This is a genomic window from Pseudomonas sp. TH32 (assembly GCF_016650855.1).
Lineage (GTDB): Bacteria > Pseudomonadota > Gammaproteobacteria > Pseudomonadales > Pseudomonadaceae > Aquipseudomonas.
This window is the reverse complement of sequence record NZ_JAEKFA010000002.1, coordinates 112,593-169,727: the sequence shown is the minus strand read 5'-3', so window position 1 is coordinate 169,727 and position 57,135 is coordinate 112,593. Positions and strand designations below refer to the sequence as shown.

Genomic DNA, 57,135 nt, shown 5'->3' with positions numbered 1-57,135 from the left:
CTTCACCCACGTAGATCCCGGCATGGCTGACCTGCGAACCGCCACCGGTGGCGAAGAAGATCAGGTCACCGGTTTGCAGGTTGTTTTCGCTCACGTCCTGGGCGCGCATCACAATCAGCTCGCGCGTGGTGCGTGGCAGAGAGATGCCGGCCGCATCGCGGTAGACAAAACCGATCAGGCCACTGCAATCAAACCCCGAGTCCGGCGTGTTGCCGCCCCAGCGATAAGGCGTGCCCACCAGGCCCAGCGCACGAAAGAGCACGTCTTCGGCTGCCGGCGAGAAACTTTGGGTGGCGTAGGTGTTGAACACCGGCTTGGGCTTGACGGCCACGGGAGCAGGCGGAGGACGACTTGCGCAGGCGCTGAGCAGCGCGGCGCAAACGAGAAGAATTAGGCGGGCCGAGGTCGACATGGGCAGAACAATCCTGATCTGGATGCGGCTTTCGCTGCCGAACGTTGAAAAACAGAACGCGCAAGCAAAGCTCGCGCGATCGATTTACAACAATGTCCAGGGATTCTAGCGCTTACACGTCAAACTTCAAGTATCACTTTAACTTTACTTGCTGGCGGTAACGGTAGTCGGGGCCATCGCGAGGGCGCGCTTGGCTTCGATGAAGGTTTTGCTCCAGTAGCTGTCACCCAGGTTGTCGACTCGCACACCACCGCTGCGGCGGCTGCTGGAGTGGATAAACTGGTTGTCGCCCAAGTAGATACCGGCGTGACTGACACGACCACGGCCAGCCGTACTGAAGAAAAGCAGATCGCCGGGCTTGAGGTTGTTTCGTGCGACCAACGGTGCATCCACGTTGATCATTTCGCGGGTGGAGCGCGGCAGGTTCATGCCGGCTTCCTCACGGAACAGGTAGCCGATGAAACCGCTGCAGTCGAAACCGGCTTCAGAGGTACCGCCGAAACGGTAACGGGTACCGATCAGGGACATGCCGCGTTCGAGAATGCTGTCGGCCAGAACGGGAAGCTGGTAAGGCTTGGCGCCGGCGAAGTCGGCGAGTTCTTTTTCGGTAGCCTGCTCTTCTTTATAGAAAGCTTCCTGGTAAACAGTGGAAGACTGCGATGCTACGAACTTTGCCTGGGACTGTTGTGCTGGTTTTTGCTGCTCAGCCACGTTTTGAGTGTGGGTGGCGCAACCAAACAACAGGGTAACGAGTGCGAGAGGCACGAGGGGTGCGAAGCGATTTAGCATGGGCACGACCGTGGCTGATGTGTAAAGAAGACGAGACTATGCCCTCTATCACATCGATTTGCAAATTCAATCGTGATCTATGTGACTTCTTGTTTGGACTATGACATCTAAGCCCTTAACACCCTATGCAACCCATTTGCGTGGCCAAAACGGCCCAAACGCAGCTTTTCTGGCGCCTGGAATTTGCCGAAAGCCCCGACTTTGAAGGGTTGGCTACCAGCCGAGGGTTTCTTTAAGGAAGGGAATGGTGAGCTTGCGCTGAGCCTGTAATGAGGCTTGGTCGAGCTGTTCAAGCAAGTCGAACAGCGCGCTCATGCTGCGGGTGCCACGGGTGAGGATAAAATGCCCGACTTCGTCGGTCAGGTGCAACCCGCGACGGGAAGCACGCAGTTGCAGGGCACGCAATTTGTCTTCGTCGGACAACGGACGCATCTGGAAGATCAGCGCCAGGGTCAGCCGTGACTTCAAGTCCGCCAGCTTCACCGGCAACTCACGGGGCGAGGTCGATGCGGCAATCAACAGGCGTCGGCCGCTGTCACGCAAACGGTTGAACAGATGGAACAGCGCCTCTTCCCAATCCGCCCGCCCCGCGACCGCCTGCAAATCGTCCAGGCAGACCAGTTCGTATTGTTCAAGGTTGTCGAGGATCTCGATACCGCGGTCCAGCAGCTCCGCCAACGGCAGGTACACCGCCGGTTCACCCATCTGCTCGAAGCGCAGGCAAGCGGCCTGCAACAAGTGGGTACGCCCCACGCCATCCTTGCCCCAGAGGTAGATCAGGCTTTCGGTCCACCCGGCGTCGGCTTCGCAGAGCCGCTCGACATAGCCGAGTGCAGCGGCATTGGCGCCTGGGTAGTAATTGATAAAGGTGGCGTCGTCACGCAGACGCACACCTAGGGGCAGCTGAATCGGTTTCATGCTGACTGAACGGTTCCAATCGAACCGTTAGTGGCCTCTGTGTAAAGTTTGCAAAGTTTATACCCGTGACGCCGGGCGCACAATGCAGCAGACCACAAGCAAAATCAAAGGTTTGCGTTAACTTGTTGGATTTGGTGAAGATTGTTTGACGCACTGGCGAAACGCCAGTACCGATAAACGACAAACCCGGCCTTGAGCCGGGTTTGTGATGCTGCGGTTATAACTCCGGTTCGTCTGTTCCGGCGTACATGTCCGAGTCCTTGTACAAGTCGTGCACATGGCGCACCAGCACCATGATCACCGCCGCCACCGGCAGCGCCAGCAGAATGCCGGTAAAGCCGAACAACTCGCCGCCCGCCAGGATCGCAAAGATCACTGCCACCGGGTGCAGGCCGATCCGGTCGCCCACCAGCAACGGCGTCAGCACCATGCCTTCCAGGGCCTGGCCCACCATGAACACCGCGACAATTCCGAGCATCGGGTACAGGTCGCCGTGAAACTGGAACAGCCCGGCCACCAGCGCCGCGCCAATCCCGATCACGAAGCCCATGTACGGCACGATGGCCGCCAGGCCGGCGATCAGGCCGATCAACAGCCCCAATTCCAGGCCGATAGCCATCAGGCCCGCCGCATAGATGACCCCCAACGCCAGCATCACCAACAACTGGCCACGGACGAAGGCGCCGAGCACCTCATGACATTCCTCGGCCAGGGAGACCACGCGCTCTTCGCGGTCGCGCGGCAGCAGGCTGCGGATCTTGGCCATCATGATGTCCCAGTCCCGCAGCAGGTAGAACGCTACCACCGGGATCAGCACCAGGTTGGTCAGCCAGCCGATCAGCGCCAGGCTCGACGCCGTCGCCTGGCTCAGCACCACGCCGACGATGTCGGTGGTCTGGCCCATGTGCTCGCTGATGGCCGCCTTGACCTTGTCGAACTTCCAGAAACCGTCCGCCAGCCCCAGCTTGGCCTGCGCCCACGGCATGGCCGTGTGTTGCAGCCAGTCGAGCATCTGCGGCGCCAGTTCATAGAGCTTGAACAATTGCTTGGCCAGCATCGGCACCAGCACCAGCACCAATGCCGTGATGATCAACGTGAACAAGGCAAACACCGCCACCACGCCCCAGGTACGCGAGAGGCCGATCTTTTCCAGACGATCCACCACAGGATCGAACAGGTAAGCCAACAGCAACGCGACCAGGAACGGTGTCAGGATCGAATGCAGCAGGAACACAAAAACGCACAGCAGGACAATCCCGCCAAGCCACACCCAACGACGCGTATCCGCCATATACCACTCCGTCTGTTATTTGCTTCCTGCTTCTATATAAGGAGGAAGAACGCTTACCAATGAAAACGTAACTGCGGCGTCGGCTCGACCGGCGCCGGTTGTGCACCTTCCACCACCGGCTGCGGAGCCGGAGCTTCGCCTGCCGGGACTTCCTGCAACTTGGCCAGGCTCAACTGGCTGCGCAACTGCTCGGCACTGCCGTTCACCCGATACACGATGCGAGTGCCGTCCACACGCACCGGCTGGGCACCAAACGGCTCCAGCAGATGACCGAGGGCCGCGTAATGCTCCAGGTTCATGCCCTGCACTTCCAACAACTGATCACTGGTGGCAGCGCCGGCCTTGACCGCAAAGCGTGGCGCCAGGCGCTCGCTGACGGCCAGCAGCACGGCATCGGCCAACGCGGCGGTGTCAGCGCCGGTGGCAGTGCCCTGCTCGCTTTTATCGCCGAGCCACAGGCGCCATTTGGCCGACCATTGGCCACCGTCTTCACGGGCATGCACCGCCAGCAAGGCGTCGGCCCCGTAACGTTCTGAGGCGGCCCGCAATGGCGTGGCGTCAGGGCTTTCGAGATTTGGCGCGGTGGCGACGATTTGCTCGTCCAGGTCACCCAACGGCAGGCGCAACGGCAGACCACGGTGCTGGGCCGCACGGCGCAGTGGCTGGGCGACGGCCTGGCCATCGCCGACCAAACTGCTGCCTTCAACGGAATCGTTCAACCACCAACCGAGGATCGACGGCCGATTGCTGCCCCACAGCGCCAGGCCCGCGCCACGCAAGGCGCGATCGGTGCTGACCGGGTCGAAATCCACTTGCAGGCTTTCCGGAGGGCCGGCGTCGTAGCCGTACTGGCTGATGATCTGTTGCGGGTCCTTGCGAATCGCTGCCAGGGCCGGGCCATCGGCTGCCTTCGCGTCGCCGGTCAGGCGGATCACCAGGGTTTGCACGGCGCGCTGGGTGGCCTGGTCACGCTCCTGAGGAGACTGACTGCTGACCGGCTCAAGTACTTGATAGAGGCCATTGAGGGTTTCGGCATGACTCGCCAGGCTGACCAACGACAAACAGCCCACAAAAAAATATTTACTCAGACCCATGAAAGAAGATTCCCGAACGGCAAAATAAGCGGTTGGAACAGACCGCGTGAACAGTGTTGAGCAAGGCTGTGACCACAGCGACCGGCAAAACATTCACAAGGCCTCGGCAAGTTTTTGTACTGTCATAACGATAGCGAGTTAAAGGCTATACCTTAATACGGCCCGTGACCGACTCGATTAGCGATTTTTTTAACAGCTATTGCCCCTGCCCGTCGGCCCGAGGATGGCCGCTGCCCCTCAAGCCTGATAAAATCGCGCGCCTTCGCAGACCGTCAATGGCAGGCCATGCTGAAACTTCAGGTTTCGGTACACCCGCCGCATTCGGTCGTTACCCCTGAATCCCCCCTAAAGGCCTGGATCATGAGCAAGCAACCCTCCCTGAGCTACAAGGACGCCGGTGTAGACATCGACGCCGGTGAAGCATTGGTCGAACGCATCAAGAGCGTCGCCAAGCGCACTGCGCGCCCCGAAGTCATGGGCGGCCTGGGCGGTTTTGGCGCCCTCTGCGAAATCCCGGCCGGCTACAAGCAGCCTGTATTGGTCTCCGGCACCGACGGTGTGGGCACCAAGCTGCGCCTGGCACTGAACCTGAACAAGCACGACAGCATCGGCATCGACCTGGTTGCCATGTGCGTGAACGACCTGGTGGTGTGCGGCGCCGAGCCGCTGTTCTTCCTTGATTACTACGCCACCGGCAAGCTCAACGTCGAGACCGCGACCCAAGTGGTTACCGGCATCGGCGCCGGTTGCGAACTGTCCGGCTGCTCTCTGGTCGGCGGCGAAACCGCTGAAATGCCAGGCATGTACGAAGGCGAAGACTACGACCTGGCCGGCTTCTGCGTCGGTGTTGTAGAAAAATCCGAAATCATCGACGGCTCCAAAGTCGCAGCCGGTGACGCCCTGCTGGCTCTGCCATCCTCCGGCCCGCACTCCAACGGCTACTCGCTGATCCGCAAGATCATCGAAGTGTCCGGTGCCGACATCGAAACCATCCAGCTCGACGGCAAGCCTCTGACCGACCTGCTGATGGCCCCGACCCGCATCTACGTGAAGCCGTTGCTCAAGCTGATCAAGGACACCGGCGCCGTCAAGGCCATGGCCCACATCACCGGTGGCGGCCTGCTGGACAACATCCCGCGCGTGCTGCCTAAAGGCGCCCAGGCGATTGTCGACGTGGCCAGCTGGCAGCGCCCGGCAGTCTTCGACTGGCTGCAAGAGAAAGGCAACGTCAACGAAACCGAAATGCACCGCGTGCTGAACTGCGGCGTGGGCATGGTGATCTGCGTGGCTCAAGAGCACGTTGAAACCGCACTGAACGTACTGCGTGAAGCCGGCGAGCAGCCTTGGGTCATCGGCCAGATCGCCACCGCCCCTGAAGGCGCTGCCCAGGTTGAACTGAAGAACCTCAAGGCTCATTGATGTCCCAGACCTGTGATGTCGTGGTGCTGCTCTCCGGCACCGGCAGTAACTTGCAGGCCCTGATCGACAGCACGCGCACCGGCGACAGCCCGGTGCGCATCGCTGCGGTGATCTCCAACCGCAGCGACGCCTACGGCCTGCAACGCGCCAGGGACGCAGGTATCGACACCCGCTCCCTGGATCACAAGGCTTTCGAAGGCCGCGAGGCCTTCGACCGCGCCTTGATCGAACTGATCGACGCCTTCAATCCCAAACTCGTGGTACTGGCCGGCTTCATGCGCATTCTCAGCGCTGACTTCGTGCGCCACTACAACGGGCGCCTGCTGAATATCCACCCGTCCCTGCTGCCAAAATACAAAGGGTTACACACTCACCAGCGCGCCCTGGAGGCTGGCGACACCGAGCACGGCTGCAGCGTGCACTTTGTTACCGAGGAACTCGATGGCGGGCCTCTGGTCGTACAGGCAGTAGTTCCGGTAGAGTCTGCGGACTCTGCGCAGACGCTTGCGCAACGGGTTCACACCCAGGAACACAGGATTTACCCGCTGGCTGTTCGCTGGTTCGCTGAGGGGCGGTTGATTCTTGGCGACCACGGTGCATTATTGGACGGTCAGTTACTTGCGGCCAGCGGCCACTTGATTCGAACCTAGGAGACTTTATGCGTCGCGCCCTGCTCTTCGCTTTTGCGCTGTTCGCCTTGCCTGCCGTGCAAGCGGCAGACCTTCACCCTTTCTCCGCCAGCTACACCGCCGACTGGAAACAGTTGCCCATGAGTGGTTCGGCAGAACGCAGCCTGACCAAGAATGACAACGGCACCTGGACCTTGAATTTCAAGGCTTCCATGATGATCGCCAGCCTGACTGAAACCAGTGTGATCCGCTTCGACAAAGATGCCCTGCAGCCGGTGAGCTACACCTTCGAGCGCGGCGGCCTGGGCAAGACGAAGAAGATCAACCTCGACTTCGATCAGACGGCCAAGAAAGTCACCGGCTTTGAAAACAAGGACGCGGTCAACGTTGCCCTTCAAAGCGGCATGCTCGACAAGTCGACCTACCAGTTGGCGCTGCAGCGCGATGTTGCAGCCGGCAAGAAAAGCATGAGCTACAACGTCGTCGAAGGTACTGATGTCGATACCTACGACTTCCGCGTGATCGGCCCGGAAAAGGTCCAGACCAAAGCCGGCTCGATCGATGCGATCAAGGTCGAACGCGTACGTGACCCGACTCAAAGCAAGCGCATTACCCAAATGTGGTTTGCCAAGGACTGGGGCGGCATCCTGGTTGCCCTGCGCCAGGTCGAGACCGACGGCAAGGAATACAACATCATGCTGCAGGACGGTACCGTTGACGGCAAGGCTGTCAAAGGCAGCTGATCTGCCATGCAGTGAAAGAGCCTCGCGTATGCGGGGCTTTTTTTCGCCTGTCGCCTGACGCCAACATGAAACTTTTGTCATAAAACTCAGCGCCCTGCGACGCAATGTCGCGGTTTCCGTGGGCTCGCGGGATTACTCCAGTTTCTGTAAAGGTGTGTTGCAATTCCTGGTTATTTACTTAGCAAGCTAACAAATCATATAACAAAGGCCTGCGACGCCTTGCCGCAGATCAACCAGAGATTGGAGCAAGCAGATGACTGTAAAAGTAACTGAACGCGACGATGAACATATGTCCCACGAAGCAGTAGCCCACGGGATTCACATCTGGGATGTACACCAGCAAGACCTGCTGGTCGGCATGTTTCACGACGAGGCCGAAGCTCATAATTATAAAAACGAGCTCGAGACCCTTGAGATGAAACGCCAGGCGCAAAGCTCCTGAAACTCTGAAATCCGATAGACACCCAGCCCCACGCAGCTGGAGTGTCTATAAACACAAACCCCGCCTTTTGAGCGGGGTTTGTGTTTATAGGGAGTGGGGTTTGGGATTTTGGGGGCGCTTCGCGCCCCAGCGGGAGCAAGCTCCCTTGCCACAGTGTTGTTTCTAGAGCCTTACCACATCAGGTCATCAGGGATCTGGTAGGCGGCGTACGGATCATCCTCGTCCGGCACCTGGCTTTCGGTCAGCACGTTCATCTGCACGATACGCTCCGGCGCCCGCTCCTGGATCTTCAGAGCGGCTTCGCGCGGGATCACCTCGTAACCGCCACCGTGATGGACGATTGCCAGGGAGCCGTTGCTCAGCTTGTTACGCATCAGCGTGTTGACCGACAGGCGCTTGACCTTCTTGTCATCCACGAAGTTGTAGTAGTCCTCGGTGGTCAGCTTGGGCAGGCGCGAGGTTTCGATCAGTTGCTTGACCTGGGCAACACGGGCCTTGGCCTCGGCTTTTTCCTGCTGCTGGCGGTTCAGTTCCTGGTCACGCTTGACCTTCTCGGCGTGGGCTTCAATGGCCAGGCGCGCCTGGCTGTCGTCGGCCTCAGCCTGGCCTTTATGCACCAGACGCTGCTGTTTCTGTTTCTCTTTGCCGACCTGCTTGGCCTGCTTTTGGTTGACCAGGCCTGCTTTGAGCAACTGGTCGCGAAGGGAAATGCTCATGGTGCTTACTCACTTGGGCAACGGCTCAGCCGCAGCTGGACAGGTTCTTTTCCTGGCGTTTGGCTTCGCCCCACAGGGCGTCCAACTCTTCGAGGGTGCAATCTTCTATGGGACGGTGGGTCTCGCGCAATGCCTGTTCGATAAATCGGAAACGTCGTTCGAATTTTGCGTTGGCTAAACGCAAGGCGGCTTCCGGGTCGACTTCCAGATGACGGGCCAGGTTGACCGCCGCAAACAGCAGGTCACCCACCTCATCGGCGATGGCGGCCGGGTCGTTGTCAGCCATGGCTTCGAGCACTTCATCCAGCTCTTCGCGCACGTTGTCCACCACCGGCAACGCATCGGGCCAGTCGAAACCCACCTGCCCGGCGCGCTTTTGCAACTTCGCAGCACGGGAAAGCGCCGGCAAGGCCGTGGGCACGTCATCCAGCAGGGATAATTGCTGTGGCGCGTCGGACTTTTCCGCACGCTCCTCGGCTTTGATCTCTTCCCAGCGCAGCTTGACCTGCTCTTCGCTCAATGGCGGGATATCCAGCGGTGCATACAAGTCGCCGGTAGGAAAAACGTGGGGATGACGACGAATCAGCTTGCGGGTGATGCTGTCGATCACCCCGGCAAATTCGAAACGCCCTTCTTCCCGCGCCAGCTGGCTGTAATACACCACCTGGAACAACAGGTCGCCCAACTCACCCTGCAGGTGATCGAAATCCCCGCGCTCGATGGCGTCGGCGACTTCGTAGGCTTCTTCCAGGGTGTGGGGAACGATGGTGGCGTAGGTTTGCTTGATGTCCCACGGGCACCCGTATTGCGGGTCCCGCAGGCGGTTCATCAAATACAGCAGATCTTCAAGCGAATACATCGGGCTACTCATGGTGTCCGGTTGCGCCGGGTCTCAATGATGTTCGGCAACTGGGAAATACGCCCCAGCAACCGACCCAACGCGTCCAGCCCCGGAATCTCGATGGTCAGGGACATCAACGCCGTGTTGTCCTCTTTATTCGAGCGGGTGTTGACCGCCAGCACGTTGATCCGCTCGTTGAGCAGCACTTGCGATACGTCACGCAACAGCCCCGAACGGTCGTAGGCACGGATGACGATGTCTACCGGATAGGTCAACACCGGCACCGGGCCCCAACTGACCTGGATGATCCGCTCCGGCTCGCGCCCGCCCAGCTGCAACACCGAGGCACAGTCCTGGCGGTGAATGCTCACCCCGCGGCCCTGGGTGATGTAGCCGACGATGGCGTCGCCCGGCAATGGCTGGCAGCAACCGGCCATTTGCGTCATCAGGTTGCCGACACCCTGGATCTGGATATCGCCACGCTTGCCAGGCTTGTAGCCGGTGGCCTTGCGCGGGATCAGTTCCAGCTGCTCGCTGCCGCGCTCCGGCTCAACCAGTTGCTGGGCCAGATTAACCAACTGCGCCAGGCGCAGATCGCCGGCACCGAGGGCGGCGAACATGTCTTCGGCGATCTTCATGTTGGCCTTTTCGGCCAGCTTGTCGAAGTCCACCTGCGGCAGGCCAAGGCGCGCCAATTCGCGTTCGAGCAAGGTCTTGCCGGCGGCGACGTTCTGGTCGCGCGCCTGCAACTTGAACCAGTGGACGATCTTCGCCCGGGCCCGGGACGTGGTGATGTAGCCCAGGTTCGGGTTCAACCAGTCGCGGCTCGGCGTACCGTGCTTGCTGGTGATGATCTCGACCTGCTCACCGGTCTGCAGGCTGTAGTTGAGCGGTACGATGCGCCCGTTGATCTTCGCGCCACGGCAGTTGTGGCCGATCTCGGTGTGCACGCGGTAGGCAAAATCCAGCGGCGTGGCGCCCTTGGGCAAGTCGATCGCGTGGCCGTCAGGGGTGAAGATGTAGACCCGGTCGGGCTCGATATCCACCCGCAACTGATCGGCCAAACCGCCGATGTCGCCCAGCTCTTCATGCCATTCCAGCACCTGGCGCAACCAGGAGATTTTCTCCTCGTACTGGTTGGACCCGGCCTTGACGTCGGTGCCCTTGTAGCGCCAGTGGGCACATACGCCCAGCTCCGCTTCCTCGTGCATCGCGTGGGTGCGAATCTGTACTTCCAGCACCTTGCCCTCGGGGCCGATCACCGCCGTGTGCAACGAGCGGTAACCGTTTTCCTTGGGGTTGGCGATGTAGTCGTCGAATTCCTTGGGGATGTGCCGCCACAGCGTGTGGACAATACCCAGCGCGGTGTAGCAGTCGCGCATTTCCGGCACCAGCACGCGCACGGCGCGCACGTCGTAGATCTGGCTGAAGGCCAGGCCCTTGCGCTGCATTTTGCGCCAGATGGAATAGATGTGCTTGGCCCGGCCACTGATGTCGGCTTCGACCCCGGTGGCCTGCAATTCCGTGCGCAATTGGCTCATCACGTCAGCGATGAAGCGCTCACGGTCCAGCCGCCGCTCATGGAGCAGCGTGGCAATCTGTTTGTACTGATCGGGTTCGAGGTAACGGAAGGACAAGTCCTCCAGCTCCCACTTGATATGGCCGATGCCCAGGCGGTGGGCCAGCGGCGCGTAGATGTCGAACACCTCGCGGGCGACGCGGTTGCGCTTTTCGTCGTCGGCGGTTTTCACCGCACGAATCGCGCAGGTGCGCTCGGCCAGCTTGATCAGCGCGACGCGAACGTCGTCGACCATCGCCACCAGCATCTTGCGCAGGTTTTCCACCTGGCCCTGGGTGCCCAGCACCATGGACTGGCGCGGGCTGAGGCTGGCGCTGATGGCCGCCATGCGCAGCACGCCGTCGATCAGCTTGGCCACCACGGTGCCGAAACGCTGGCTGACGGTGGGCAGCTGAATATGCCCTTCGCGCACGCCGCGATACAGTACCGCCGCGATCAGTGAATCCTGATCGAGCTTGAGATCGGCGAGGATCTCGGCGATTTCCAACCCGGTGCGAAAGCTTGAAGTGCCTTCGGCCCACAGGTTCTTGGCCGCATTGTCTTGCTGCTCAGACTCACGAGCGAACTCGCAGGCTGCTTTCAAGGCTTCACGGTCCAGTGCCGGGTCGACACTGATGGCATGATCCAGCCATGCCTCGAGATTGATACTGCCGTCGGTGTTGATCGGCTGGTGTGCTCTCACCTGTACCATCTTGCTTACCTTCCCTACGACGCACCTTTTAGTGCGTCAAAATCATCGCTGACCTGCTTTACAAAAAAAGCTTATGCACGCTCCCTGGCAGGTCACAGGCCCAGGAGATGCAGGCCAGTCGGATTAAACGGGCATCCTAGCCCGCTTCAAATAACGCCATGGCCTCGACATGGGCCGTCTGGGGAAACATGTCGAGGATCCCGGCACGTTTTAGCCGGTAGCCTTGCTTGACCAACTCGACCGTGTCCCGCGCCAGCGTTGCCGGATTGCAGGACACATACACCAGGCGATCAGCCCCCAGAGTGGCGAGCTTGCGCACAACCTCCAGGGCACCATCGCGGGGTGGGTCCAAGAGTACCGCAGAAAAGCCCTCTTTGGCCCATTCCGCGTCGGTCAAAGGCTGGGACAAATCGGCCTGAAAAAACTGCGCATTATGCAAATTATTGCTGACGGCATTCTGTGCCGCCCGGTCCACCATGGCTTGCACACCTTCCACCGCCACCACTTCCCGCACCTGACGGGCCAGCGGCAAGGCAAAGTTGCCCAAGCCACAAAACAAATCCAGCACCCGCTCGTCGGGCTTTGGCGCCAGCCATTCCAGGGCCTGGGCAACCATCGCCTCGTTGACCCCGGCGTTGACCTGCACGAAGTCTCCCGGGCGGTACGCCAACTGCAAATCCCACTGTTCCAGACGATAGCCCAGGGCCTGGTCCGGTTCGAAGGGTTGCGGCTGGCCCTCGCCATGCAGCCACAGCTGGGCTTCATGGAAGGTACAAAATTCCTGCAGGATCGTCAGGTCTGCTTCGGACAAGGGCGCCATGTGCCGCAACAACACGGCAATCGACGACCCGCTGAACAATTCCACATGCCCCAACGCCTGAGGCTTGCTCAGACGCCGCAACATGTTCGGCAAACGCTGCATGATCGGTTGCAAGGCCTGTACCAGCACCGGGCAATCATCGATCCCGACGATGTCCTGGCTGGCCACGGCGCGAAAACCCACCTCGAGTTTCTTCGCCTTGGCATCCCAGCGCACGGCCACGCGGGCGCGACGGCGATAGCCGAATTCCGGCCCGCTCAACGGCACGGCCCACTCCTGGGGTTCGACACCTGCCACACGGGATAATTGCTCGGCGAGCATGCGCTGTTTCAGGGCGAGCTGTTCGTCATGGGGCAAGTGTTGCAGGCTGCAACCGCCACAGCGGCCGGCGTGCACACAGGGTGCCGGGCGGCGCAGTTCACTGGCGGTAAATACGCGCTCGGTGCGTGCCTCGACCACTTTGCCATGGGCGCCCAGCACCCGCGCTTCAACCTCTTCGCCGGCCAGGGCACCCACTACAAACCAGGTGCGGCCTTCAAAGAACACAATGCCGCGGCCGTCGTTGGCCAGGCGCTCGATGGTCAGGCGTTGCTTCTTGCCTACAGGAATCTGTGGGGCCCGGCTGCCGCCCGTGGGTTGGAAGCGCAGGCCTCTCTCGTGCTTGGCCATCAGTTGGGCGCGTCGAAAATGCCGGTCGACAAGTAACGGTCGCCACGGTCACAGATGATCGCGACGATCACTGCGTTTTCCAACTCCTGGGACAAGCGCAACATCCCGGCAACGGCGCCACCGGACGACACGCCACAGAAGATGCCTTCTTCACGGGCCAACCGGCGGGTGGTGTCTTCGGCTTCACGCTGGGCCATGTCGATGATGCGATCGACGCGGGCCGAGTTATAAATTTTCGGCAAGTACTCTTCGGGCCAACGACGGATCCCCGGGATCGCCGCGCCTTCCATCGGTTGCAGGCCGACGATCTGGATCTCGGGGTTCTGCTCCTTGAGGTAGCGCGAGTTGCCCATGATGGTGCCGGTGGTGCCCATCGAACTCACGAAGTGAGTAATGGTGCCCTGGGTCTGGCGCCAGATTTCCGGGCCGGTGGTGGTGTAGTGCGCCTCGGGGTTGTCGCCGTTGGCGAACTGGTCCAGCACCAGGCCACGGCCTTCGGCGGCCATGCGCTCGGCGAGGTCGCGGGCGCCTTCCATGCCTTCTTCCTGGGTGACCAGGATCAACTCGGCGCCATAGGCCGTCATCGCCGCCTTGCGCTCGGCGCTGCCGTTGTCGGGCATGATCAGAATCATCCTGTAGCCCTTGATGGCGGCGGCCATGGCCAGGGCAATCCCGGTGTTACCGGAGGTGGCTTCGATCAAGGTGTCGCCGGGCTTGATCTGCCCACGCAGCTCGGCGCGGGTGATCATCGACAGCGCCGGGCGGTCCTTGACCGAGCCGGCCGGGTTGTTCCCTTCGAGCTTGAGCAACAAGGTATTGCTGGTGTTGCCCGGCAGGCGCTGCAAGCGGACCAGCGGGGTGTTGCCGACGCAATCGGCGATGGTGGGGTACTGCAAGGTCATGGCGTATTCGCAATCCAGACTGCGGGGGCGACTATCATACCGGGAAAGACTGGCGGGCCATATCACGCAAAGTGTGGTGCTTATCGCTTAATGGAATAAGTCAGGCCGGGCCGTGGTTTCTCTGGAACACTTCGTCGCCCATCGCGGCAATTTGCCCTTCGATCAACGCCTCGAATGGTTTCAACAGCGGCTCAAATGAAGTGGGCGCTTCAAGCACCTGCAATGCCTGCACGATGGCTTCCACCGTCGACAAAGCCCCGGGCCCAGGCGCCTTGCGCAGTCGATACCGGGACATGGCACCTTCTGCCAGCGTCACCCGAGGCAACGCCGCCAACAAGGGATTGAGGTGCAGCAGCTTGCGCGCCTTGCGCCAGGTCCCGTCCGGCACTACCAGCAGCAACGGTTCGTCGGATGGCGTGTAGGCCTGCAGCGGTTGCGCATCCTCGGCGGGGAATAACAGCCGCGCCTGATAACCCGGTGGATTCAACAGCACCTGCAAATCCTCAAATACCTCTCCCACTATTAACTGCGCATTCACCAGTCCGAGGGCCGCCAAGCGCGCGGTGTTCAATGCATGATTGACCTCACTCGGATGCTGCAACAGCAACACGCGGGTGCGGCTCTCCAGGCTCGGGATCAGCGCGCACAGGCAGTGGGTGGTGGGCCGCAGGCAGCGGGAACATTGGGGTCTGGACATGGGTTTTCAGGCCTGGTTGAGCTGGGCTTTGAGTAAATCGCGGAAAGTCTGGATCAACGGCTCGCGGCTGCGGCCCCGACGCATGATCATCGAAAACGGCGCCTGGTAACCAAAGGTCGCCGGCAGCAGCACCCGCAAGTCGCCTTTGTCGGCCCAGGCCTGGGCGTAGTGTTCCGGCAAGTAGCCGATGTAGGCGCCGGACAGCACCAGGATCAACTGCGCTTCCATACTTTCTACCGTGGCGGCGCTGTGCTTGAAGCCGTGGCGCGCCAGTTCGGCCTGGCTCCAGTAGCCGCGGCCGACCATGCGCTGCTGGGTGATGACTTGTTCGGGGATACGCCGCTCGTTGAACAACGGGTGGCGGGTGCTGCAATACAGCCAGTGCTGTTCGCGGTAGAGAGGCATATAGATCAGCCCGCTCATCCGGTTGGAGAAGGCGCCGATGGCCAGGTCCAGGCGATTGTCCTGTACCCCAAGCTGCAATTCGTAGGGGCTCATCACCGACAGATGCAAATGCACCGCCGGGTGCTCCTGGCTGTAGGCGCCGATGACTTCGGCAAACGGCAGGGCCTTATCGCTGACGGTGGAGTCGAGCACGCCGAGCTTCAGGGTGCCGCGCAACTCACCTTTGAGTGCGGCGGCATATTGCTCGAAGCCTTCCAGCTCGCCCAACAGACGCAGGGTTTCCTGATGGAACAGCTCGCCCTTGCTGGTCAGGCTGAACCCACCCCGGCCGCGATGGCACAGCACCAGGCCCAACGCGGCTTCCAGCTGGCTCATGTAGGTGCTGATGGCCGAGGTCGACAGGTTGAGTTCGTGCTGGGCGTTGGCGAACCCCTGGTGCCGCACGACGCTGACGAAGATGCGCAGGAGTTTCAGGTCGGGCAAGGCGTTGGCCATAAGATCTCCAAGTAACACAAAACCTGTAGGAGCTGGCTTGCCAGCGATGGAATCCACTCGGTGCGCCTGTTACACCGAGGCGCCTGCATCGCTGGCAAGCCAGCTCCTACAGTTGCAGCCGAGTTTACCTCAGCCATTAGTTTAGAAAAATCTGAACTAAGTATTTGCCCCTGCCGATTCTTCCCCTCCCGTGCATTTCGCAGAATCGGCTTCTAATAAACAAAACGATGAGGCAATCCCGTGGACAAGATTTTCCACCAACCACTGGGCGGCAACGAAATGCCGCGCTTCGCCGGCATCGCCACCATGATGCGTCTTCCCCATTTGCAATCGGCCAAGGGCCTGGATGCCGCCTTCGTCGGCGTGCCCCTGGACATCGGCACCTCCCTGCGTGCCGGCACCCGTTTCGGGCCTCGGGAAATCCGCGCCGAATCGGTGATGATCCGCCCTTACAACATGGCCACCGGTGCTGCACCGTTTGACTCGCTGTCGGTTGCCGACATCGGCGACGTGGCGATCAACACCTTCAACCTGCTGGACGCCGTGCGCATCATCGAAGAAGCCTACGACGAGATCCTCGAACACAACGTAATCCCGATGACCCTGGGCGGTGACCACACCATCACCCTGCCGATCCTGCGGGCGATCCACAAGAAACACGGCAAGGTCGGGCTGGTGCACATCGATGCCCACGCTGACGTCAACGACCATATGTTCGGTGAGAAAATCGCCCACGGCACCACCTTCCGCCGCGCGGTGGAAGAAGGCCTGCTGGATTGCGACCGCGTTGTTCAAATCGGCCTGCGCGCCCAGGGCTATACCGCCGAAGACTTCAACTGGAGCCGCAAGCAGGGTTTCCGTGTGGTCCAGGCCGAAGAATGCTGGCACCACTCGCTGGCACCCTTGATGGCCGAAGTGCGCGAGAAAGTCGGCGGCGGCCCGGTGTACCTGAGCTTCGACATCGACGGCATCGATCCGGCCTGGGCACCTGGCACCGGCACCCCGGAAATCGGTGGCTTGACCACGATCCAGGCGATTGAAATCATCCGCGGCTGCCAAGGCCTGGATCTGATTGGTTGCGATCTGGTAGAAGTTTCGCCGCCGTACGACACCACCGGCAACACCTCGCTGCTGGGCGCCAACCTGCTGTACGAAATGCTCTGCGTACTGCCGGGCGTGGCGCACCGCTGATGAGCGACCAGGCCGAGGTATTAAAAGCCGCGGCCGACCTGGTGTCGGCCTTCGCCCGCAATGACCGCGAGGCTTACTTCGGTGCGTTCAGCGCCGACGCCAGCTTCGTGTTCTACACCCTCCCCCAGCCGCTGCTGAGTCGCGACGCCTACCAGGTGTTGTGGGATAGCTGGCGCCGGGACGAGGGATTTGAGGTGCTGTCCTGCACCTCAAGCAACGCATTCGTCAGCCTGCAAGGTGACGTCGCGGTATTTGTGCATGACGTGGCCACCGAGCTGCGCATGAACGGGGAGCAATTCTTTAGCCAGGAACGCGAGACCATTGTCTTCAAACGGCAAGGTGATCGCACACAACAAAAAGAAGGCCTGTGGCTGGCCTGTCACGAACATTTGTCCGCTATGCCGGAAGGGCTGCCGCCCCCTTAGCCAATGTGATCGGAGCTGATCATGAATAATAAAAACAACGAAAATAGTATTCGCAACATAGAAACCAACGGCGTCGAACAGATCCCGGACCACGAACGTACCGCCGGGCCGAAGGATTTGTTTCGCCTGATTTTCGGCGGTGCCAACACCTTCGCCACCGCCGTGCTGGGGAGCTTTCCGGTGCTGTTCGGCTTGTCGTTCCAGGCCGGCGTCTGGGCGATTGTGCTGGGCGTGCTGGTGGGGGCGGTGATCCTCGCGCCCATGGGCCTGTTCGGGCCGCTCAATGGCACCAATAACGCGGTGTCTTCCGGTGCGCATTTTGGTGTGCACGGGCGGATTGTCGGCTCGTTCCTGTCGCTGCTGACCGCGATCGCGTTCTTCTCACTCTCGGTGTGGAGTTCAGGCGATGCGCTGGTGGGCGGTGCGAAACGGCTGGTGGGCCTGCCGGAAACCGACCTGACCCTGGGCCTGGCCTACGGCGTGTTCGCCATTCTCGTGCTGACGGTATGCATTTACGGCTTTCGCTTCATGCTGTGGGTCAACCGTATCGCGGTGTGGGCGGCCAGCCTGCTGTTCCTGCTGGGCATCTTCGCCTTCGCGCCCGCTTTCGACAGCCACTTCGCCGGCACCGTCGCCCTCGGCCAGACCGGCTTCTGGGCCGCGTTTATCGGTGCGGCACTGGTGGCCATGAGCAACCCGATTTCCTTCGGCGCGTTCCTCGGCGACTGGTCGCGCTACATCCCGCGGGAAACCTCGAAGATACGGATCATGCTGGCGGTGGTGTTCGCGCAGATCGCAACCTTGATTCCGTTCCTGTTCGGCCTGGCCACCGCGACCATTGTGGCGATCAAGGCACCGGACTACATCGCCTCCAACAACTATGTCGGCGGCCTGCTGGCCGTGGCGCCGAGCTGGTTCTTCCTGCCGGTGTGCCTGATCGCGGTGATCGGCGGCATGTCCACTGGCACCACCTCGCTGTATGGCACCGGGCTGGACATGTCCAGCGTGTTCCCACGGCTGCTGTCGCGGGTCAAGGCGACGCTGCTGATCGGGGTGATGTCGATTGCCTTCATCTTTATCGGACGTTTCGCCGCCAACCTGGTGCAGAGCGTGTCGACCTTCGCCGTGCTGATCATCACCTGCACCACGCCGTGGATGGTGATGATGATCATCGGCCTGATCGTGCGCCGGGGTTACTACTGCCCGGACGACCTGCAAGTGTTCACCCGCGGTGAAACCGGCGGGCGCTACTGGTTCAGCCACGGCTGGAACTGGCGCGGCCTTGGGGCCTGGATCCCGAGTGCGCTGGTGGGCCTGTGCTTCGTCAACCTGCCGGGGCAGTTTGTCGGGCCGCTGGGCAACCTCGCCGATGGCATCGACATCAGTTTGCCGGTCACCCTGGGCCTGGCCTCGCTGGTGTACCTGACGCTGCTTCGGGTGTTCCCTGAACCGGCTGCCGTCTACGGGCCGAACGATCCTCGCAGCAAGAGCATGGATTCGCTCGCTAAATCAGCGCTGCAAACCGCCGCCTGATCGCCCATAAAAAAGATAATCGGAGACTCGCCGTCATGGCTTTAGATCTATTCGTCGTCCTCATCTACGCCGCCGGCATGCTGGTGCTCGGCTACTACGGCATGCGCCGGGCCAAGACTCATGAAGACTACCTGGTGGCCGGCCGCAACCTGGGCCCGACGCTGTACATGGGCACCATGGCGGCCACCGTGCTGGGCGGTGCGTCCACCGTCGGCACCGTGCGCCTGGGTTATGTGCATGGCATTTCCGGTTTCTGGCTGTGCGCCGCCCTGGGTGCGGGGATCATTGCGCTGAACCTGTTCCTGGCCAAGCCGCTGCTGAAACTGAAAATCTTCACCGTGACCCAGGTCCTGGAAAAGCGCTACAACCCCATGGCCCGCCAGGCCAGTGCGGTGATCATGCTGGCTTACGCGCTGATGATCGGCGTGACCTCGATCCTCGCCATCGGCACCGTACTGCAAGTGCTGTTCGGCCTGCCGTTCTGGATCTCGGTGCTGCTGGGCGGTGGCGTGGTGGTGGTGTACTCGACCATCGGCGGCATGTGGTCGCTGACCCTGACCGACATCGTGCAGTTCGTGATCAAGACCGTCGGCCTGATGTTTATCCTGCTGCCGATCTGCCTGTACCGCGTCGGCGGCTGGGATGAATTGGTGGCGAAGCTGCCCGCGTCGAATTTCAGCTTCACCGAAATTGGCTGGGACACCATCATCACCTACTTCATGATCTACTTTTTCGGCATCCTGATCGGCCAGGACATCTGGCAACGGGTGTTCACCGCCCGTGACGAAAAGGTCGCCAAGTACGCAGGCACTTTCGCCGGTTTCTACTGCATCCTCTACGGCCTGGCCTGTGCGCTGATCGGCATGGCCGCCCACGTACTGATCCCGGACCTGGACAACGTCAACAACGCGTTTGCTGCCATCGTCAAAGTCTCGCTGCCGGACGGTATCCGTGGCCTGGTGATTGCTGCTGCACTGGCCGCGATGATGTCCACCGCCAGCGCCGGCTTGCTTGCCGCGTCCACCGTATTGACCGAAGACCTGCTGCCGCGCCTGCGGGGCGGTAAACAGTCGAGCCTGAAGATCAACCGTCTGTTTACCCTGCTGACGGGGATTGCCGTACTGGGTATCGCACTGGTGGTAACCGATGTGATCAGCGCGCTGACCCTGGCTTACAACCTGCTGGTGGGCGGCATGCTGATCCCGCTGATCGGGGCGATTTTCTGGAAGCGCGCGACGACCTCCGGGGCGATTACGTCCATGACCCTGGGCTTTGTGACGGCGCTGGTGTTCATGATCAAGGACGGTTTGGACGCCAATACCCCGATCTATTACAGCCTGGGCGTGGGCCTGGTGAGTTTTGTGGTGGTGAGCTTGCTGTCCCGTCGTCCGGAGGCTGTTGCGGCTCGGGCGATCTGAACGAATAGTTGAAAGCAGCTTTCTTCAGCGGGTGCGACGTCGGATGTCGCACCCGTTTTTTTTCATTCCCACATTACCGAAACCGCCGGCGCCCTTGCCTGAATGACTTCCTGAACCAAAGAAGCCCATACCAATCCCTGGGTTGTACCCCCGGCATAAGTTGCCCCCGCGACAATTCGGTTGTACGCGGACCAATAAACGATTGAAAGTCCATCTGCGGTGCCGGGCCGGGCACATTCAATAACCTGCAAGTTGCCACTTTCGATCGCGCTGCGGTAGGACACTGGAAAGTGCCGAGCCACAGCCGTCAGGCAAGCCGCCAGTACCTCTTCCTTATGTTCCTGCATCGAATCGGGCGGAACCCGACCACCGGAGACAAGAATAAAGTCTCCGTCCAAGCGGCAATTCATGACGCCGATGGGCAGGTCGTACTGCAGCTTGAGTCCGCGCATTTCGACACCCTCATTCCCCACCGCACGCAGTTTGAAAAACCAGCCAACGATCGCGAACACCTCGGGTTCCTCTACCCCCATGGCCGTGACGACGAAGTGTTCTCTGCTCAGGTCAGCAATCTGGACCGGACTCAAATTCCGGGGCAGGAACTGCACCCCGGAGCGCTGCAAAAGCGCCACTAATTCATCCATTAGATGAGCAAACTCCAGATCGTAGCCCGATACCTCAATAGCCCGGCTGATCCCTGGAATTCCATAACTTGCCTGGAATTGCGGCTGGCTGATCTCTGCAAGCTCATTGCCCGGCTTGCCACTGGGCCACGGCCTGTTTTCGATATCGCACTGTTCGCGGATCGCGGCCTCTACGCCACTGGCGTCGTCCGCGTAGGCTCGTACAATCCGCGACCGCGCGAATGGTGCGAGGGACGGGTTGTCGGCGAGGAGCTTTTCAAACAACTCAATGCCTGCACGATTGCACTCAACGGCCAAATACTGATTTCCGGGCGTCAGATAACCATTGCGTAGCGGCTTTGCCGTCGTCTCCGTTGCTGACAGATGGCGCATGTTCACCCTGTTATGGCTGGCGCCGTCGCGCGCCTGCGTTCCTCCGTAAACGATGACTTGATAATTCGCCAGGCGGAACATCACGGCCTGGAGCAGGCCGTTGATACCCCTGCCGATGATCGACACGCGCGGTGAACCGGCATGTGCCTGCTGAGTGGGGATCATCAATGAATGTGCAAGTTTGCGCCTGACAAGGCTGCGCAAGGCCACCAGGCTCAGTTGAACAGAGACGGCATAGTCAAGGTCGCCATGGCAGGCTTCGGTGGTTGCCGCCTGTGTCGTAAGCGTTGCCGGTTTGCACCAGGCGTAGACACTACAGCCGAGTGCTTCTGTACGCCTGCGAAACGCGTCCAGTGTCCTGGGACCGTAGTCCAATACCAGCTGGATACCTTCTGCCGTAGCCAGGGCCTGCAAAGCATCATCGCTGAAGACATCCGGCTTGGCGACACAGACCAGGCGAGCTTGCCTGTGCATACATTGAATAAGGGCCCGATCAATACGATGAGTAGATTCATCATTCAGGGACAAGCATAAGGCGACTGCATCGGCACCCTTCAACGCTTCGAACCAGTCCACGACAAATGACACTTTAGTGTCGGAAAAGACTTTGCCGATAGCGTCCGATACTTGACCGGGCCGAACCAACACCTTAATCCGAACAGTCGGATTTCGATCAAGTAATAACTTGACGAGTTCTTTTCCAACATTGCCGTATCCCAGCACACAAATATCATCGGGGAGAGAGCCATCGGCCAGGGTCAGCCAATGTGCAATATAAGCGGCAACATGCGGCGAGTTGACCCCCGGCGTATTGATCACTTGAATGTTGTTAGAGGCGCACAGATCCAATCGAATCTTATCCAGGCTCGTCCCTCTGCGGACCAGACAGAGGTTTCCAAATGGGTGGGATACACGCCATTGGTCAATGACATCTGCATCAATAGGCTGGTCACCGACTATGATCGTTGATGGACGCAACAGTCCGATCTGCATAAGCAGCGCTTGCTTGGTTAATGTCGGCGGGAAAAACACTACATTGCTGGGCGCGTCAGCCTTCCAGCCTCTGGACGCAGGGGCGATATGTAAAATATTTTCGGTGATGGCGATGAGTGACGCAGCGACTGGCGGGGCGGAAGAAAGCATCATAGCTTTATCTCCAACAATTCTGACGTGCTCAAGGGGAGTTCAATAAAGTTGGGGTTCTGGAAATGCAAACGATACAAATCTTTTCCTAACGGAACTCAACCTACGCTTATCTTCAGAATTGAATAAGCCAGATACTTCTGACAAACAAGTAGTCTACTTCCGACACTAGAACGCCAAAGCATGACTGACGTGCACAGATTCGGACTACTCAGGTATTTCCGCGAAATGATCAAATAGCTTTTTCGAAAACTTTCCTGACATCAGCCTTTTTTTGCAAGTGCACAAAACAAATATGGGAGCGGGCTTGCTCGCGAATACGCTGCGTCAGTCAGTGCAAAGTTCACTGATACACCGTATTCGCGAGCAAGCCCGCTCCCACATAAATTTATACCGCTTCAGACCACGCCCAAACACCGGGGGTTTGGGCGCTTTCAGGACTTACCTGCGACGCGGCCGACGCTGCTCGTCATCGGTGCGAATTGGCACCGGTTGCAGCGGTGGCTCGATCAAGCCGAGTGCGACGCCGAGGTCGTGCAGCCAGTTTTGCAGTTTCTCTTTCATGGTGCCCCCTTGGGGTAATGCCGAGCGGCTGGAATTCTGTGGCCGCTTCCTACAGATAGTAGTCTTAAGTCCTACGGATTGCTTGAACGAAACCACAACGAACTATTACTGAATTGATCAAAATCCTGACGGATCGTTCAAGCAATCGCTCGGGTTAAGGGTTCCAGTGCCACCTTGCCCTCTTGCTGCAGGTCAATCCACGCATTGAGGTTAGCGCCGAGCATGCCCTTGCGCCACATCAACCAGGTGGTGGCGCTGGCAAAAGGCTCGGCCAGCGGATGAATGGACACACTGTCCTTGCCCGGCAGGCTGTCGAGCATCGATTCAGACATCAACGCCACCCCGGAACCGGCGATCACACAAGCCAGCATGCCCTGGTAGGACTCAATCTCGATGGCTCGGCCCATCGCCACACGGTCGTGGGAAAACCACGCTTCCAGCCGCGCCCGGTAGGAACAACTGCGTCGGAACGTGAACACCGAGCGGCCGGCAACATCCTGCGGACCACGCACGGGCGGGTGGTCCGCTTCGCAAATCAGCAGCAGGCGCTCTTCGCATAGCGGCACGCCATCCAGGGTGGCCAGGGTCAACGGCCCGTCCACCAGCGCGGCGTCGAGGCGCCCGGTAATCAAGCCTTCCAGCAACTCACCGCTGGGGGCCGATTGCACCTGCAGGTTCACCATCGGATACGCCTTGTGGTAGCGCGCCAACAGCTTGGGCAAGTGAATCGCCGCCGTGCTGTACATGCTGCCGAGCACAAAGTCACCGGCCGGTTGCCCGCCTTGCACCGCGCCATGGGCTTCGTCATGCAGGGCCAGCAGGCGTGCGCTGTAGTCCAACAACACTTTGCCTGCGGGAGAAAGCTGCAAGCGCTGGCGCTCGCGCACGAACAGTTCGACGCCCAGCTGTTCTTCCATCTGTTTAAGCCGGGTCGACAAGTTGGACGGCACCCGGTGCAAACGCTCGGCAGCACGGGTGATGGAGCCCTCCTCGGCCACCGCCTGGAAAATACGCAATTGACTAAACTCCATCACCATTCTCCAAAACTGAACAAGTTACTCACTATTATTCATTTTTAAAGAAAGTCAATCCACTTTAGCCTGAGGGTCACTTGCTGCCCCCAGGAAAAACCACCATGTCACCGCTGATCCGCTTACTCGCCAGTTTTATCGCCTTGATGATGGCCATGGGCATTGGCCGCTTCGCGCTTACCCCGCAAATGCCGCATTTGCTCAGTGAGGGTCAGATCGACTTGACCGGCGCCGGCCTGATTGCGGCAGCCAACTACCTGGGTTACTTCGTCGGCGCGGTGGACTCGATATTTGCCCGTAGCCATCACCATGTACGCGGGCGCCTGTACGGCGGGCTGTGGTTATGTGTGCTGCTGACCCTGGCGTCGTACTGGGCCCATGGGTTCTGGCCGCATTTGTTGTTGCGCTTTGGTACCGGTGTGGCAAGCGCCTGGGCCTTGGTGATGATCACCAGCCTGAGCCAGCCACTGGCCATTGCGGCCGGGCGCCCACGCCTGGGTGCACTGGTATTTGCCGGGCCGGGGCTGGGAATTCTGTTGACCGGGTTACTGGCGCTGGGCTCCAACCTGCTGGGGCAAGACTCTGCAACCTTGTGGCTGGTGTATGGCGCAGTCGCGCTGGTGATGCTGCTGGCCATCCTGCCGTTCCTGCCCAAGCCTTCCGCCGCCAGCTCGCCCGTTGCCAGCCACACCGACGTGGTGAGCAACGGCAGCATCACCCACCTGTGCTGGATCTACGTGTTGTACGGTCTCGGCTACATCATCCCGGCGACATTCCTGTCACAGATGGCCAGCGCGCAATTCAACGGCGCATGGCAAGCGGACCTGTTCTGGCCCTGCTTTGGCTTGGCCGCCGCGATTGGCGTGGTGGTCGCGAGCCTGCGCCGCAAGGACCCGGACACCACCCGCCGCTGGCTGATGACAACCCTTTGGCTGCAAGCGGCCGGGGTGTTCGCCTGCCTGCTGGGCAACGGTTGGGGCCTGGGGCTGGGGGTGTTGCTGTGCGGCGGGCCATTCCTGGCGTGCATGCAGTTGGTGATGGCCCGCTTGCGTGAGGTCGCCCCCATGGCTACCAGCGCAGCACCGGGTTGCTGACCGCCAGCTTTGCGATCGGCCAATTGAGCGGGCCGTTGCTGGCGTCGGTGAGCAGCCACCTCAGCGGTGGCCTGCAACCGGCGCTGGTGGTCGCTGGCGCCGGTTTGGTAGTGGCAGGATCGGTGCTGGTCAGCCGGCAACCATCGGCGCAGGTGCGCGAACCTGTTCACGCCGCGCCAGCACCAGGAAAAACAGCCCACCCAGGAAGCAGCCGGTAAACCAGGCGAAGTTGGCCATGCCCTGCAAGGCCGGAGTGAAGGTGATCGCGACGCCCACCAGCGTCGCGGGCACCAGCGCCTTGACCGCCGTCCAGTTCACGCCGCCATCAAAGTAGTAGCGCCCGCTCGGGCTGTCGTCGAACAGCGCGTCGACGTCGATCTTCTGCTTCTTCACCAGGTAGTAATCCACCAACAGAATCCCGAACAACGGCCCGATAAACGCCGCGAGGATGTCGAGGGTGTAGTGGATCATCAACGGGTTGTTGAACAGGTTCCACGGGGTGATAAAGATCGAGGCCACCGCCGCAATCATCCCGCCGGCGCGCCAACTGATTTTGCTCGGAGCCACGTTGGCAAAGTCAAAGGCCGGCGAGACAAAGTTGGCGACGATGTTGATGCCGATGGTCGCGGTGACAAAGGCGAACGCCCCCAGCAGTACGGCCATATCGTTGTCGATGCGCGAGACCGTGGCGATCGGGTCGTGGAGCATTTCGCCGAACACCGGCAAGGTGCCCGAAACAATCACCACGGTGACCAGGGAGAACGCCAGGAAATTTACCGGCAAGCCCCAGAAATTTCCGCGACGCACGTCCTTCATCGTCCGGCAGTAACGACTGAAATCACCGAAGTTCAGGGTCGGACCGGAAAAGTACGACACCACCAATGCCGTCGCCACGATGATTTGGCCAAAGGCTTGCCAGCCAGACAGGGACTTTTCCGCCAGGGTGAAGCTGATATTGGCCCAGCCCGCCTTCCACACGATCCAGCCTGCCAGCGCAAACATCACCGCATAGACAATGGGCCCCGCCCAGTCGATAAAACGACGGATGGACTCCATGCCGGCCCAGAAGACCAGCGCCTGGAGCGTCCACAGACTGAGGAAACCGAACCAGCCCAGGTACGACAGGCCGGCAAAATGTGGCTCTGCGTATACCGCCATCTGTGGGAAAAACCGCAGCACGACGATAATCAATGCGCTGGATGCCAGGTAGGTCTGAATCCCGTACCAGGCCACCGCGATCAAACCGCGAATCACCGCAGGAATATTCGCTCCGAACACCCCAAAGGCCAACCGGCAGATCACCGGGTACGGCACTGCCGCCTGCTGGCTCGGCTTGGCCACCAGATTGGCGATCAATTGCACAATGCAAATCCCGGCGAGCAAGGCGATCAACACCTGCCAACTGGCCAGCCCCAGCGCAAACAGGCTGGCGGCGAACACGTAACCGCCAACGCTGTGCACGTCGCTCATCCAGAAGGCGAAGATGTTGTACCAGTTCCATTTTTGCGGCAGCGGCCCCAGGTCCTGGTTGTACAGGCGCGGGCTGTAGCCTTTGGGCAATTGTTCGGTCATCGCAGGGCTCCTCGTAAATACCGGCCTGCCACCCGCGACGGGAGTGCGTACGGGAGGCGGCATGGTTTGTATACGAGTTGATGAGCAGAATGCGTGCCAAAGAAATAAAACTCGGCACAATCCCTCTGCGGCGTGGGTCTTCAGAGAATTATGCACAGGCACAAAGATGACTAAACGGTGCAGGTTCGCTCAGGGATGGTGCAGATCAATCCTGTACACAATCAATTGTGCACCCTGCGTGCACATTGGTAGCCCACGGTGCAGCAAACCGCGCTGAGGAAAGTGCCCCACGCAATATCCATCACGGCCAACCCGGCGGACCAACCCTGCAAGGTTGCCCAATTGCTCAGGTCATAGGTGCCGTAGGCCACCAGGCCCAGCAATGCGCCAAGCCGAACGGCACGTTGCCAGCCGCCGCTCGTTACAGCGGGAAGGACGACAAACACCACACAACCGAATACATAGAGGAGATAGAACGCCACCGCGGGGAACAGGCGCGGCTGATCGAGCATCAGCGGGCCCAGCAGGGCTTTGTAGGTCGGCCCCATGAAAACGCCAAGCCACAGGCCGTCGAGGACCAGGAAGGCGAGCAAGGTGCCGAGGTAGGCGAAGAGGGTTTTTCTGGACATTCATAGGATCCTTGCAGGAGCTGGCTTGCCGGCGATGGCGTCAGAAGAATCACCGTAAGGCTCACGGGCCTTATCGCCGGCAAGCCGGCTCCTACAGGAGAGCAAACCGCGATCAGCTTAGTTCAATACGATCCGCGTGGATCACGATGTGACCCTGCTTGTAGAGGGCACCGATGGCCTTCTTGAAGTTGCCTTTGCTGACACCGAACAAACTGCTGATCACCGCCGGGTCGCTTTTATCGCTGACGGGCAAGGTGCCGTTGTTCTCGCGCAACTTGGCGAGGATCTTCGAGTTCAGGCTGGACGCAGCTTCTTCACCTACCGGCTGCAGGCTCAGGCTGATATTGCCGTCGGCGCGGATTTCCTTGATGAAGCCTTTCTCTTCCTTGCCCGGGCGCAGGAACTTGAACACTTCGTTCTTGTGGATCAGGCCCCAGTGCTTGTTGTTGATGATGGCCTTGAAGCCCATGTCGGTGGCTTCAGCCACCAGCAAGTCAACTTCCTGGCCTACCTTGTAGTTGGCCGGGGTCTTGTCCAGGTAACGGTCAAGGCGCGCGGTGGCGGTGATGCGCTTGGTGTGCTTGTCGAGGTAGACGTGCACCACGCAATATTCACCGGCGGTCAGTTGGCGCTTTTCTTCGGAGTAAGGCAGCAGCAAATCCTTGGGCAGGCCCCAATCCAGGAAGACACCAATGCTGTTGACTTCAACCACTTTCAGACTGGCAAATTCACCCACCTGTACTTTTGGTTTTTCGGTGGTCGCGATAAGTTTGTCATCGCTGTCCAGATAAATAAAAACGTTGAGCCAGTCTTCATCTTCACTGGGAATATCTTTGGGAATATAACGATTGGGCAAGAGGATTTCGCCCTCTTGATCACCATCCAGGTACAAACCAAAGTTAGTGTGTTTAACCACTTGCAAGCTGTTGTAGCGCCCGACTAAAGCCATTTCCAATACCCTCATTGCGTGGGCGGCATTCTACCCGAGTTGACGGCGGCGGTCCCGTGTACCGGCGCACAGGCCTGAAAAATCATGGGTTTGCCGCGGACCGCCCCGCTCGTCAGATGATCAGCCTGATTTATGCAAGCACCCAAGCCATATTTCTCCCATGGGTTTCTAATTAAAACAGCGAGTTAGGTGAGTATTTCACTGATTAATTTCAGGCCATTCATAAAGCCGCCGTATATTCCAGGGGATATTTGCCAAGCAATTGTCAAGCATTTCATGTACGATGCATGGCCAAGTTAATTTTCTACAGGTTAGTGGCCGCCATGCGCGTAAAAGCATCCAACAGCAAAGCAAAGCCAGCTCCCGCCGTTGAAACCAGCGAATCGATCAACAGCCAAATTGCTGCATTCCTCAAGCAGGGCGGCGAAATCCAGCAGATTGCCAAAGGCGTAAGCGGCCAGACTTTCGGCCCGTCCAAGCAGATCACCCTGGGTAAAAAGTAATACGTGCGCATTACACCTGGTCCCTATGCGCTTTGCCTTTCAAGGCGCTAGGACTAGAGCCCGCAACACCCTCTGATACTCCCCCTTTTGCACCAATCGACGAACGGGCTTCATCCGTGAACCATCGCCGGTATGCTTGCACACGTCTAGATCGGGCATTTGCCTGATATTTCCCGTTACTGCTCCTCGCTTTTCACGGAGTGAAGCATGCTCAAATCCTGCATTTTCCTGGCCGGTGCCCTGTTGGCCAGCCCCCTTGCCGAAGCGCAGGTTTTCCAGCGTGAACTGGGTGACTTCGACCTGAAATTGGGCACCACGCCCAGTCGCAGCATGGCCCAAGGCCTGGTCAAACCCACTTCGCCCGGCAGCGACTCGTTCCACGGCGGCCTCGACCTGAGTCACGGCAGCGGCCTGTACCTCGGCCAATTCTCACCGAGCATGGGCATCTCCCCTACCAGCAACCTGGAAGTTGACTCCTACCTGGGCTTCAAGCGTCCCTTTGACCAGACCCTGGGTTATGAACTGGGGATGATTCACTACAGCTACCCCAAGCTGAGCCCACTCGACAGCCAGGAGTTCTACGGCGGCCTGACCTTGCTGGGCAATCGCTTCGGCGCCTCCTTCAGCAACGACCCGGACCGGCAAGACAGCACCCTGTTCGCCGACCTGGGCGGCACCAAGCCCTTCGGCATTGGCGTCAGCATGAAGTACACCACCCACCAGTTGGGCACCCCGGTCTCGGTCGCCGATGGCAGCTCCATCCGCAGCTTCAGCGATTGGTCGGTGCAATTCTCCCGACCGTGGATGGGCGTCGACCTGAACCTGATCTACAGCGACTCGAGCCTCAGCGGCGGCGATTGCTCGGCTTACTCCGGACACAACTCGCAATGCGACGGCCTATTGACCTTAAAAGCCGAGCGGGCGTTTTATTGATGGGCTGAACTGTCGCGGCACTGGCGGGTTCAGATGCAATAACCTCGTCTGCGCAAGGACTCGCTCATGCTGCGTCGCTTAAAACTTCTGGTGATGTTGCTGACCCTCAGCCTGGTGCTTGCCGGCTGCAACCGGGTGGGCCTGGCCTATCGCAACCTGGATGTGATCATCCCCTGGACCCTCAGCGACTACCTGGACATGAACGCCGGGCAAAAGAGCTGGTTCAACGACAAACTCAAGGAACACCTGGCCTGGCATTGCACCACACAACTGCCGGGCTACCTGGATTGGCTCGACCGCCTGCAACAGATGGTCGACAACGACCAGGTGACTGACGCCGCCCTGCAAACCCGTACGGCCGAGGCCAAGCAAGCGATTGCCGAGAGCGCCCGTACAATCACGCCGTCCGCGGTCGAATTATTGCAGGGGCTCGATGACCAGCAAGTACAAGACATGGAGCAAGCATTCGCCAAAGACCTGCGCAAGCGTCAGGACGAGTACCTGAAACCGTCCCTCGAACAGCAGATCAAGGAACGCGCGGAGCGCATGAACAAGCGACTGGATGCATGGCTGGGGCCGTTAAGCGCCAGCCAGCAGAATCGCGTCACCGCCTGGTCGATCGCCCTCGGCGAGCAGAACCGGCAATGGATTGGTAACCGTGCCCACTGGCAGGCGCTGTTTATCGCAGCGGTCAAGGACCGCCACAGCAGCGACTTCCCGAGCAAGATCGAGCAACTACTGGTGGACCGCGAAAGCCTGTGGACGCCGGAGTATCGCCAGGCCTACGCCCAGACCGAAACCGCCGCCCGCAGCCTGATCGTCGACCTGATGGCGGAAAGCACCGTGCAGCAGCGCCAGAAGCTGACGCAGAAGATCGACAAGGTGCGCAGCGACTTCAAGGCCCTTAAATGCCTGAAGGCTGGCACCCCATAGTCATCAGGCAATCTGTGCTTTCGAAGCCACTTCATCGAACGTCGCCGGATCCAGCGCATCCGCCTGCTCGTCCAGCACCTCACGCGGGTGATTATTGCCAGGGATGCAGCTGTCGATCAGGCTCAGCAGCTGTGAGCCGCGCAGGGTCAATTTGAAATTTTCACCATTGCCGCACTCTTCCTCTGACCGCGACTCAATAAAGCCGCGCGTGAACAACAATCCCTCGTAATCCGCTGCGGTCTTTTTAAACTCATCGAGATTACCGATGGGCTCACCAGCGGCAGCCCTTTTGGCGGCTTCTTCCTCGGCATATTTGCGCGGGGCGAAGCTGGCTCCACCGTTCTGCACCTCATGCAGCAGTCGTTCGATCAAATCCCAATCGTAAGTCGTCATCCTGATTCCTCCTGAAGGCACACGAATATAGGCCCTTCCAAGGTGTGACATGCCGGACCCGTTGCCGTTCAGCCTAGCGGACAGGCGCGATTTCGCTGAACTTTTAAGCGTTCGGAGCCCTCAACCGGACATCATCGCCAAGGAGGTCCGAACCATGAAAACCCTGCTGAATATAGCCGTCGCTGCCACGCTGCTCGCCGCCCTGCCCGCCTGGGCCTGCACGCTTGAAGAAGCCACCGCCAAACGTGAGCAACTGGCCAAGGAGGTGACCAAGCTCACCCAACAGAACCCGGAGAAGGCCAAGGAGATCAACGAGGAATTGCAGAACATGAAGCTGGAAACCGCCAGCGCAGACCTGCCCGACAAGTGCCAACTGATCGACCAGCGCCTCAAGGAAATGGACGAGGCGGCCGCCAAAGCCAAAAACTGAGGCGAAAAAAACCGGACACTGTCCGGTTTTTTTGTGGCGCAAACCTTACTCGGCAGCAGGCGCTTCCGGCTTGCGGCGCTTGAGCGGGGCCATGCCATCCTTGCTGACCAACGACAGGTTGTCGGTCTTTGGACGGTTGGCAATCTTGCGCTTGGTCGGCGACTTGGCGCCGGCTTTCTTCTTCTCGCCCTTGGCGTCGACCTTTTTCTTCTTCACGCCAACAGCTTTACCCGAGGCCTTGACCTTCTTCGGCCCGCCGTAGGTGCCTTTGACTTCCTTGATGGTGCGGCGCTCGAACGACTGCTTCAAGTAGCGCTCGATGCTCGACATCAGGTTCCAGTCGCCATGGCAGATCAGCGAGATCGCCAGGCCATCGTTGCCGGCACGCCCGGTACGACCGATACGGTGCACGTATTCGTCGCCGCTGCGAGGCATGTCGAAGTTGATCACCATGTCCAGGCCATCCACGTCCAGGCCACGGGCAGCAACGTCGGTGGCGACCAGGATCTTCACGCCACCTTGCTTGAGGCGGTCAATGGCCAGCTTGCGGTCCTTCTGGTCTTTCTCACCGTGCAGGACGAACGCCTTGTACTCCTGAGCCACCAGGCGACCGTAGATGCGGTCGGCCATGGCGCGGGTGTTGGTGAACACGATGGCCTTCTGATAGGTCTCGTTGGCCAGCAACCAGTTGAGGATCTGCTCTTTGTGCACATTGTGGTCAGCGGTGATGATCTGCTGACGGGTGGTCGAGTTCAGGTCGCTGACGTTGTTGACCTGCAGGTGCTCAGGGTTGTTCAGGACCTTGGCGACCATGTCGCGCAGGGTCGAACCGCCGGTGGTGGCCGAGAACAGCATGGTCTGCTGGCGGTTTACACACTCTTGCACCAGGCGCTGCACGTCGTCGGCAAAGCCCATGTCGAGCATGCGGTCGGCTTCGTCGAGCACCAGCACTTCAACTTCCTTGAGGTCCAGGTTACCGGCGTTCAGTTGCTCGATCATCCGGCCCGGGGTACCGATCAGGATGTCCGGCACCTTGCGCAGCATGGCGGCCTGGACCTTGAAGTCTTCGCCGCCGGTGATCAGGCCGGACTTGATGAAGGTGAACTGCGAGAAGCGCTCCACTTCCTTCAAGGTCTGCTGGGCCAGCTCGCGGGTCGGCAGCAGGATCAGGGTCTTGATGCTGACACGGACTTTCGCCGGGCCGATCAGACGGTTGAGAATCGGCAGGACGAAAGCGGCGGTTTTGCCACTCCCGGTTTGAGCCGTCACCCGCAGGTCACGCCCTTCGAGCGCGAGCGGGATGGCCGCTGCTTGCACAGGCGTTGGCTCGACAAATTTAAGCTCGGCCACGGCTTTGAGCAGGCGTTCGTGCAGGGCGAATTGGGAAAACACGGGTGCTACCTCGAAGAAATACAAAAAAACAGCTGCATAGGGTAACGGTTTCGGGCGCCAAGGCCGAGTTTCTTTACGCGAACTGCGTTAATCAGGCGCTTTTTTGTCAGGGGATTTGTCTACAAGGACAACTTTGACGCACTTAAATGCTCTAATCGCCCCGTCACGTCTTACAGAAGAATCGCGTTTACCCATGGATATCAAACAGCTCTGGCTCAACGTCCAAGACCTCTGGGGCACCCTCGACGAGCACCCGTTGCTGCATTCCAGCCTGGCGCTGATGGTGCTGCTGGTGGTCGCCCTGTTGCTCGGACGAGTGGCTCGGTACCTCATCCTTCACGCCGTCAAGCTGCTGGGCCGGCAACCCGCGCTGCACTGGCTCAACGACCTGCGGCACAACAAAGTCTTCCACCGCCTGGCCCAGATGACCCCCTCGCTGGTGATCCAGTTCGGCCTGTACCTGGTGCCGGACCTGAGCAAGACCGCCACGCTGTTCATCGGCAACGTCGCCCTGGCATTCACCATCCTGTTCATGGTGCTGGCGATAAGCGCGCTGCTCAACGCCTTGCTGGATATCTACGCCCGCACCGAACACGCCCGCACTCGCTCGATCAAGGGTTACGTGCAATTGGCGAAAATGGTGTTGTTCGTGTTTGGCGCAATCATCATCGTCGCCACGCTGATCGACCGCTCGCCGCTGCTGCTGCTTTCCGGTTTGGGTGCGATGTCGGCTGTGATCCTGTTGGTCTACAAGGACACCTTGCTGTCGTTCGTCGCCAGCGTGCAGTTGACCAGCAACGACATGCTGCGGGTCGGCGACTGGATCGAAATGCCCCAGGTGGGCGCCGACGGTGACGTGGTGGACATCACCCTGCATACCGTGAAGGTGCAGAATTTCGACAAGACCATCGTCTCGATTCCCACCTGGCGCCTGATGTCCGAGTCGTTCAAGAACTGGCGCGGCATGCAGGCCTCCGGTGGCAGGCGGATCAAGCGCAGCCTGTACATCGACGCCAGCGGCGTACGTTTCATCCGCGACGACGAAGAGCTGAAACTCTCCCAGGTGCACCTGCTGACCGACTACATGAGCCGCAAGAAAGCCGAACTCAAGGCCTGGAACGAAGCCCAGGGCAATGTCGCCGCGATGTCCGCCAACCGCCGGCGCATGACCAATATCGGCACCTTCCGCGCATATGCGCTGGCCTATCTGAAAAGCCACCCGGAGATCCAGCCGAATATGACCTGCATGGTGCGGCAGATGCAGACCACGGCCCAGGGCATTCCGCTGGAGATCTACTGCTTCACCCGCACCACTGCGTGGGCCGATTACGAGCGCATCCAGGGCGATATCTTCGATTACCTGCTGGCAGTGCTGCCGGAATTTGGCTTGAGCCTGTACCAACAGCCGAGCGGCGGTGACTTGCGGGCGGGGATGTTGCCGGCGGTGTTGGGGGCCAGTCACCTGCCGCCGGCAGAAAAGGCAGTGATGTAACAACAAAAAACGGCACAACCTGAGTTGTGCCGTTTTTTGTTGAGGTCAGCTTTATTTGAGCTGACGCTGCGGAGCACCGTGCACCATGGTGTAGGCGTAATCCACGCCCATGCCGTAAGCACCGCTGTGTTCCAGCACCAGGCCCATCACCGCGTCGTAGGTTTCCTTGTGAGCCCAGTCACGCTGGTACTCCAGCAGCACTTGCTGCCAGGTGACCGGTACCGCGCCGGCCTGGATCATTCGCTGCACTGACATGTCGTGCGCTTCTTTGCTGGTGCCGCCCGACGCATCGGTGACGATGTACACCTCATACCCTTCAGCCAGGGCTTCCAGGGCCGGGAAGTTCAGGCAAACCTCGGTCCACAGGGCCGCCATGATCAGCTTCTTGCGCCCAGTGGCTTTCACCGCTGCCACCAGCGCCTTGTCTTCCCAGGAATTCATCGAGGTGCGCTCGATCGGCTGCTGGTCCGGGAATACGTTCAGCAGTTCCGGCCAGATATAGCCGCTGAAGCTCTTGGTCTCAACCGAGGTCAGGATGGTCGGCACGTTGAAGATCCTGGCCGCCTTGGCCAGTGCCACGGTGTTGTTCTTCAGGGTCTGGCGATCGATCGACTGCACACCAAATGCCATTTGCGGCTGGTGGTCGATCAGGATCAGGGTGGAGTTGGTTGGGTTGAGCAATTCGCGAATAGACATGGTGACTTCCTTTTAATGTTTTCGATTCGGTAAGGGGTGCGTTCAGCGCCGCTGAGAAGCTTTGCTGGCGGCTTGGAAGTAACTTTACGGGCTGGATAAAATCGAGACAATTACCTAAAATCGAGAATCATTGATTCCAAAAAAGGGACAGTCATGGATCGTATCGAATGCATGCGGGCGTTTGTCGTCACGGTCGGCGAGAACGGCTTTGCGGCCGCCGCGCGAGCCATGGACGTACCGCGCTCAAAAGTCAGTAAGCAGATTCAGGCACTGGAAGAGGCCATTGGCGTGCAATTGCTTCAGCGCACCACTCGCAGCCTGCATTTGACGGAGGCCGGGGCCGAGTATTTCGACGCGGCACGGGAAGTATTGGCTGCCCTGGACGAGGCTGAGCAGCGGGCCCGGGACGGCATCGGTGAGTTACGCGGAGTGTTGCGGGTCAATGCGCCGATGTCGTTCGGGCTGCATCGCCTGGGCAGGTTGATTCCGCTGTTCCATGAACAGCATCCCCATATCGAGTTGCAACTGGTGCTCAGCGACCAGCAGGTGGACCCGGTGCGCGGCGGTTTTGACGTGACCCTACGCATCGCCAGCATGCCCGACTCGACGATGATCGCCCGCCAGCTGGCGCCTGCGCCACGGATCATGGTGGCCGCGCCGGCCTACCTGGCACGCGCGGGCACACCGCAAACCCCGCAAGACCTGCGCCAGCACCAATGCCTCAACTATGGGTATCTGCAGAGCGGCGTCAGCCTGCAACTGAGCAAGGGCCAGGAAACCCAGCGGGTGAATGTCACCGGCCCGTTGCACGCCAACAATGGCGACCTGCTGGCCCAGGCGGCAGAAGCCGGAATGGGCATCGCCCTGTTACCGGACTTTATCGTCGAAGACGCCCTGAACACCGGGCGCCTGGTGCCGGTGCTGTGCGACTGGCAGGCACCGGCAATCACCATCAATGCGGTTTATTCGTCAGCACGACGCGTGCCGCAAAAAACCCGGGCGTTCATTGATTTTTTGGTGACGCAATTGGCGCCGAAGACCGCAGGCCCAGCCGACTGATCCACACCGCCGCCAGAATCACCAAACCACCCAGCAGCAACCTGCCCAACGGCTCGTGTTGATTCCAGATCAGCAGGTTGAGCAATAACCCTACCGGCACATGCAGGTTGTTCATCACCGCCAGCGTGCCGCCGTTGACCAGGCACGCGCCCTTGTTCCACCAGTACATACCCAGTGCCGTGCTGACCAGCCCCAGGAATACCAGCACACCCCATTGCAACGGCGCTTCCGGCAGGAAGTTGGCCTTGCCGAACATCAGAAACGCCGGCAACGCCACCGCCAAGGCACCGAGGTAGAAGTACCCGAACCGCCGGTAATGCGGCAGATCGCTCGGATGGCGGGCCACCAGATGCTTATAAAGCACCTGCCCCGCGGCGTAGGTGAAGTTGGCCAGTTGCAGCAGCAGGAAGCCCATGAAGAAGTTCGGGGTGATCTGGTCAAAGCGAATCACCGCCGCTCCTGTCACCGCCACCAACGCAGCCACTAGCGCCCACGGATTGAATCGGCGGTTCAAGGCGTCTTCGATCAAGGTCACGTGCAACGGCGTCAGGATGGTGAACAGCAGCACCTCCGGCACCGTCAGCACGCGGAAGCTCAGGTACAGGCACACGTAGGTCACGCCAAACTGCAACGCGCCAATCACCAGCATGCCGCGCATGAACGCCGGTTCCACCGAGCGCCAGCGGGTCAGCGGGATAAACACCAGCCCGGCCAGCAGCACACGCACCAGCACCGCGAAATAACTGTCGACGTGACCGGCCAGGTATTCGCCGATCAAGCTGAAGGAAAACGCCTGGATCAGCGTCACAACAAGTAGATAGCCCATGCTCGCCTCATTTTGAATGGGCGCGACATTAGCGGTTTTCGGCCCTTTACGAAACTCAAGGCAAAAAAAACCCGACCTCGCTAAAAGCGTCAGTCGGGCGGGAGCACTCAGGAGCAAAAAGTGCAAAGGGAGGTTCGATACGCGTACTTGAAGGGTTGCGTGGAGCCATCTAAACAGCGGGCGATTATCTGACGATTAACATCTCACGCCACTTGGGCCAGCAACGCCTTGGCCTGGTTCAAGCCCTTTTCCTGGAAATCACCGCCCAGGTTCACCCCTTCGGCATGGATGAACGTGACGTCGTGAATGCCAATAAAGCCCATGACCTGACGCAGGTACGGTTCCTGGTGGTCGGTGCTGCCACCGGCGTGAATGCCACCGCGGGCAGTCAGCACAAAGGCGCGCTTGTCCGTCAGCAGGCCCTGTGGACCGGTGGCGGTGTACTTGAAGGTCACACCGGCACGCAGCACATGGTCAAGCCAGGCTTTCAGGGTGCTGGGAATCGCGAAGTTGTACATCGGCGCGGCCATGACCAGTACATCGGCGGCCAGCAGTTCGTCGGTCAATTCGTTGGAACGGTCCAGGGAAGCCTGTTCGATGGCGGTGCGCTGCTCGGCAGGTTTCATCCAGCCGCCCAGCAGGTTGGCGTCCAGGTGAGGCACCGGGTTGACGGCCAGGTCACGCACGGTGATCTGGTCAGCCGGGTGGGCGACCTTCCATTGGCTGATGAATTGTTGGGTCAGGTGGCGGGAGATTGAGTCCTGCTGACGGGCGCTGCTTTCGATGATCAGAACACGGGCCATGATTATGTTAGCTCCATCTGTAAATGCTGTAAGGCGATGGAGTGAAGGTTAATCAGGGCTCGTTCGATTAAAAAGCGTAAAAAACTGCTATAACCCATCTATAAATTTGTTTATAAGCGGAGTATTGCTGTACGCAAAGCTCCGCTTTTGCCTTATTTCGGTGCGCAGGTCAGCTGGATACGCATCTTGATAATGGCCCGGCTGAAATTGACCGTGGTGTTGGTGGTTTTCCCCGCTGCGACCGTGACCTTGCGAGTACGCGGGGCTTCCGGGCCGTTGGTAAAGCGGACCTTGCACTCCGCGTCGTTGGCGCCGTAGTTGGTGAGTTGGATCGAACTGATATTGCTGTCGACGTCCGACGCGCTGTAATCGATCTTCACACCCTGAATGTCTTTCGTCACATCGGTGCTGAATGCAAACGCACTCAACGGCAGCAGCGCCAGCAGCACACAACAGAATTTTCTCATTCGGCAGTCTCCAATAAGGACCGCCAGCTTAGGACAAGAGGAGCTCATCTTGAAAGCGCCCCGCGTTACCCTCGATCAATGGCGTACCTTGCAAGCCGTGGTCGACCATGGCGGCTTCGCCCAGGCCGCCGAAGCATTGCACCGTTCGCAGTCCTCGGTGAGTTACACCGTGGCCCGCATGCAGGATCAGCTCGGCGTACCGCTGCTGCGCATCGACGGGCGCAAGGCGGTGCTCACCGAAGCCGGCGAAGTGCTGCTGCGCCGCTCCCGGCAACTGGTGAAAAACGCCAGCCAACTGGAAGACCTGGCCCACCATATGGAACAGGGTTGGGAAGCCGAGGTGCGGCTGGTGGTCGATGCCGCTTACCCCAACGCCCGCCTGGTGCGCGCCCTCACCGCCTTCATGCCGCAAAGCCGTGGTTGCCGGGTGCGCCTGCGTGAAGAGGTGCTGTCCGGCGTGGAGGAGTTGCTGATGGACGGCATGGCCGACCTCGCCATCAGCGGCTTCATCATTCCGGGCTACCTGGGCACGGAAATGAGCGACGTCGAATTTGTCGCCGTGGCCCATCCCGATCATCCGTTGCATCGCCTGCACCGTGAACTGAGCTTCCAGGACCTGGAAAGCCATATGCAGGTGGTGATCCGCGACTCCGGCCGCCAGCAACCACGGGACGTCGGCTGGCTCGGTGCCGAACAGCGCTGGACCGTCGGCAGCCTGCCCACCGCCGCCACCTTCGTCAGCAGCGGCCTGGGCTTTGCCTGGTTGCCCCGGCACCTGATCGAACGCGAACTCAAGGAAGGCCTGCTCAAGCTGCTCCCCCTGGAACGGGGGGGCAGCCGCAACCCGACCTTCTATCTTTACTCGAACAAGGACAAACCCCTCGGCCCGGCCACGCAGATTCTCGTCGAGTTGCTACGCACCTTCGACACTGCCCCACTGGACGCGCCTTTCGCCGCACCGCAACAAGCCTGAACAAGGAGTTTCCATGGCTTATTTCGAACATGAAGGTTGCTCCCTGCATTACGAGGAATATGGCCATGGCGCGCCGCTGATCCTGATCCACGGCCTGGGCTCCAGTTGTGTGGATTGGGAACTGCAAGTGCCGGTACTGTCGCAACACTACCGGCTGGTGGTGATCGACGTACGCGGCCACGGCCGCTCCGACAAGCCCCGGGAACGCTACAGCATCCCAGGCTTTACCGCCGACCTGGTGGCCTTGATCGAACACCTGCAACTGCCGCCGGCCCACGTGGTGGGCCTGTCCATGGGGGGCATGATTGCCTTCCAGTTGGCGGTGGATGAGCCGCAGATGCTCAAGAGCCTGTGCATCGTCAACAGCGCGCCCCAGGTCAAGGTCCGCACAGCCGGCGATTACTGGCAGTGGGCCAGGCGCTGGAGCCTGGCGCGTATCCTCAGCCTGAACACCATCGGCAAAGCCCTGGGCAGCCTGCTGTTTCCCAAGCCCGAACAGGCCGAACTGCGGCGCAAGATGACCGAACGCTGGGCAAAAAACGACAAACGTGCTTACCTCGCCAGCTTCGACGCCATTGTTGGCTGGGGCGTACAGGAACAACTGTCGAAAATTGCCTGTCCAACCCTGGTCATCAGCGCCGACCACGACTACACCCCCGTGGCGCAGAAAGAAATCTATGTAAAACTGCTGCCCGATGCGCGACTGGTGGTGATCGAGAATTCCCGCCATGCCACGCCGCTGGACCAACCCGAACACTTCAATAACACCCTGCTCGATTTTCTCAAGACAGTCGAAACCACAACCCAGGATCACTGACCCATGCTGAAAAAAATCGCCTTCTTTGCCGGTTCCGTACTGTTCGCTGCCAACCTGATGGCGGCCGAGCCCGCCAAGGCACCTCACGTATTGATCACCACCACCAATGGCGACATCGAAATCGAGCTGGACCCGGTCAAGGCCCCGATCAGCACCAAGAACTTCCTGGCCTATGTCGACAAGGGCTTCTACACCAACACCATTTTTCACCGGGTGATCCCGGGGTTCATGGTGCAGGGCGGAGGTTTTACCCAGCAAATGTCGCAAAAGCCGACCGAAGCACCGATCAAGAACGAAGCCAGCAACGGCCTGCATAACGTGCGCGGCACCCTGTCGATGGCGCGTACCAACGACCCGAACTCCGCCACCAGTCAATTCTTCATCAACGTTGCAGACAATGCCTTCCTCGACCCGGGCCGTGATGCCGGTTACGCGGTGTTCGCCAAAGTGGTCAAGGGCATGGATGTGGTCGACATCATCGTCAACTCGCAAACCACCACCAAACAAGGCATGCAGAACGTGCCAATCGATCCTGTCCTGATCAAGTCGGCCAAGCGCATCGACTGAAGGCTACAGGGAGTTTCGCGCGGTGCCCGCCAGGCACCGCGCGCATTTGAACAGGAGAGCCCGCCGCGCGGGCGTCAGACCTAATGCTCTATCGTCGTTTTGAACAACTGATCGACATCTTCCGCGACGCTCCCAGCGCGGCCCCTCCCGATAAAGTCCTGCCCTTCTACGTCTATTACCTGCGCCAGGTATGGCCGTGCTTTGCCGCCTTGCTGGTGGTGGGCCTGATCGGCGCGCTGATCGAAGTGGCGCTGTTCAGCTACCTGAGCCGCATCATCGATTTGGCCCAGGGCACGCCGCCCGCCAACTTCTTCCAGATTCACGCCAATGAGCTGATCTGGATGGCCGTGGTCGCCCTGCTGCTGCGCCCGATCTTCGGCGCCCTGCATGACCTGCTGGTGCACCAGACCATCAGCCCGGGCATGACCAGCCTGATCCGCTGGCAGAACCACAGCTATGTGCTCAAGCAGAGCCTGAACTTCTTCCAGAACGACTTCGCCGGGCGCATTGCCCAGCGCATCATGCAAACCGGCAACTCCCTGCGCGACTCCGCGGTGGCCGCCGTGGATGCGATCTGGCACGTGGCGATCTACGCCATCAGCGCCCTGGTGCTGTTCGCCGAAGCCGACTGGCGCCTGATGATCCCGCTGATCACTTGGATCATCGCCTACAGCCTGGCCCTGCGGTACTTCGTGCCACGGGTCAAGGACCGCTCGGTCATCTCATCCGAGGCCCGCTCCAAACTGATGGGGCGAATTGTCGACGGCTACACCAACATCACCACCTTGAAGCTGTTCGCTCACACGAATTTCGAGCAGAACTACGCCAGGGAAGCGATCGTCGAGCAGACCGAGAAAACCCAACTGGCCAGTCGTGTCGTGACCAGCATGGACATCGTGATCACCACCATGAACGGCCTGCTGATTGTCACCACCACCGGCCTTGCCCTGTGGCTGTGGACCCAATCCCTGATTTCGGTGGGCGCCATCGCCCTGGCCACTGGCCTGGTGATTCGTATCGTCAATATGTCCGGCTGGATCATGTGGGTGGTCAACGGCATTTTCGAAAACATCGGCATGGTGCAGGACGGCCTGAAAACCATCGCCCAACCGCTGGCAGTGACCGACCGGGAAAATGCCCCGCGCCTGGAAGTGCCCCATGGCGAGGTGCGTTTCGATCAGGTGGACTTCCACTACGGCAAGAAGAGCGGAATCATCAGCGGCCTGAACCTGGACATTAAACCGGGTGAAAAAATCGGCCTGATCGGGCCGTCCGGCGCGGGTAAATCCACCCTGGTCAATCTGCTGCTGCGCCTGTACGACCTGCAAGGCGGACGCATCCTGATCGACGGCCAGAACATCGCCGAAGTCGCCCAGGAAACCCTGCGCGAACAGATCGGCATGATCACCCAGGACACTTCGTTGCTGCACCGCTCGATCCGCGACAACCTGTTGTACGGCAAACCGGACGCCACCGATGAAGAGCTCTGGGCCGCCGTGCAGAAGGCCCGCGCCGACGAGTTCATCCCGCTGCTGTCGGACGCCGAGGGCCGCACCGGCCTGGACGCGCACGTCGGCGAGCGCGGGGTCAAACTCTCCGGCGGGCAGCGCCAGCGCATCGCTATTGCGCGGGTACTGCTCAAGGACGCGCCCATCCTAATCATGGACGAAGCCACCTCGGCGCTGGACTCGGAAGTGGAAGCGGCGATCCAGGAAAGCCTGGAAACCCTGATGCAGGGCAAGACCGTGATTGCCATCGCGCACCGGCTTTCTACCATTGCCAGAATGGACAGGCTGGTGGTGCTGGAAAAAGGCCAGATTGCCGAAAGCGGCAGCCATGCCCAATTACTCGAACACGGCGGCCTGTATGCGCGACTCTGGCAACACCAGACCGGCGGCTTCGTCGGAATAGACTGATTCCGTTGGTTAACTGCACCCTCAATTCCGAACAATTCTGACAGTTTTCTCCATCTCACTGGTCTTGCGACACAATCCTGCTGTACTGCAATCAGGCCCCAGGAGGGCCCTGATTTAAGGCAGCAGGGATGCACCACAGACCCGTTAATCAGATAGAGAAATCTACTAAGGATGTGTTCATGTCACTGTTCAAACGTTCCGTTACGGAAGGACTGGGTACGTTTTGGCTGGTGTTGGGCGGCTGCGGGAGTGCGGTGTTGGCCGCAGCGTTCCCCAACGTCGGAATCGGTCTGCTCGGTGTGGCCCTGGCGTTCGGGCTCACGGTGCTGACCATGGCATTTGCCATCGGGCATATCAGCGGCTGTCACCTGAACCCGGCCGTTTCGGTGGGGCTGGTCGTGGGCGGAAGGTTTCCGGCCAGGGAGTTACCCGCCTACATCGTGTCCCAGGTGATCGGCGGCACCATCGCCGCCGCACTGCTGTACTTCATTGCCAGCGGCAAGCCAGGGTTCGAACTGGCCTCTGGCCTCGCCAGCAATGGCTATGGCGAGCATTCGCCCGGTGGTTATTCAATGGCGGCAGGGTTTGTGTGTGAGCTGGTGATGACCGCGATGTTCGTGCTGATTATCCTCGGCGCCACCGACCGCCGCGCTCCGGCAGGCCTGGCGCCGATCGCCATCGGCCTGGCACTGACGCTGATCCACCTGATCTCGATCCCGGTCACCAACACCTCGGTCAACCCGGCCCGCAGTACCGGCCCGGCGCTGATTGTCGGCGGTTGGGCGCTCCAGCAGCTGTGGCTGTTCTGGCTGGCGCCGATCCTCGGTGCGGTAATCGGCGGTGTCACTTATCGATGGCTGGGCAAGGAAGAAACCGCCTGAGCCCAACGGGTTCAGCCCTGCCGATAAGGCAGGGCTGTTCTCGCTTCTTCAGCGTACGCCAGGATTCCCACGCTTTCGCGCTCGAGGAAATCCGCTACCGCCGTCTTCAATCCCGGATGGCGCAAGTAATGCCAGGAGCGGGTAATCACCGGCTCAAACCCGCGAATCAACTTGTGCTCGCCCTGGGCACCGGCATCGAACCGCTGCAAACCGTGGGCAATCGCGTAGTCCATGCCTTGATAGAAACACGTCTCGAAATGCAGCCGGTCGAACTCCGCCAGGCAGCCCCAGTAACGACCATAAAAGCTGTCGCCGCCGATCAGGCTGAACGCCATGGCCACCGGCCGTGAGCCTTGCTTGGCCAGCACCACGCGAATCGCCTCGGGCATGCGCTCGGCCAGCAGGCTGAAAAACGCCCGGGTCAGGTAGGGCGATTGTCGACGCACAGCGTAGGTATTGGCGTAACAGGCGTAGACGAAATCCCACTGCGCTTCGCTCAGTTCATGGCCTTGCAACCACTCGAACTCAATCCCCTGCCCCGCCACCTGTTCGCGCTCCTTGCGCATCTGTTTGCGCTTGCGCGAACTCAAGGCATCGAGAAAGTCCTGGAAGTCGCGGTAACCGCGATTCTGCCAATGAAACTGGCAGCCCAGGCGTTGCAACCAACCCGGCTGTTGGGCCAGTGCGGTGTCTGCCAGCGTATCGGTAAAGTTGATATGAGCGCTGGAAAGACCTTCGATCTCCAGATAACCCGGCAGGCTCTTGAGCAATTCGAAGCCGTCCTCAGCGCGAGCAGCCAGCAAGCGCGGGCCGCTGACCGGGCTGAAGGGCACTGCCGTGAGCAATTTCGGGTAGTAGTCGATACCGGCACGCTCACAGGCGTCGGCCCAACCGTGGTCGAACACGTATTCGCCGTAAGAATGCCATTTGCGGTAGCTGGGCAACGCGGCAATCAGCCGGCCACCTTCGTAGTGCAGCAAATGCTCCGGCTGCCAGCCGGAGTGCGGGCCGATGCTGGCACTGTCTTCCAGGGCGCTGAGGAACGCATGGCGCAGAAACGGCTGATCTACGGGGACCAGCGCATTCCATTCATCGGGCGCAATCTCGGACAGGCTATTCAAACGTTGTAACGGCATCCCATTCCCCGACGGTGACCACAGGCAGACGTGGCGAGTATCGCAGTTCCGGTGGGCATTTGGGGTTATCCGCCCCATAAAAAAAGCCCCGCCAAGCGGCGGGGCAAACCAAATGAGGAGCGCTTTAACGGATGAAGAAAAAGCGCATTGGAGCGGTGTTACAGGTTGCTTAGAACACGTATTGCACGCGGGCTACGATGGCGTCGCCGCTGTCGTCGCCATTGGCGTTCTGGATCTTGTCAGTGCTGACCTTGAGGTAGTTGGCAGAGATCTTCACCGCTTCGTTGGCGTACCAGTTGACGCCGATGGTGTTCAGGCTGGCCTTGGCGTCGCCCACTTCACGGGTCGCGCTGTTACGCACAACGTTTTTGTCATCAACGCTGATGTTGTCGTAGCGGTAGAACACTTCCCACGCACCGAACTGCTTGTTCTCCGGCTTGATGGTGTCGAACTTGGCGCCGTCGAGTTTGTAGACGCGGGACTCGCCGGTCAGGGTGTAGGCGACCTGGCCGTAGAAGCCCGTGGCCTTCACGTCCTGATAAGCGCTGCTGTCGGCCTTCATCTTGCGGTTCAGGTATTCGGCCTGCAGGGACAATGGGCCGCGAGCGAAGGCAAACTCACCGCCGAACACCGTGTCGGTGTCGTAGGCGTCATTCGCGGTCAGGTTGCCGGAATCCAGCCCCACGCCACCGCCGAAGGTCGCACGGTTACCGTTGGCGCCGGCATCGTTGCCGCCGTTGGTGGCAACACCGCGAGCGTCCAGGCGAGGACGGATTCGCGAGTCGAACGAGGTGTCCTTCAGGTCACGCACCGCCACGTCCACACCCAGGTGCAAGACGTTGCCGCTGTCGTGCATCGGCGCAAACACGGCTCGGCCGTTGAACTGCTTCACGCCTTTGCCGTTCTTGTCGTTGATGTCTTTGGACGAAACGCTGGAGGACAGGTAGGCCATGTCGGCGACCACGGCGCTGACTTGCAGGCCCATGCCGTTTTCGTGGGAGTTGACCCAATCGGCGACTTCATAACCCAGGTTACGCTCGATGGCGGTGACCCACTTGGAGCTGGTGGCTTTTTCCAGGCCGAAGTCCTGGTCGAAGCGACCGGCGCGAATCACCACCGGCTTGAAGCCTACGTACGAGAAGGACGCTTCGTCGAAGTAGCCATCATCGGCGTTGCCGGAGTTGTGGGAGAAGTCGTAGTTGATCTGGTATTTCCAGTCCTTGTACACCGTGCCGCCCAATTCGAGGTAGGCGCGTCGGAAATACGTGGCGTCGGCCGAGTTGCCGTTTTTGGTGTAAAAGCCATCAAACGTGCCGTAATCGGCCTGCAAACGACCACCCAGCTTGAAGCTGAAATTCTGGTCGGTGGTTGCAACCTCAAGGCCGCCCTTGGTTTTGACAACGATATCGGCGCCGTCAGTTGTGACAGTACCAGCGAAAGCCTGGGCGGTGACAGCCAGGGCCAGGGCGCTGGCCGCGAAACCGGCGAAGTGCTTACGGATCATCGAAGAATTCCCCTAATTGATGGTCTTGTGCATTGGCAAAACACGCGGTTTAGAGCCGCTCGTGTTGGGGGGCGATCTTGGCGAGGGGATATTTCAGCCGGGTTGCTGGAACATAAAGATTTTGTTACTCAGGAACTTTTTAATAGCCATTCGAAATAAGCCAAAGCCCACGCAAATCAAGGCTCCAGCGCTTTAAAGTGGTAAAAATGGCAGATGTTGCAAAATGTAAAAACAGCCGAGAAAAGTGAAATATTTTTCATCTTGGTTATTTTTTGAGCAAAAAAAAACCCGCATCGTTTATCGATGCGGGCTTCGCTTTTGTGTGAAAAGTGACGGGTACTACTGGTCGCGGGAGCGCTCGGCGGCCAGGCGTTCGGCCAACGCGTCGACATCAGCGATTGGCGGCTCGGGCAGGATCTTCAGCGTCGCCTGCATCAAGCGCATCTGCCGGATAAACCGCCGGCAGTTGGGGCAGAACATCAGGTGATGGCGCACCAACAGGCGCTCGCGAAAGGTCAATTGCCCATCGAGATAGTCACTGGAGCGCGCCACTTGTTCCTTACAGGTCAACATTCGCCGGTTTCCTCAAAATGCTCCACCGTGGCGAAGACTTTAAGCCGTGCCCGATGCAGCAGCACACGAACATTGGAGAGCGATAGTGTCAGAAGATTACAAATCTCTTCCAATTCCAGGCCCTGACGTTCCCGCAGCAGCAATACGCTGCTCTGCAACTCGGAAAGACTCGCCAGCGTGTGCTCCAGGCATTCGCGCAGTTCGTCCTCGGTGAGCAACGCTTCAGGCGTGTCCTGGTGCCAGGCAAACGGTGCGACGGCCCAGTGGCCATCATCGGGCACAAAGCGATCATCACCGATGGTGCCGTGGGGCGACGGCAAGTCATCGAGCAGCACTTCCCGGCGATTTTGCTTGTAGCGGCCCTTTGCCGAGTTGGCCGTGATGGTCAGCAGCCAGGTCTTGAGGCTGGAGCGCCCCTCGAACTTCGCCAGGTTACGTACCACCGAGAGCCAGGCGTCCTGCACCACCTCATCGGCATGACGCTGGCCGACGATGGCATAGGCCACGGCGCGCATGGCGCTCTGGTAGGTGGTGACCATTTCCTTGTAGGCCCGCTGCTCGCCCTTGAGCAATCGTTCAAGCAGGTGCGCGTCGTCCGCTGCTGCCATTCAAGACCTCGATTTCAAAACATGATCAGCGTTTGCGCAGGATCACGCTACCAATCGAATAACCCGCGCCAAACGAGCTGAGCACCGCCACGGCGCCCTTGGGCAGGTCGTCCTGGTAGGTGTGAAACGCAATCACCGAGCCCGCCGAGCTGGTGTTGGCGTAAGTATCGAGGATCACCGGCGCTTCTTCCACCGAAGCCTCGCGGCCCAGCAGTTTCTTGACGATCAGGTGGTTCATGCTGAGGTTGGCCTGATGCAGCCAGAAGCGCTTCACATCCCCCACATTCAGCTGGTTTTCCGTCAGGTGCTTGCCAATCAACTCGGCGACCATCGGGCAGACATCACGGAAGACTTTGCGGCCTTCCTGCACGAACAGCTTGTCTGGGGCACCGATGCCCTCTTCCGCCGCGCGGTTGAGGAAGCCGAAATTATTGCGGATGTTGTTGGAGAACTTGGTCAGCAGCTTGGTGCTCACCACGTCGAACTGATGCTCGGACGTGGCGAGGTCAGCGCGCTCCAGAATCACAGCGGTGGCCGCGTCGCCAAAGATGAAGTGGCTGTCACGGTCGCGGAAGTTCAGGTGGCCGGTGCAGATCTCCGGGTTGACCATCAGGATCGCCCGGGCCTGGCCCAACTGGATGCTGTTGGCAGCGTTCTGGATGCCGAAAGTCGCCGACGAGCAGGCCACGTTCATGTCAAAGCCAAAACCCTGGATGCCCAGCGCTTCCTGGACTTCGATGGCAATCGCCGGGTACGCCCGCTGCAGGTTGGAACAGGCGACGATCACGCCATCGATGTCGGCGGCCGTCCTGCCGGCGCGCTGCAAGGCTTGCTCGGCAGCACTGACGGCCATCTGGCAGAGAATCGACCACTCGTCGTTGGAGCGCTCGGGCAGGCGGGGCGCCATGCGCTGCGGGTCGAGAATGCCGGCCTTGTCCATGACAAAGCGGCTCTTGATGCCCGAGGCCTTTTCGATAAAGGCGGCGCTGGATTCGGTCAGGGCCTGCACGTCACCCCGTTCGATGGCGGCGGCGTTATCCAGGTTGAACTGTTGCACGTAAGCATTGAAAGACTGCACCAGCTCTTCGTTGGAGATGCTGTTGGCCGGGGTGTACAGGCCTGTGCCGCTGATGACGACGTTATGCACGGTCGTTCCTCTAAATCTGTTCAGGCAGAAGGGTATTGGTACCGTCGTACCAAACCGTAAGTAGTTTTATGCCGCCCAGCGGCCTTCAAACTGGAAACGCTTTATTCCATCGCGCCACGGCTGCACCAGCCCAACTCGACGATCCCGGCATTTATAACCGCGAAGTTTGCCATAAAGCCCGGGATTTGGCGCCATTTGCTCGACAGGCGCCTGTCCCGGGGATTGTGGTCACGCTTCGACCAGGCTCCATTGCTTGCTCAAACGCTTGTCGGAAATCGGCACCTTGGTACCCAATTGCTGGGCAAACAACGACACCCGATATTCCTCCAACCACCAGCGATACAGCTCCAGTTGAGGGTCGCGCTTGCCTTCCTGGGCGTGTTTGTTCAGGCGGTTCTGATACTGGCTCCACAGGCCGCCCAGTTCGGTACTCCAGACCCGGTCCTTCTGCACCTGGCTCGGCAATTTCTCCAGGCGCAGCTCGATGGCCTTGAGGAAACGCGGCAGCTCCTTGAACCACTGAGCCGGGGTTTCCCGCACAAAACCGGGATACACCAGGTTGCTCAGTTGCTGCTTGATGTCATTGAGAGCCACGGCCTGGGCCAGGTCAATCTTGCCTTTGAAGCGTTTTTGCAAGCCATGCCACAGTTTCAGGATCTCGAGGGTCAAGCGCGCCTGACGCTCGGCATGCTCGGTCCAACTGCCGCGCTTGCGCTCGGCCAGGGCCGCCAGGCCGGCGCCGTCACGCGGCAGGCTGGCTTCGCCTTCCAGCACGCAGCTGTCGAGGCTGGCCAACAGGATGTCTTCCACCAGGGCTTCAATACGCCCCAGCTCGCGGTACATCAGCCCCAGTTCGGTCAGGCCGGGCAACTTGCCCCGCAGGAATTTCGCCGGTTCGGCCAATTGCTGCAACAACAGGCGCTGCAAGGCCCGGCGGTGCTGGAACTCGGCCTCGGCGGCAGTGGAGAAACGCCCCTCTTTCACCGTGCCATTTTCTTCCACCAATGCCGGATAAACCGTCATCGACAGCCCGGCGATGTTTTGCTGGGTTTTCTCGGCCACCGCCGCGAACACCTTGGCCTCTACCGGCTGCTGGCTTTTTGCGGTCTGCGGCACGGCCAACGCGGCCTGGCTGGCTTCGGCGAAACGGGCGGTCAGCTCGGCCAGGTCGCGGCCTTCGCCAAGGAACTTGCCCTGGCCGTCGACCACTTCCAGGTTCATCTTCAGGTGGCTTTCCACCTGCTGCGCGGCCTCGGCCCAGGCTTCATCGCTGACCCGTGCCCCGGTCATGCGCAACAATTCACGCCCCAATGCCTGGGGCAACGAACCTTGGCCGAACTCGATACGCTGCAGCGCCGCCTTGACGAAGTCCGGCACCGGCACGAAGTTCTTGCGCAGGGCCTTGGGCAAGTTGCGCACCAGGGCAATGCACTTGGCCTCGATCACACCCGGCACCAGCCACTCCAGGCGCTCGGGCGGCAGCGCCGGCAACAGCGGTGCCGGCACGCGCAGGGTCACGCCGTCCCGGGGGTGGTTGGGCTCGAAGTGGTAACTCAAGGCCAGTGCCAGGTCGCCCAGGTGCAAGGTGTCGGGGTAATGGGCGGCGGTGACTTCACTGGCCTCCCGGGCCAGCACGTCTTCTTCGCGCATGATCAACAGTTGCGGGTCTTTCTGGCTGTTGACCTTGTACCAACTGTCGAAGGTCGCCGTCTGGTGGATCTCGGCGGGCAGGCGCGCATCGTAGAAGGCGTACAGGGTTTCTTCGTCCGCCAGGATGTCGCGGCGGCGGGCCTTGGCTTCCAGCTCATCGAGCTGCTCCAGCAGTTGCTGGTTGGCCGTCAGGCACCGGGCCCGGGACTGAATTTCGCCCCGCACCAGGCCTTCACGGATAAACAGCTCGCGGGACGTCACCGGGTCAATCGGCCCGTAATGCACTGGCCGGCGACCGACGATGATCAACCCGAACAGGGTGATCTGCTCAAACGCCACCACCTGGCCGCGCTTCTTCTCCCAATGGGGTTCGAAGTGGTTTTTCTTGATCAGGTGCCCGGCCAACGGCTCGATCCAGTCGGCGTCGATCTTGGCCACCATCCGCGCATACAGCTTGGTGGTTTCCACCAGTTCAGCGGTCATCAGCCATTGCGGGCGCTTCTTGCCGATGCCCGACGAAGGGTGAATCCAGAAACGCCGCTGACGCGCGCCGAGGTAATCGCCCTCTTCGGTTTTCTGGCCAATCTGGCTGAGCAGGCCGGACAACACCGCCTTGTGCAGTTTCGGGAAGTCCGCCGGTTCTTTGTTGACGGTCAGCTGCATGTCGCGGCAGATCAGGCTCAACTGGCGGTGGGAATCACGCCACTCCCGCAGGCGCAGGTAATTCAGGAAATTCTTGCGACACCAGTTGCGCAGCGGGCTGGCGGTCAATGCCTGGCGCTGTTCTTCAAAACCGCGCCACAGGTTGACCAGCCCGGCGAAGTCCGAATCCGCGTCCTTCCATTGTGCGTGGGCCTGGTCGGCGGCTTGCTGGCGTTCTGGCGGGCGCTCGCGCGGGTCCTGGATCGACATGGCGCTGGCGACGATCAGTACTTCCTGCAAGCTGCCAAGCTTGGCGGCCTCCAGCAGCATGCGGCCCATGCGCGGGTCCACCGGCAAGCGTGCCAACTGGCGGCCCAGCGGCGTCAGTTGGCTGTTGCGATCGACTGCCGACAATTCTTGCAGCAGGTTGAAACCGTCGCTGATCGCCTTGCCATCCGGCGGCTCGATAAACGGGAAGTCGGTGATTTCCCCCAGACGCAGGTGCAGCATCTGCAGGATCACGGCCGCGAGGTTGGTGCGAAGAATCTCGGGGTCGGTAAATTCCGGGCGCCCGATAAAGTCTTCTTCGCTGAACAGGCGCACGCAAATCCCCGGCTCGACGCGCCCGCACCGGCCTTTACGCTGGTTGGCGCTGGCCTGGGAAATCGCCTCGATCGGCAAACGCTGGACCTTGGCCCGATAGCTGTAGCGGCTGATCCGCGCGGTGCCGCTGTCGATCACATAACGAATGCCCGGCACGGTCAGCGAGGTTTCCGCGACGTTGGTCGCCAGCACCACACGACGGCCCGGGTGCGACTGGAAAATCCGCTGCTGCTCGGCCGGTGACAGGCGCGCATACAGCGGCAGGATTTCAGTGTGCTTGAGCTGGGCCTTGCGCAGCATGTCGGCCGCATCGCGAATCTCGCGCTCGCCGGGCAGGAACACCAGCACATCGCCGGGGCTCTTGCGCTCGCTGCGCTCGAAGGCGGCGATTTCATCGAGGGTGGCGAGAATCGCCTGGTCGACGGTCAGGTCATCCTCGACGCGGTTGCCCTCCTCGTCCTGCTCCAGGGTCAGCGGGCGGTACCAGGTTTCCACCGGGAACGTGCGGCCCGACACCTCGACGATCGGCGCATCGTCGAAGTGCTTGGAAAAGCGCTCCAGGTCGATGGTGGCCGAGGTGATGATGACCTTGAGGTCCGGGCGACGCGGCAGCAGGGTTTTCAGGTAGCCCAGCAGGAAGTCGATGTTCAGGCTGCGTTCGTGGGCTTCGTCGACGATGATCGTGTCGTAGCGTTCGAGGTAGCGGTCGTTCTGGGTTTCGGCCAGCAGGATGCCGTCGGTCATCAGCTTGATCAGGGTGTTGGAATCGCTCTGGTCCTCAAACCGCACCTGATAGCCCACCAGCGCTCCCAGCGGTGTCGCCAATTCTTCCGCGACCCGGCTGGCCACGCTGCGTGCCGCAATCCGCCGTGGCTGGGTGTGGCCGATCAAGCCGTATTGGCCACGGCCGATTTCCAGGCAGATTTTCGGCAACTGCGTGGTTTTACCCGAACCGGTCTCACCGGCAATGATCAACACCTGATGCTTGAGCAGCGCCTCTTTGATCTCGTCGCGCTTGGCAGCGATCGGCAGGCTGTCGTCGTAGCGAATCACCGGCAGGCTGGCGCGCCGCGCCGTCACCTGGGCGCAGGAGGCCTGCATCCGCGTCACCCACTGCGCAAGTTTTTCCTCATCGGGTTTCTTGCGCAGCTCAAGCAGCTGCCGCCGCAAGCGGTGGCGGTCGGCGAGCATGGCGTGATCGAGGTTTTTCAGCAGTTGGTCGATAGCGGGCGCTTGGTCAGTCATCAGGTACGCAAAGGTCGTCTATTTATGCAGGGGGCGGATTGTCGCAGAAAAGCGCCGCCACGCGCTCCCTCATTCGTTGTCCAGGCCCTTGCGCCGGTAGGGAAACACATCAATCACCTTGCCGGCGCGAATCGCCTCTTGCAGGCCTTTCCAATAGTCGGCGTTGTACAACTCGCCATGCAGTTCATCGAATAGCCTGCGCTGGCCGGAATCGGCAAACAGGAACGGCGGGAATTCCTCCGGGAACACATCCAGTGGGCCGATGGAATACCAAGGCTCGGAAGCCATTTCATCTTCCGGCGTACGTGGCGCCGGGATATGACGGAAGTTGGCCTCGGTCAGGTAGCAGATTTCGTCGTAGTCGTAGAACACCACGCGACCGTGACGGGTGACGCCAAAATTCTTCAGCAGCATGTCGCCCGGGAAAATATTCGCCGCGGCCAGTTGTTTAATCGCCAGGCCGTAGTCTTCCAGGGCTTCGCGCACCTGGGCTTCGTTGGCGTTTTCCAGGTAGAGGTTGAGCGGGGTCATGCGCCGTTCGGTCCAGCAGTGGCGAATCAGCACCGTGTCGCCCTCCACTTCGACGGTACCGGCGGCGACTTCAAGCAACTCGGCCAGGCACTCGGGCTCGAACTTGCTCAACGGAAAACGGAAGTCGGCGAACTCCTGGGTGTCGGCCATGCGCCCGACCCGGTCGACACTTTTCACCAGCCGGTACTTCTCGATCACGGTGGCGCGGTTGACGTTTTTCGAGGGCGAAAACCGGTCCTTGATGATCTTGAACACGGTGTTGAAGCCCGGCAGGGTAAACACGCTCATGACCATGCCGCGCACGCCCGGGGCCATGATGAACTGGTCATCGGTGGTGGCGAGGTGGTTGATCAGCGCCCGGTAGAACTCGGATTTGCCGTGTTTGTAGAAGCCGATGGAGGTGTACAACTCGGCGATGTGCTTGCCCGGCAGGATGCGCTTGAGGAAGCCGATAAACTCGGCCGGAACCGGCACGTCCACCATGAAATAGGAACGGGTGAACGAGAAGATGATCGACACATCCGCCTCGTCGGTGATCAGCGCGTCGATCTGGATGCCCCGTCCTTCCCGGTGCAACAGCGGGATGACCAGCGGCCATTGCTCATCGCGGGTGTAGATACGCCCTACGAGGTACGCGCCTTTGTTGCGGTACAGCACCGAGGAAAACAGTTCGACGTTGAGGTCCGGGTCCTTGCAGACCCAGTCCGGCAGGTTTTCGCGCAATTGCGCTTCCAGCCGGCGCAGGTCGGCGGGCAAGTCGGCGTAGGGTTCACTGAAGCGATAGTCGGCAAAAACCTGCTCCAGCATGCCCGCCAGTTTGCCGGCCGGCTTATAGGTGCGGGTTTGCGCCGCCCGGGCACGGCGCAGGCTGGGCCGGGTGGTGTGGATAAACATGCAGCCATCGCTGATCAGGTCATGGCTGAACAGGCCGCAAAACGTCGAGTTGTACCAGGTCTCGGACAGCTCATCGTCAAACCGCAGGTCGATCAGGCTGATGTAGGCGCTTTTCACCAGCGGCCACACTGAAATGTCGAGCAATACGGCCTCATCGAAGGCCGCCCGCAGCCGCGCCGTGACCTCACTGACCTTGTCTTCATACAGGTTGATGCGCGCAGCCGAAGCCGTCTGCCCTTGCTGCCACTGCGCCTTTTCGAAGCGCTCCCGGGCGCCATCGGTGATCTGGCGGAAGTGCTCGCGGTAGTCGTCGAAGCCGTCGAGGATCATCTGCGCAATGTCGAGCGCTGGCGTTTGCTGCGGCATTTGGGAAACCTCTGCGGGCATTTGGAATGAGCTGAGCTTAGCCAGTGTGCAGGAACAGGAGAAGGGTCATTTTTCGTTCACCCTTGTACAGCTTTGTTCACTTTGTACATTTATTTTCAATTTTAATAGTTCGACCATTCGGTCAATAAAAACACCTGCAAGTCATCTCCGCCTCATTCAGCGCTCGAGCTGAAGTCCTTTAACCACGGGCCTGACCCGGGTTTCCTCGGGAAAATCCGAGTCTTTGCTCTACCGCAACGGGCCTCTCCCCTTCTCTGCGCATTGGATCCAACGTAAGGGAAACCCTGATTACAAGAGTGATGGCTCTTTGCTATATAGCGCGCCCTTTCCCACCCTAACAAGGTCAGAAGACCGATCCGGGAACAGGTTCTAATCGCCCAAGGAGCATTGAGATGTCATTGAGGAATATGCGGATCGGTCTGCGTGCCAGTCTGAGTTTTGGGGTTTTGGCCAGTCTTTTGATTGTGGTCGGCCTGTTTGGCCTGGGCCAGATGGCCAAGCTGCGGGAAAGCGCGCTGATCATCGAAGAATCGTGGATGCCGAGTATTGAGAACATTCACGACAGCGCCGCCTATGTCGCCAGCATCCGCCTGGAAGCGTTGCGCTTGCTGACCACCGACGAGTCCAGAGTGCGGGACAACAGCAAAAACCTGATCACCCGCCAGCGCGCTGACCTTGAAGAATTGCTTAACCGCCACGAAGCCCTGCTGAGCAACGAGCAAGAACGCGACATGCTCAAGCAGTTGAAAGCCAACGTTGCGAGCTACATGACGATCGTCGCCCAGATGATTCAAATGGTCGACCAGGACCAACAGCAAAACGCCATGGACCTGCTCAACAGCCGCCTGGCACCTCAGGGCACGGTCCTCAATAAAAGCCTGGAAGACATGATCACCTTCAACCAGAAAGGTGTGGAGGACGCAGCAGAATCAGCGGCCCAGATGTACACCAGCGCCCAATGGGTAGTCGGCACCATTATCCTCACCGCCCTGCTGGCCACCTTGTTGCTGGCCTGGCTGCTGACCCGCAGCATCACCACGCCCATTGGCCAGGCACTGACGGTGGCCCGCACCATCGCGTCCGGAGACCTGAGCCGGCCGATCATCGTGGAAGGCAAGGATGAAGCGGCCCAGTTACTCACCGCCCTGGCCACCATGCAGACCCACCTGCAGGACACCATCCGGGGCATCAGCGAATCCTCGCAGCAGTTGGCATCGGCGGCAGAAGAGATGAGCTCGGTGATGGAGCAGAGCACCCGTGGCCTGCAGGCGCAGAACGATGAGATCGAACAGGCGGCCACCGCCGTGACGCAGATGAGCGCGGCGGTCGATGAAGTGGCGGGCAATGCGGTGTCCAGCGCCGAAGCCTCCAAGGCCTCCGACGAAGACAGCAAGCACGGCCACTACCAGATCAGCGAAACCATCAGCTCGATCCAGAACCTGGTGGACGAAGTGCTCGGCGCCTCGACCAAGGCCGAAGGCCTCGCGGTGCAAGCCCAGGACATCAGCAAGGTGCTGGAAGTGATTCGCGGGATTGCCGGGCAGACCAACCTGCTGGCGCTCAATGCCGCCATTGAGGCAGCCCGCGCAGGCGAGGCCGGTCGCGGTTTTGCCGTGGTGGCGGACGAAGTGCGCTCCCTGGCACAACGCACCCAGGACTCCACCGAAGAAATCGAGCAGATGATCAACGGTATCCAACAAGGCACCCAGGACACCGTCGGCGCCTTGAACAGCAGCGCCGAACACGCCGGCCAGACCTTGCAGCGGGCCAACAGCGCCGGCAGCGCACTGGAGAAAATCACCGCGGCGATCTCGCAGATCAGCCAGCGCAACCTGGTGATCGCCAGCGCCGCCGAGCAACAGGCCCTGGTGGCCCGTGAAGTGGACCGCAGCCTGGTGAACATTCGGGACCTGTCGACGCAAACTGCCGCCGGTGCCACCCAGACCTCGGCGGCCAGCCAGGAACTGTCGCGCTTGGCGGTGGACCTCAATGGTTTGGTGACCCGTTTCGTCCTGTAAAAACATGTATTAGCGATTGTGTCAGGCAGGTCGGTGGGCAACACTGCCGCCCTTATCAAACAGGAGTTTTCCCGTGAGACCTGTCGACACCCTGCACCTGTTGGTGCTGGCCGCTATCTGGGGCGCAAGCTTTCTGTTCATGCGGATTATCGCGCCGGAAATCGGCACCCTTCCTACGGCTTTTTTCCGGGTGTCGATTGCCGCCACCGGGCTGCTGGTGATCCTCGCCATGATGCGGGTGAGCTGGGATTTCCAGGGCAAGTTCAAGACGGTTCTGTTGCTGGGCGTGATCAATTCGGGCATTCCCGCCACCATGTATTCGGTGGCAGCCCAGGTGCTGCCGGCGGGTTACTCGGCGATCTTCAATGCCACGACGCCGTTGATGGGCGTGCTGATTGGCGGGCTGTTTTTCAGTGAGCGCCTCACACCGTCGAAAATCGCCGGGGTGTGCCTGGGTTTGTTCGGCGTTGGCATCCTGACCCGCGCAGGGCCGGTGGCGTTCGACATGGAGTTGCTGATGGGCGCGCTGGCGTGCCTGCTGGCGACCACCTGTTATGGCTTTGCCGGCTTTTTGGCACGGCGCTGGCTCGATCAACGGGGTGGCCTGGACAGTCGCCTGGCCGCCTTGGGCAGCATGCTCGGGGCCACGCTGTTTCTGCTGCCGCTGTTTGCCTGGAGTGCCATCAGCCATCCACCGGTCAGTTGGGGCGGTTGGCCTGTGTGGTTGTCGCTGCTGGGGCTGGGGCTGGTGTGCACAGCGTTTGCCTACATCCTGTACTTCCGTTTGCTGACGTCCATTGGCCCGGTGAAGTCGATGACCGTGACCTTCATGATTCCGCCGTTCGGCGTGTTGTGGGGCGCGTTGCTGCTGGATGAGCCGTTGTCGATGGCACATCTGTATGGCGGGTTGTTGATTGCGGGGGCGTTGTGGCTGGTGCTTCGGCCAGGGAAATTGGCCAGGAAGCTGTAGGAGCTTTTCGGCTCCTACAGCGTGGGTAG

At 60.2% G+C, this 57,135-nt stretch carries 52 protein-coding genes and 1 pseudogene (1 of these 53 cut by a window edge); 22 read left to right on the top strand and 31 right to left on the bottom strand.

The genetic code is table 11. The features are described from left to right. The 5 genes from JFV30_RS04515 to JFV30_RS04495 form a co-directional block, all read right to left on the bottom strand. A protein-coding gene (locus JFV30_RS04515; protein WP_003210749.1) for a C40 family peptidase crosses the window boundary here: on the bottom strand, positions 1 to 412 show its 5' portion. 131 nt of this gene lie to the left of the window's left edge; 412 of the gene's 543 nt are visible here — the first part of the coding sequence; it begins with the start codon at positions 410 to 412; its stop codon lies off the left edge, out of view. Between the two features lie 144 nt (positions 413 to 556). Further along, positions 557 to 1,201, bottom strand: coding sequence for a C40 family peptidase (locus tag JFV30_RS04510; RefSeq protein ID WP_063032442.1), 645 nt, complete (start codon positions 1,199 to 1,201; stop codon positions 557 to 559). Positions 1,202 to 1,414: 213 nt separating this feature from the next. Beyond that, complete coding sequence (gene hda, locus JFV30_RS04505; RefSeq protein ID WP_010176467.1) at positions 1,415 to 2,119, bottom strand: DnaA regulatory inactivator Hda; 705 nt, start codon at positions 2,117 to 2,119, stop codon at positions 1,415 to 1,417. A gap of 217 nt (positions 2,120 to 2,336) precedes the next feature. After that, a complete protein-coding gene (locus JFV30_RS04500; protein WP_010176468.1) occupies positions 2,337 to 3,410 on the bottom strand; it encodes an AI-2E family transporter in 1,074 nt (357 codons plus the stop codon). Between the two features lie 53 nt (positions 3,411 to 3,463). Beyond that, complete coding sequence (locus JFV30_RS04495; RefSeq protein WP_201122128.1) at positions 3,464 to 4,504, bottom strand: DUF2066 domain-containing protein; 1,041 nt, start codon at positions 4,502 to 4,504, stop codon at positions 3,464 to 3,466. A 360-nt stretch (positions 4,505 to 4,864) separates the two neighbouring features. Between JFV30_RS04495 and purM the strand changes: the two genes are divergently transcribed. The 4 genes from purM to JFV30_RS04475 all read left to right on the top strand — a co-directional run bounded on the left by purM (position 4,865) and on the right by JFV30_RS04475 (position 7,737). Beyond that, positions 4,865 to 5,923, top strand: a complete 1,059-nt coding sequence (gene purM / locus JFV30_RS04490; protein ID WP_063032448.1) for a phosphoribosylformylglycinamidine cyclo-ligase — start codon at positions 4,865 to 4,867, stop codon at positions 5,921 to 5,923. Beyond that, positions 5,923 to 6,573 (top strand): phosphoribosylglycinamide formyltransferase, encoded by a 651-nt coding sequence (gene purN / locus JFV30_RS04485; RefSeq protein WP_201122126.1) that lies wholly within the window; start codon positions 5,923 to 5,925, stop codon positions 6,571 to 6,573. The genes purM and purN overlap by 1 nt, the downstream gene beginning before the upstream one ends. Positions 6,574 to 6,581: 8 nt before the next feature. Further along, entirely contained in the window at positions 6,582 to 7,295 is a 714-nt protein-coding gene (locus JFV30_RS04480) for a DUF3108 domain-containing protein (protein ID WP_010176472.1), read from the top strand. Between the two features lie 253 nt (positions 7,296 to 7,548). Next, complete coding sequence (locus JFV30_RS04475) at positions 7,549 to 7,737, top strand: hypothetical protein (protein WP_003210741.1); 189 nt, start codon at positions 7,549 to 7,551, stop codon at positions 7,735 to 7,737. A gap of 170 nt (positions 7,738 to 7,907) precedes the next feature. Here JFV30_RS04475 and JFV30_RS04470 read toward each other — a convergent pair whose 3' ends face one another. The 7 genes from JFV30_RS04470 to JFV30_RS04440 all read right to left on the bottom strand — a co-directional run bounded on the left by JFV30_RS04470 (position 7,908) and on the right by JFV30_RS04440 (position 15,552). Then, entirely contained in the window at positions 7,908 to 8,453 is a 546-nt protein-coding gene (locus tag JFV30_RS04470; protein ID WP_010176473.1) for a DUF2058 domain-containing protein, read from the bottom strand. Positions 8,454 to 8,478: 25 nt separating this feature from the next. Then, positions 8,479 to 9,312 carry a nucleoside triphosphate pyrophosphohydrolase gene (mazG, locus tag JFV30_RS04465; RefSeq protein ID WP_201122124.1) on the bottom strand — a complete coding sequence of 278 codons (834 nt, stop codon included), beginning with the start codon at positions 9,310 to 9,312 and terminating at the stop codon, positions 8,479 to 8,481. An 8-nt stretch (positions 9,313 to 9,320) separates the two neighbouring features. After that, complete coding sequence (gene relA, locus JFV30_RS04460) at positions 9,321 to 11,564, bottom strand: GTP diphosphokinase (RefSeq protein ID WP_010176475.1); 2,244 nt, start codon at positions 11,562 to 11,564, stop codon at positions 9,321 to 9,323. A gap of 136 nt (positions 11,565 to 11,700) precedes the next feature. Next, positions 11,701 to 13,053: a 23S rRNA (uracil(1939)-C(5))-methyltransferase RlmD gene (rlmD, locus tag JFV30_RS04455; protein ID WP_201122121.1), complete on the bottom strand. Its 1,353-nt coding sequence runs from the start codon at positions 13,051 to 13,053 to the stop codon at positions 11,701 to 11,703. Continuing rightward, a complete protein-coding gene (cysM, locus tag JFV30_RS04450; protein ID WP_029616143.1) occupies positions 13,053 to 13,955 on the bottom strand; it encodes a cysteine synthase CysM in 903 nt (300 codons plus the stop codon). The genes rlmD and cysM overlap by 1 nt, the downstream gene beginning before the upstream one ends. 100 nt (positions 13,956 to 14,055) lie before the next feature. Further along, a complete protein-coding gene (locus JFV30_RS04445; RefSeq protein ID WP_201122120.1) occupies positions 14,056 to 14,652 on the bottom strand; it encodes a tRNA-uridine aminocarboxypropyltransferase in 597 nt (198 codons plus the stop codon). A 6-nt stretch (positions 14,653 to 14,658) separates the two neighbouring features. After that, positions 14,659 to 15,552 carry a LysR family transcriptional regulator gene (locus JFV30_RS04440; protein WP_003210734.1) on the bottom strand — a complete coding sequence of 298 codons (894 nt, stop codon included), beginning with the start codon at positions 15,550 to 15,552 and terminating at the stop codon, positions 14,659 to 14,661. Between the two features lie 240 nt (positions 15,553 to 15,792). Between JFV30_RS04440 and speB the strand changes: the two genes are divergently transcribed. From speB to JFV30_RS04420, 4 genes are read left to right on the top strand one after another with little or no spacing between them, the layout of a single operon-like run. Then, positions 15,793 to 16,743 carry an agmatinase gene (speB, locus tag JFV30_RS04435; protein ID WP_003210733.1) on the top strand — a complete coding sequence of 317 codons (951 nt, stop codon included), beginning with the start codon at positions 15,793 to 15,795 and terminating at the stop codon, positions 16,741 to 16,743. Beyond that, a complete protein-coding gene (locus JFV30_RS04430; protein WP_201122117.1) occupies positions 16,743 to 17,168 on the top strand; it encodes a YybH family protein in 426 nt (141 codons plus the stop codon). The genes speB and JFV30_RS04430 overlap by 1 nt, the downstream gene beginning before the upstream one ends. A 21-nt stretch (positions 17,169 to 17,189) precedes the next feature. Continuing rightward, the gene (locus tag JFV30_RS04425; RefSeq protein ID WP_201122115.1) at positions 17,190 to 18,701 is read left to right on the top strand and encodes a purine-cytosine permease family protein; all 1,512 of its coding nucleotides are present in this window, start codon (positions 17,190 to 17,192) and stop codon (positions 18,699 to 18,701) included. Between the two features lie 35 nt (positions 18,702 to 18,736). Beyond that, a complete protein-coding gene (locus JFV30_RS04420; RefSeq protein WP_201122114.1) occupies positions 18,737 to 20,119 on the top strand; it encodes a sodium:solute symporter in 1,383 nt (460 codons plus the stop codon). Between the two features lie 62 nt (positions 20,120 to 20,181). Here JFV30_RS04420 and JFV30_RS04415 read toward each other — a convergent pair whose 3' ends face one another. The 3 genes from JFV30_RS04415 to ptrR all read right to left on the bottom strand — a co-directional run bounded on the left by JFV30_RS04415 (position 20,182) and on the right by ptrR (position 23,873). Next, positions 20,182 to 22,281, bottom strand: a complete 2,100-nt coding sequence (locus JFV30_RS04415; protein ID WP_201122111.1) for an FAD-dependent oxidoreductase — start codon at positions 22,279 to 22,281, stop codon at positions 20,182 to 20,184. Positions 22,282 to 22,719: 438 nt separating this feature from the next. Continuing rightward, entirely contained in the window at positions 22,720 to 22,842 is a 123-nt protein-coding gene (locus tag JFV30_RS33405; RefSeq protein WP_003210728.1) for a PA1414 family protein, read from the bottom strand. A gap of 137 nt (positions 22,843 to 22,979) precedes the next feature. Continuing rightward, entirely contained in the window at positions 22,980 to 23,873 is an 894-nt protein-coding gene (gene ptrR, locus JFV30_RS04410; RefSeq protein ID WP_010176483.1) for a putrescine utilization regulator PtrR, read from the bottom strand. Positions 23,874 to 23,977: 104 nt separating this feature from the next. Between ptrR and JFV30_RS04405 the strand changes: the two are divergent. Next, positions 23,978 to 25,032: pseudogene (locus tag JFV30_RS04405) on the top strand (YbfB/YjiJ family MFS transporter); the annotation flags it as partial. A gap of 64 nt (positions 25,033 to 25,096) precedes the next feature. Here JFV30_RS04405 and JFV30_RS04400 read toward each other — a convergent pair. The 3 genes from JFV30_RS04400 to JFV30_RS04390 form a co-directional block, all read right to left on the bottom strand. Beyond that, positions 25,097 to 26,539, bottom strand: a complete 1,443-nt coding sequence (locus tag JFV30_RS04400; protein ID WP_201122110.1) for an NCS1 family nucleobase:cation symporter-1 — start codon at positions 26,537 to 26,539, stop codon at positions 25,097 to 25,099. A gap of 221 nt (positions 26,540 to 26,760) precedes the next feature. Next, positions 26,761 to 27,168, bottom strand: coding sequence for a DUF2177 family protein (locus JFV30_RS04395; RefSeq protein ID WP_201122108.1), 408 nt, complete (start codon positions 27,166 to 27,168; stop codon positions 26,761 to 26,763). Positions 27,169 to 27,280: 112 nt separating this feature from the next. After that, on the bottom strand, positions 27,281 to 28,117 hold the full coding sequence (locus JFV30_RS04390) for a CvfB family protein (protein WP_201122106.1): 837 nt from the start codon (positions 28,115 to 28,117) through the stop codon (positions 27,281 to 27,283). A gap of 323 nt (positions 28,118 to 28,440) precedes the next feature. Between JFV30_RS04390 and JFV30_RS04385 the strand changes: the two genes are divergently transcribed. From JFV30_RS04385 to JFV30_RS04375, 3 genes are all read left to right on the top strand, one after another. Next, a complete protein-coding gene (locus tag JFV30_RS04385; RefSeq protein ID WP_003210722.1) occupies positions 28,441 to 28,620 on the top strand; it encodes a hypothetical protein in 180 nt (59 codons plus the stop codon). 207 nt (positions 28,621 to 28,827) lie between these two features. After that, positions 28,828 to 29,553, top strand: coding sequence for a TorF family putative porin (locus JFV30_RS04380; protein ID WP_010176488.1), 726 nt, complete (start codon positions 28,828 to 28,830; stop codon positions 29,551 to 29,553). A 66-nt stretch (positions 29,554 to 29,619) separates the two neighbouring features. Then, on the top strand, positions 29,620 to 30,486 hold the full coding sequence (locus JFV30_RS04375; RefSeq protein WP_201122104.1) for a DUF6279 family lipoprotein: 867 nt from the start codon (positions 29,620 to 29,622) through the stop codon (positions 30,484 to 30,486). A 3-nt stretch (positions 30,487 to 30,489) separates the two neighbouring features. On the opposite strand, the gene JFV30_RS04370 is transcribed toward JFV30_RS04375, so the two are convergent. Next, on the bottom strand, positions 30,490 to 30,879 hold the full coding sequence (locus JFV30_RS04370) for a hypothetical protein (RefSeq protein ID WP_010176490.1): 390 nt from the start codon (positions 30,877 to 30,879) through the stop codon (positions 30,490 to 30,492). A gap of 154 nt (positions 30,880 to 31,033) precedes the next feature. Between JFV30_RS04370 and JFV30_RS04365 the strand changes: the two genes are divergently transcribed. Beyond that, positions 31,034 to 31,309: a hypothetical protein gene (locus JFV30_RS04365; protein WP_010176491.1), complete on the top strand. Its 276-nt coding sequence runs from the start codon at positions 31,034 to 31,036 to the stop codon at positions 31,307 to 31,309. 45 nt (positions 31,310 to 31,354) lie between these two features. Here JFV30_RS04365 and JFV30_RS04360 read toward each other — a convergent pair whose 3' ends face one another. Further along, positions 31,355 to 32,701 carry a DEAD/DEAH box helicase gene (locus JFV30_RS04360; RefSeq protein ID WP_088422789.1) on the bottom strand — a complete coding sequence of 449 codons (1,347 nt, stop codon included), beginning with the start codon at positions 32,699 to 32,701 and terminating at the stop codon, positions 31,355 to 31,357. A gap of 193 nt (positions 32,702 to 32,894) precedes the next feature. Between JFV30_RS04360 and JFV30_RS04355 the strand changes: the two genes are divergently transcribed. Next, on the top strand, positions 32,895 to 34,193 hold the full coding sequence (locus JFV30_RS04355; protein WP_169387363.1) for a mechanosensitive ion channel family protein: 1,299 nt from the start codon (positions 32,895 to 32,897) through the stop codon (positions 34,191 to 34,193). 51 nt (positions 34,194 to 34,244) lie between these two features. On the opposite strand, the gene JFV30_RS04350 is transcribed toward JFV30_RS04355, so the two are convergent. Continuing rightward, a complete protein-coding gene (locus JFV30_RS04350) occupies positions 34,245 to 34,889 on the bottom strand; it encodes a hydrolase (protein ID WP_010176494.1) in 645 nt (214 codons plus the stop codon). A 153-nt stretch (positions 34,890 to 35,042) separates the two neighbouring features. Here JFV30_RS04350 and JFV30_RS04345 point away from each other — a divergent pair, with 153 nt between their 5' ends. Next, the gene (locus tag JFV30_RS04345; protein ID WP_010176495.1) at positions 35,043 to 35,948 is read left to right on the top strand and encodes a LysR family transcriptional regulator; all 906 of its coding nucleotides are present in this window, start codon (positions 35,043 to 35,045) and stop codon (positions 35,946 to 35,948) included. Here the strand turns inward: JFV30_RS04345 and JFV30_RS04340 are convergent. From JFV30_RS04340 to JFV30_RS04330, 3 genes are all read right to left on the bottom strand, one after another. Further along, positions 35,893 to 36,774, bottom strand: a complete 882-nt coding sequence (locus JFV30_RS04340) for a carboxylate/amino acid/amine transporter (RefSeq protein ID WP_010176496.1) — start codon at positions 36,772 to 36,774, stop codon at positions 35,893 to 35,895. The two genes, JFV30_RS04345 and JFV30_RS04340, sit on opposite strands and share 56 nt — an antisense overlap. A gap of 203 nt (positions 36,775 to 36,977) precedes the next feature. Then, positions 36,978 to 37,577, bottom strand: coding sequence for an FMN-dependent NADH-azoreductase (locus JFV30_RS04335; RefSeq protein WP_169387360.1), 600 nt, complete (start codon positions 37,575 to 37,577; stop codon positions 36,978 to 36,980). Positions 37,578 to 37,729: 152 nt separating this feature from the next. Then, positions 37,730 to 38,044: a hypothetical protein gene (locus tag JFV30_RS04330; RefSeq protein ID WP_029616145.1), complete on the bottom strand. Its 315-nt coding sequence runs from the start codon at positions 38,042 to 38,044 to the stop codon at positions 37,730 to 37,732. Between the two features lie 49 nt (positions 38,045 to 38,093). Here JFV30_RS04330 and JFV30_RS04325 point away from each other — a divergent pair, with 49 nt between their 5' ends. From JFV30_RS04325 to aqpZ, 5 genes are all read left to right on the top strand, one after another. Continuing rightward, complete coding sequence (locus JFV30_RS04325; protein WP_201122101.1) at positions 38,094 to 39,017, top strand: LysR family transcriptional regulator; 924 nt, start codon at positions 38,094 to 38,096, stop codon at positions 39,015 to 39,017. Positions 39,018 to 39,030: 13 nt separating this feature from the next. After that, positions 39,031 to 39,834: an alpha/beta fold hydrolase gene (locus JFV30_RS04320; protein WP_201122100.1), complete on the top strand. Its 804-nt coding sequence runs from the start codon at positions 39,031 to 39,033 to the stop codon at positions 39,832 to 39,834. A 3-nt stretch (positions 39,835 to 39,837) separates the two neighbouring features. Then, positions 39,838 to 40,401, top strand: coding sequence for a peptidylprolyl isomerase A (locus JFV30_RS04315; protein WP_003210708.1), 564 nt, complete (start codon positions 39,838 to 39,840; stop codon positions 40,399 to 40,401). Between the two features lie 83 nt (positions 40,402 to 40,484). Then, entirely contained in the window at positions 40,485 to 42,317 is a 1,833-nt protein-coding gene (locus JFV30_RS04310) for an ABC transporter ATP-binding protein (protein ID WP_201122098.1), read from the top strand. Positions 42,318 to 42,496: 179 nt separating this feature from the next. Continuing rightward, on the top strand, positions 42,497 to 43,198 hold the full coding sequence (aqpZ, locus tag JFV30_RS04305) for an aquaporin Z (protein ID WP_010176502.1): 702 nt from the start codon (positions 42,497 to 42,499) through the stop codon (positions 43,196 to 43,198). Between the two features lie 11 nt (positions 43,199 to 43,209). Here aqpZ and JFV30_RS04300 read toward each other — a convergent pair whose 3' ends face one another. The 7 genes from JFV30_RS04300 to aceK all read right to left on the bottom strand — a co-directional run bounded on the left by JFV30_RS04300 (position 43,210) and on the right by aceK (position 54,097). Further along, positions 43,210 to 44,334 carry a GNAT family N-acetyltransferase gene (locus JFV30_RS04300; protein ID WP_010176503.1) on the bottom strand — a complete coding sequence of 375 codons (1,125 nt, stop codon included), beginning with the start codon at positions 44,332 to 44,334 and terminating at the stop codon, positions 43,210 to 43,212. Positions 44,335 to 44,503: 169 nt separating this feature from the next. Next, positions 44,504 to 45,838, bottom strand: coding sequence for an OprO/OprP family phosphate-selective porin (locus JFV30_RS04295; protein WP_201122096.1), 1,335 nt, complete (start codon positions 45,836 to 45,838; stop codon positions 44,504 to 44,506). A gap of 339 nt (positions 45,839 to 46,177) precedes the next feature. Then, entirely contained in the window at positions 46,178 to 46,411 is a 234-nt protein-coding gene (locus JFV30_RS04290) for an anti-sigma factor family protein (RefSeq protein ID WP_003210701.1), read from the bottom strand. Then, positions 46,405 to 47,019, bottom strand: coding sequence for an RNA polymerase sigma factor (locus JFV30_RS04285; RefSeq protein WP_010176505.1), 615 nt, complete (start codon positions 47,017 to 47,019; stop codon positions 46,405 to 46,407). The genes JFV30_RS04290 and JFV30_RS04285 overlap by 7 nt, the downstream gene beginning before the upstream one ends. Before the next feature lie 25 nt (positions 47,020 to 47,044). After that, positions 47,045 to 48,166 carry a beta-ketoacyl-ACP synthase III gene (locus JFV30_RS04280; RefSeq protein WP_201122094.1) on the bottom strand — a complete coding sequence of 374 codons (1,122 nt, stop codon included), beginning with the start codon at positions 48,164 to 48,166 and terminating at the stop codon, positions 47,045 to 47,047. Between the two features lie 228 nt (positions 48,167 to 48,394). Next, the gene (gene hrpA / locus JFV30_RS04275; RefSeq protein ID WP_169387356.1) at positions 48,395 to 52,306 is read right to left on the bottom strand and encodes an ATP-dependent RNA helicase HrpA; all 3,912 of its coding nucleotides are present in this window, start codon (positions 52,304 to 52,306) and stop codon (positions 48,395 to 48,397) included. Between the two features lie 69 nt (positions 52,307 to 52,375). Beyond that, complete coding sequence (gene aceK / locus JFV30_RS04270) at positions 52,376 to 54,097, bottom strand: bifunctional isocitrate dehydrogenase kinase/phosphatase (protein ID WP_201122092.1); 1,722 nt, start codon at positions 54,095 to 54,097, stop codon at positions 52,376 to 52,378. 413 nt (positions 54,098 to 54,510) lie between these two features. On the opposite strand from aceK, the gene JFV30_RS04265 reads away from it, so the two are divergent. Together JFV30_RS04265 and JFV30_RS04260 are read left to right on the top strand one after the other, a co-directional pair. After that, a complete protein-coding gene (locus tag JFV30_RS04265) occupies positions 54,511 to 56,136 on the top strand; it encodes a methyl-accepting chemotaxis protein (RefSeq protein WP_201122090.1) in 1,626 nt (541 codons plus the stop codon). A 73-nt stretch (positions 56,137 to 56,209) separates the two neighbouring features. Continuing rightward, positions 56,210 to 57,106, top strand: coding sequence for a DMT family transporter (locus JFV30_RS04260; RefSeq protein WP_169387354.1), 897 nt, complete (start codon positions 56,210 to 56,212; stop codon positions 57,104 to 57,106). The last annotated feature ends 29 nt before the right edge of the window (positions 57,107 to 57,135 follow it).

Coding starts and splice junctions, on each gene's coding strand:
- JFV30_RS04510 (WP_063032442.1), bottom strand. CDS start 1,201: ATGCTAAATCGCTTCGCACCCCTCGTGCCTCTCGCACTCGTTACCCTG.
- hda (WP_010176467.1), bottom strand. CDS start 2,119: ATGAAACCGATTCAGCTGCCCCTAGGTGTGCGTCTGCGTGACGACGCC.
- JFV30_RS04500 (WP_010176468.1), bottom strand. CDS start 3,410: ATGGCGGATACGCGTCGTTGGGTGTGGCTTGGCGGGATTGTCCTGCTG.
- JFV30_RS04495 (WP_201122128.1), bottom strand. CDS start 4,504: ATGGGTCTGAGTAAATATTTTTTTGTGGGCTGTTTGTCGTTGGTCAGC.
- purM (WP_063032448.1), top strand. CDS start 4,865: ATGAGCAAGCAACCCTCCCTGAGCTACAAGGACGCCGGTGTAGACATC.
- purN (WP_201122126.1), top strand. CDS start 5,923: ATGTCCCAGACCTGTGATGTCGTGGTGCTGCTCTCCGGCACCGGCAGT.
- JFV30_RS04480 (WP_010176472.1), top strand. CDS start 6,582: ATGCGTCGCGCCCTGCTCTTCGCTTTTGCGCTGTTCGCCTTGCCTGCC.
- JFV30_RS04475 (WP_003210741.1), top strand. CDS start 7,549: ATGACTGTAAAAGTAACTGAACGCGACGATGAACATATGTCCCACGAA.
- JFV30_RS04470 (WP_010176473.1), bottom strand. CDS start 8,453: ATGAGCATTTCCCTTCGCGACCAGTTGCTCAAAGCAGGCCTGGTCAAC.
- mazG (WP_201122124.1), bottom strand. CDS start 9,312: ATGTATTCGCTTGAAGATCTGCTGTATTTGATGAACCGCCTGCGGGAC.
- relA (WP_010176475.1), bottom strand. CDS start 11,564: ATGGTACAGGTGAGAGCACACCAGCCGATCAACACCGACGGCAGTATC.
- rlmD (WP_201122121.1), bottom strand. CDS start 13,053: ATGGCCAAGCACGAGAGAGGCCTGCGCTTCCAACCCACGGGCGGCAGC.
- cysM (WP_029616143.1), bottom strand. CDS start 13,955: ATGACCTTGCAGTACCCCACCATCGCCGATTGCGTCGGCAACACCCCG.
- JFV30_RS04445 (WP_201122120.1), bottom strand. CDS start 14,652: ATGTCCAGACCCCAATGTTCCCGCTGCCTGCGGCCCACCACCCACTGC.
- JFV30_RS04440 (WP_003210734.1), bottom strand. CDS start 15,552: ATGGCCAACGCCTTGCCCGACCTGAAACTCCTGCGCATCTTCGTCAGC.
- JFV30_RS04430 (WP_201122117.1), top strand. CDS start 16,743: ATGAGCGACCAGGCCGAGGTATTAAAAGCCGCGGCCGACCTGGTGTCG.
- JFV30_RS04425 (WP_201122115.1), top strand. CDS start 17,190: ATGAATAATAAAAACAACGAAAATAGTATTCGCAACATAGAAACCAAC.
- JFV30_RS04420 (WP_201122114.1), top strand. CDS start 18,737: ATGGCTTTAGATCTATTCGTCGTCCTCATCTACGCCGCCGGCATGCTG.
- JFV30_RS04415 (WP_201122111.1), bottom strand. CDS start 22,281: ATGATGCTTTCTTCCGCCCCGCCAGTCGCTGCGTCACTCATCGCCATC.
- JFV30_RS33405 (WP_003210728.1), bottom strand. CDS start 22,842: ATGAAAGAGAAACTGCAAAACTGGCTGCACGACCTCGGCGTCGCACTC.
- ptrR (WP_010176483.1), bottom strand. CDS start 23,873: ATGGAGTTTAGTCAATTGCGTATTTTCCAGGCGGTGGCCGAGGAGGGC.
- JFV30_RS04400 (WP_201122110.1), bottom strand. CDS start 26,539: ATGACCGAACAATTGCCCAAAGGCTACAGCCCGCGCCTGTACAACCAG.
- JFV30_RS04395 (WP_201122108.1), bottom strand. CDS start 27,168: ATGTCCAGAAAAACCCTCTTCGCCTACCTCGGCACCTTGCTCGCCTTC.
- JFV30_RS04390 (WP_201122106.1), bottom strand. CDS start 28,117: ATGGCTTTAGTCGGGCGCTACAACAGCTTGCAAGTGGTTAAACACACT.
- JFV30_RS04385 (WP_003210722.1), top strand. CDS start 28,441: ATGCGCGTAAAAGCATCCAACAGCAAAGCAAAGCCAGCTCCCGCCGTT.
- JFV30_RS04380 (WP_010176488.1), top strand. CDS start 28,828: ATGCTCAAATCCTGCATTTTCCTGGCCGGTGCCCTGTTGGCCAGCCCC.
- JFV30_RS04375 (WP_201122104.1), top strand. CDS start 29,620: ATGCTGCGTCGCTTAAAACTTCTGGTGATGTTGCTGACCCTCAGCCTG.
- JFV30_RS04370 (WP_010176490.1), bottom strand. CDS start 30,879: ATGACGACTTACGATTGGGATTTGATCGAACGACTGCTGCATGAGGTG.
- JFV30_RS04365 (WP_010176491.1), top strand. CDS start 31,034: ATGAAAACCCTGCTGAATATAGCCGTCGCTGCCACGCTGCTCGCCGCC.
- JFV30_RS04355 (WP_169387363.1), top strand. CDS start 32,895: ATGGATATCAAACAGCTCTGGCTCAACGTCCAAGACCTCTGGGGCACC.
- JFV30_RS04350 (WP_010176494.1), bottom strand. CDS start 34,889: ATGTCTATTCGCGAATTGCTCAACCCAACCAACTCCACCCTGATCCTG.
- JFV30_RS04345 (WP_010176495.1), top strand. CDS start 35,043: ATGGATCGTATCGAATGCATGCGGGCGTTTGTCGTCACGGTCGGCGAG.
- JFV30_RS04340 (WP_010176496.1), bottom strand. CDS start 36,774: ATGGGCTATCTACTTGTTGTGACGCTGATCCAGGCGTTTTCCTTCAGC.
- JFV30_RS04335 (WP_169387360.1), bottom strand. CDS start 37,577: ATGGCCCGTGTTCTGATCATCGAAAGCAGCGCCCGTCAGCAGGACTCA.
- JFV30_RS04330 (WP_029616145.1), bottom strand. CDS start 38,044: ATGAGAAAATTCTGTTGTGTGCTGCTGGCGCTGCTGCCGTTGAGTGCG.
- JFV30_RS04320 (WP_201122100.1), top strand. CDS start 39,031: ATGGCTTATTTCGAACATGAAGGTTGCTCCCTGCATTACGAGGAATAT.
- JFV30_RS04315 (WP_003210708.1), top strand. CDS start 39,838: ATGCTGAAAAAAATCGCCTTCTTTGCCGGTTCCGTACTGTTCGCTGCC.
- JFV30_RS04310 (WP_201122098.1), top strand. CDS start 40,485: ATGCTCTATCGTCGTTTTGAACAACTGATCGACATCTTCCGCGACGCT.
- aqpZ (WP_010176502.1), top strand. CDS start 42,497: ATGTCACTGTTCAAACGTTCCGTTACGGAAGGACTGGGTACGTTTTGG.
- JFV30_RS04300 (WP_010176503.1), bottom strand. CDS start 44,334: ATGCCGTTACAACGTTTGAATAGCCTGTCCGAGATTGCGCCCGATGAA.
- JFV30_RS04295 (WP_201122096.1), bottom strand. CDS start 45,838: ATGATCCGTAAGCACTTCGCCGGTTTCGCGGCCAGCGCCCTGGCCCTG.
- JFV30_RS04290 (WP_003210701.1), bottom strand. CDS start 46,411: ATGTTGACCTGTAAGGAACAAGTGGCGCGCTCCAGTGACTATCTCGAT.
- JFV30_RS04285 (WP_010176505.1), bottom strand. CDS start 47,019: ATGGCAGCAGCGGACGACGCGCACCTGCTTGAACGATTGCTCAAGGGC.
- hrpA (WP_169387356.1), bottom strand. CDS start 52,306: ATGACTGACCAAGCGCCCGCTATCGACCAACTGCTGAAAAACCTCGAT.
- aceK (WP_201122092.1), bottom strand. CDS start 54,097: ATGCCGCAGCAAACGCCAGCGCTCGACATTGCGCAGATGATCCTCGAC.
- JFV30_RS04265 (WP_201122090.1), top strand. CDS start 54,511: ATGTCATTGAGGAATATGCGGATCGGTCTGCGTGCCAGTCTGAGTTTT.